Consider the following 54453-nt stretch of genomic DNA (forward strand, 5'->3'; position numbering starts at 1 on the left):
GCCCCCCGGGCCCCGGGGGCCGCTCCCCCCCCCCCCCGGGCCCCGCGGCACCGGGCCCCTTTGGTTTGCCGGGGGGGGGGGCCCCGCCCCCCCCCCCGCACCCCGGAGTTGCGGCTCGCTCTGATCATCGGTATATATCGTCGACATGACTTCAAGGGCGATGCAGGAGCCGACGTTCCTCATCCTGACCGCGCTCGCGGCCGGGCCGCAGCACGGCTACGGCATCATCACCGACGTCGTGCGGATCTCCGGCTAACGGGTGCGGCTGCGGGCCGGCACCCTCTACGCCGCCCTCGACCGGCTCCAGGCCGAAGGGCTGGTGGCGGCCGACCGGGAGGAGGTCGTCGACGGGCGGGCGCGGCGCCACTACCGGCTGACGCCCGAGGGCGAGCTCCGGCTGGCGGCCGAGGCCGAGCAACTGCGGCACAACGCGGAGACGGCCACGGCCCGGCTGCGCGGCCGGGCGGCGTGGCAGCCCGGCGGAGGGCTGGGATCGGCGTTCGCCGGGCCGCTCGGGGCGTTCGCGGGGCCGCCGGGAGCGCTCGGCGGGCCGTCGGCGGCCTTCGGCGGGGCGGGGAGGTCGCGATGACGTCCCTGGAACGGCGCTACCGGCGGCTGCTGGTCCGGTGGTACCCGGCCGAGCACCGGGCCCTGCACGAGGAAGAGATGATCGCGGTGCTGGTGGCGGGCGCGGAGCCCGGCCGGCGGCGGCCCGGGGTGCGCGACACGTTCGACCTGGTGCGGGGCGGCCTGGCCATCAGGGTGCGGCGCGGGGCCGGCGCCCAGTGGCGGGCCGCGGTCGACGCCGCCGCCCTCCTGGTGCCCGTCGCGCTCCTGTTGACGGCGCTCGCGCGGGCCGCCATGTTCGGAGCGGCGACATGGCAGCGCCCCTTCGTGGCGGACGAGTTCCCGCAGTTCCTGCGCATGCTCACCTACGCCCTGCCGTACGCGGTCGTGGTGGTGCTGGCCTGGCGCGGGAAGGCCGGTGCGGCGGCCCTCTGCGCGTGGGCGTACGCGCTGGTGACCCCGGGGGTGCGCGGGTGGGTCAACGCGTCGTTCACGTCCAGCGTGACCGGCGACGGGGTGCTCCTGATCGGAGGCGTGCCGTTCGACTTCGGCGGGATGGCGATCTCGGCGCTGCCCCTGGTGCTGTGCGGGGCGATGCTGCTCCTCGCGCCGTCTCCCGGGCCCGGCCCGCTGGGCGGGCGGCGGCTGCTGTGGTGGATGGCCGTGCTCCTCGGGGCTGCGGCGGCCGGCGCGGCCGTCTCGTCCCGATGGGCCTACCCGCCCATGTGGGCCCTGGCGGTGGTGGCCGCGGGGCTGGCGCTGCGGTCGCCGGTCGGGCGGCGTGCCCTGGTGGTGCTGCTGCCGATGGTCGGCGTCTACGTGGGCGGGCTTCCGGGGGCCGGCTACCTGCTGAACGCGGTGCTGCTGAGCGTGCTGGCAGTGGTGGTGCTGGGGGTGACGGCCTGGATGGCCCGGGTCGCCGGACAGGGCGCCGGTGCCGTAAAAAAGGGGACGAACCGGTCACTGAATGGCTGGTAACGTCTGCGCGATGATGATTTCTCATGATGTCGCGGGTGACGGACCGGCCCTGCTCCTCCTGCACGCGGGGGTGTGCGACCGGCGCATGTGGGACCCCCAGTGGGAGCCCCTGATCGCCGCCGGGTTCCGGGTGGTCCGATGCGACCTGCGCGGCTTCGGGCAGAGCCCGCTGCCCACCGAGCCGTACAGCAACTCGGGCGATGTTCTCGACCTGCTCGACAGCCTGGGCATCGACCGGTTCTTCCTGGTCGGTTCCTCCTACGGCGGGAAGGTGGCGCTGGAGGTCGCCGCCGGCAGCCCTGAGCGGGTGGAGGCGCTGGTCCTGCTCTCCGCCGCGCTGCCCTGGCGGGAGCCGAGCGCCGACCTGCGCGCACTCGGAGAACGCGAGGAGGAGCTGGTCGAGGCGGGCGATCTGGCGGCCGCCTCGCAGCTGATGGTCGACCGCTGGCTGGGCCCCGACGCCGGCGAGGAGGCCGGGCGGGCCGTGCACGAGATGCAGGTGCGCGCCTACGAGCTCCAGCTCGCCGAGGGGGTCGTCGGGCCGGTCAAGGTCGCGATCGAGCCGTCGGTCGTGACGATGCCGTGCCTGGCCGTGTCGGGCGCGCACGACGCCGTCGACTTCCGGCACACCGAGGCCGACCTGCCCGCCGCCCGCAACGTCGAGCTGCCCTGGGCGGGCCACCTGGCGAGCATGGAACGCCCGGCCGAGGTCACCGAACTGATCGTCGCGTTCCTGCGCGAGCAGGCCCGGGCTTGACCGGCCACCACGCCGACAGCGAGCTCGTCCAGGCCGCCGCGGAGGTCGCCCGTACTCGTTGCCGGGGCGACAACCACACCATGGCGGCCGCCGCCCGCGCCCGGGACGGCCGGATCATCACCGCCGTGAACGCCTACCACTTCACCGGAGGGCCCTGCGCCGAGCTGGTGCTCATCGGCACGGCCGCCGCCCAGGGCGCCTACGAGCTGGACACGATCGTCGCCGTGGGGGACCGTGACCGGGGAGTCGTTCCGCCGTGCGGCCGTTGCCGTCAGGTGCTGCTGGACTACTTCCCGGCCCTCAAGGTGATCGTGGGCGGCGGTGACCGCCTCCGGGCGGTCCCCGTCGCCGATCTGCTGCCCGAGACCTACGTCTGGGCCGACCACCAGCTCGACCCCACCACTCCGGCCTGACCGCCGACCCGCCGCCAGGCGTGCGGCCGGACCCGGGGTCCGTCCGCACGTCGCCCGCCGCCAGGCACAGCCGGCCGGCGGCGGGTTCAGCCGTGCGCGCGGGTCAGATCAGGCCCAGGGCGAGCATGGCGTCGGCGACCCGGCGGAAGCCGTCGATGTTGGCGCCGGCCACGTAGTTGCCCGGCATGCCGTACTCGTCGGCGGTCTGCAGGCAGCGGCCGTGGATGTCCTGCATGATCTCCCGGAGGCGGCGCTCGGAGAACTCGAACGTCCACGAGTCGCGGCTGGCGTTCTGCTGCATCTCCAGCGCGCTGGTCGCCACCCCGCCCGCGTTGGCGGCCTTGCCGGGCCCGAACGAGACGCCCGCCTCCAGGAACACCTTGATGCCCTCGGGCGTGGTCGGCATGTTGGCGCCCTCGCCGACCGCGAGGCAGCCGTTGTCCACCATGAACGCGGCGTCCCGGCCGGTGATCTCGTTCTGCGTGGCGGACGGCATCGCCACCTCGCAGGGCACCTCCCACACGCTGCGGTCCGGGACGAAGACGGCGTGCTCGCCCCGGCGCTCCGCGTACGCCTCCAGGCGGCCCCGCTCGACCTGCTTGACCTGCTTGAGCAGGTCCAGGTCGATGCCCTTCTCGTCGAGGACGTAGCCGGAGGAGTCGGAGCAGGCCACCACGACGCCGCCGAGCTGCTCGACCTTCTCGATCGTGTAGATGGCCACGTTGCCGGAGCCCGACACGACGACCCGCTTGCCGTCGAACGACGTGCCGCGGGCCTTGAGCATCTCCTCCACGAAGAACGTGCAGCCGTAGCCGGTGGCCTCGGTGCGTACCTGCGCGCCGCCGTAGACCAGGCCCTTGCCGGTGATCACGCCGGATTCGTAGCGGTTGGTGATGCGCTTGTACTGGCCGAACAGATAGCCGACCTCGCGCCCGCCGACGCCGATGTCACCGGCCGGGACGTCGGTGTACTCGCCGATGTGCCGGTAGAGCTCGGTCATGAAGCTCTGGCAGAAGCTCATCACCTCGCGGTCGGAGCGGCCCTTGGGGTCGAAGTCCGAGCCGCCCTTGCCGCCGCCGATGGGCAGGCCGGTCAGGCCGTTCTTGAAGATCTGCTCGAACCCGAGGAACTTGACGATGCCCAGGTAGACCGACGGGTGGAAGCGCAGCCCGCCCTTGTACGGCCCGAGCGCGCTGTTGAACTCCACCCGGAAGCCACGGTTGATCTGCACCTCGCCACGGTCGTCCACCCACGGCACCCGGAAGATGATCTGACGCTCGGGCTCGCAGATCCGCTCGATGATCTTCGATTCGGCGTACTCGGGATGCTTGCCGAGAACCGGGCCGATGCTTTCGAGCACCTCGCGCACCGCCTGGTGGAACTCGACCTCGCCGGGGTTCCGGCGCAGGACGTTGTCGTAGATCGACGACAGTTTCTCGTGCAAGAAGGACTCCCTACATCACTGGTGCAATCCTGCTCACTTTACGATTCGGCCACTCGTGAGCAGCAGGCGGCCCGCCCTCGCGCGCTCCCGCGGATGTCAGCGGCGGCGTCAGGGCGGCGACAGTCCGGTGTCAGGACGGTCGGCGAAGGTTTACCCCATGAGCGGATCGGCGCTAACGGGACGAGGGAGAACGATGACGGGCAACGGCAACGGCGGCTTCTCGAAGGCCGGGCTGGGCAGGCTGCACGACGTGCTGGCGCGGCATGTGGACTCGGGGCGGATCCCCGGCCTGGTCGCCCTGGTCGGCCGGGGTGAGGAGACGCACGTCGAGGCGATGGGGACGATGCGGCACGACGGCGGCGCGCCGATGAGCCGGGACACGATCTTCCGGATGGCGTCCACGTCCAAGCCGGTGACGATGGCGGCGGCGATGGTCCTGCTGGACGAGTGCCGGCTGCGGCTGGACGACGTGGTCGAGCCGTGGCTGCCCGAACTGGCCGACCGGCGGGTGCTCACCCGCGTGGACGGCCCGCTGGACGACACCGTGCCGGCACGCCGGCCGATCACCGTGCGCGACGTGCTGACCTCCACGTTCGGGCTCGGCATGGACATGACGTCGCTGGGCACCCCGATCATGAACGCGGTGTTCGGGCAGGGCCTCACGCCCGACCTGCCGACGCCGATGCCCGAGCCGGACGAGTGGATGCGCCGCCTGGGCGAGCTGCCGCTGATGCACCAGCCCGGGGAGCGCTGGCAGTACCACATCGCCAGCGACCTGCTCGGCGTGCTGGTGGCCAGGGTCACGGGCCGGCCGTTCGGGACGTTCCTGAACGAACGCGTCTTCGAGCCGCTGGGCATGAAGGACACCGGCTTCGACGTGCCCGCGGGCAAGCTCGACCGGCTGCCTCCCCTGTACGCCCCCGACCCGGCGACGGGCGAGTTCCACGTCTGGGACGAGGCTCAGGGCGGACGTCACAGCGAGCCCCCGGCGTTCCAGGGCGGCGGCGGCGGGCTGTCGTCCACGGTGGACGACTACCACGCCTACTTCCGCATGTTGCTGAACGGTGGCACGCACGACGGCGAGCGCGTCCTGTCGCGGCCCGCCGTCGAGCTGATGACCACCAACCGCCTCACGCCCGCCCAGCAGGCCGCCCGGCACGCGATGGCGGTCGACAACGTGCACATCTCCTTCGGCCAGGGCCAGCACGGCGGCTGGGGCCTCGGGATGGCGGTGCGCACCTACCGCGGCGACTACGCGCCCGTCGGCCAGTTCGGCTGGGACGGCGGCAGCGGCACCTCCACCTACGCCGACCCCGAGAACGGGCTCACCGGGATCCTGCTCACCCAGGTCGGCATGTCCACGCCGGACTCGGCCCGGCTCGTCCACGACTTCTGGACCACGCTCTACCAGGCGATCGACGCCTGACCGGGGCGCCGACGGTAAAGGAAGGTTTGCCTCCGGGGCCGAGTGCGGGAGGGGGGCGGGGTAGCGCGGGTTCTATGACCGGCAAGCGCAAGGACGATCCGTCCGTGGGTGACGAGGTCTCCTGGAAGAGCCACGGGTCCACGGCCCGTGGCAAGGTGGAGAAGAAGATCACCAAGAGGACGAAGGAGGCGGGCCGCACGGTCGCGGCCTCGCCCGACGACCCGCGGTACGTCGTGCGCAGCGACAGGAGCGGGCGCAAGGCCGTGCACAAGCCGTCGGCCCTGCGCGAGGGCAAGGACGCGAAATGAGCGGCGACCGGGACGTGGCGGCCGAGTTCGGCGAGGCGGTGAACATGACCGCCAAGGAGCTGGAACGCTGGCTGGACACCGACGAGTCGAAGGAGGCCGGCCAGAAGCGGGACGGCGGCGAGTCGACCGGGCACGCCTCCGGCCGCGAGATCGTCCGGCTCCTCCGCAAGGGGAAGTCGTCCTTGAACGGCCACGACTACGAGCACATGACCAAGGTCATCGGCTACATCCACCGGCACCTGGCGCAACGCCCGTCCGGCGACGTCCGGGAGACGCGGTGGCGCCACTCGCTGATGAACTGGGGACACGACCCGCTCAAGTGAGGCCAGCGCCTGGCTGCACGACGTGCTCCGAGTCCGCCGGCGGGCGGGTCAGTCGTCGTGGGCGATCAGCATGAGCTGACGCCACAGCAGCACGACGAACACCGCCGAACCGGCGAAGGCGAACCAGAAGGGCGCCGCGACGCCGAAGCGGGTGGCCAGCATGCCGCCGATCACCGAGCCGACCACCAGACCGGCGTAGACGCAGACGGTGTTGACGCTGCCCACCCGGCCCTGCAACTCCTGCGGGACCGCGCGCTGGCGGACGGTGCCCGAGGTCGTGCCCCAGATGAAGGCGTGCGCGCCGAACACCAGGAAGATGGCTCCGGCGACCCACGGCGAATGCGTCAGCGCCAGGCCCAGGTGGGTGAGCGTCTCGATGATGAGCCCGATCCGCATCAGCGCGCCGAGGCTCACCCTGCGGGTGACGGCCCCGTACAGGCCGGTGCCGATCAGGCCGCCGATCCCGCCGATGGTGGTCATCAGCCCGAACCCCATCGCGCCGAGGCCGAGCTGCTCCTGGGTGTAGAGGACGAGCACCGACCAGGCCGCGCCGAAGGTGAAGTTGAAGATCAGGATGGTGAGCGCCAGCGTGCGGACCGCCGGATGCCTGACGGTCCAGCTGAACCCGGCGACGAGCTCCCGCAGGGTGTTCGGCCGCGGCGCGCCGGCCGGCCGGTCGCGGGGCGGCAGCGTGATGCGGGAGACCAGGACCATCCCCGCCAGCACCAGGATCAGCTGGCCCGCGAACGGCCAGGTCAGCCCCAGTCCGAACAGCGCCGCGCCGACCGGCGGCCCGGCGAGCTGGTTGAGCGTGATGAACCCGGTGCCGAGGCGGGCGTTGGCGATGATCAGGTCGTCCCTGCTGACCATCATGGGCGTCAGCGTGGACGTCGCGTTGTCGGCGAACACCTCGGCGACGGACCGCAGCGTGAGCGCCACCAGCGCCGTCACCACGGTCACGGTGCCGGTCGCCATGAGCACGACGAGCGCCGCCAGCACCACGGCCCGTACGGCGTTCGCGACGAGCACGATCCTGCGGCGGTCGTGCCGGTCGGACAGGACGCCCGCGTACAGGCTGAACATCAGCGGCGGCGCCCAGCTCACCAGGGCGGACAGCGAGATCATCAGCGGGTCGCGGGTCAACGTCGCGATCAGCAGGGGGCCCGCGGCGGCCGCGATCCCGTCACCGAGATTCGTCAGCCAGCTCGACGCCAGCAACCATCGGAACCCTGTACCCAATCGGGCCGGCAGGACCCGCTCCACCACTGTGACCACGAGCGCAAAACCATACGTTTCGCCGGGCGTCCACGGCAACGCGTTTTTCCGTGACGGACCCGGGCGCCCGCCGGGGCCGTCAGGGGGTGCGGAAACCCCGGAAGGTCACGGGCCCGCGGGTCCGGAAACCGAGCCGCTCGTAGAGGGCGATCGCGCCGGTGTTGGCCTCGGCCACGTGCAGGAAGGGGCGGTCGCCGCGGGCCAGGATCCGCGAGACGAGGGCGCCGACCAGGCGGGCCGCGTGCCCGCGGCCGCGCGCCTCGAGCGCGGTGCAGACGGCGCTGATCTCGGTCCAGCCCGGCGGCCGCAGCCGCTCGCCCGCCATCGCCACCAGCTTCCCGCCGTCGAAGACGCCGAGGTAGACGCCCATCTCGCGGGTACGCGGCCAGAACGGCCCCGGCCGCGTCCGGGCGACCAGGTCGAGCATCTCGGGGACGCTGTCGTCGCCCAGCTCGACGACCTCGCCGGACCCGGCGGGAGGCGGGCCGCCGGGCCAGATCAGCCGGCGTCCTTCGACGGAGAAGACCGGCTCCCAGTCCGGCGGCGGGGTCGCCGGGAGGCTGAACAGGTCGGCCAGCTCACCCGGCCCGAGCAGCCGGGCGAGGTCGGCCCACGCCCGCTCGTCCGGGTCGGCCGGCACCGAGCAGAAGGTCGCCACGTCCTGCCGGTACGCGACCGCGTCGCCGAGCCGGCGGGCGAGGTGCGCGTGGCGCCCGCGCAGTGACGCGCCCACCGGGTCGTCGAGCGGGTGGGCGTCGCGGTCCGCCATCAGGATGTGCCTCTCGGGTCGTGCGGGACGGGACGGGAAGCCCTCCCGGCGCGGGCCATCCTAGTGACACCGTTGTCAGCGCCCTCGCGCCAGGTCAGGAGCGGGCCGTGCCCTCGATCGCCTGCCGCATCTCCGACGCGCCGTACCGCATCCGCAGGCCGACCTCGGCGGCCCGCGCGTGGGGCAGCACGTCGGTGACCCAGATCAGCCGGCCCGCCCCCTCGCCCTCCGGCCGGACCTCGAAGGAGGCGTGGTGGTGCTCCAGCGGCGGCCTCGCGCCATCCACGACCGCGTAGGCCAGGCGGCGGGCGTCGTCGTCGATGGCCAGGATCAGCTCGCGGATCACGTGCCCGTCGGGGAACGTGAGGAAGCGCTGGTCGCCCTCCATCCGGGTGTCCTCGACGCGGCCGGGGAGCAGCCGTTCGTGCACGGCTCCGACGTCGCGCAGGACGTCCCAGATGTGGTCGGGGGAGGCGTCGATGACGATCTCGTGCCGGATGGAGGCCATGCGGGGGAGCTCCTCGGGTTTGTTACGTCCTTCATTGTGAAGTACTTCGCTACCTTATCGCCCGGGGCCTTCAGCGCACGTTCCAGTCCTCCTTGCGGGGCGGGTAGGCGAAGGTCTGGTGGTGGGCCCAGTCGCCGCCGATGACGCGGTAGTCGTGCGCGGCCTCGCTCTCGGGATGATCGGGGCCCACGTCGACCTTGTCGGCGATCGACCAGACGCCGTTGATCCGGTGCTCCACGGTGTAGAGGAACTCGTTGAAGCCCGAGGCGGACACGCACTCGTTCACGACGGTGAGCGCGCGCCGCCCCGCCGTCAGGGCCGGCGGCAGGTCGACGATCTGGTTGCGCCACTTGTGGACGCCGTCCTCCAGCAGCGGCCGCCAGTGCGCCGCCGGGGCGCCGTCCACGGTGATGGTCGCGTGTTGCAGGCCGACGCCCGCGTCCAGGCGGCGGGTCAGCCGTACGCCGGTGTTGGCCGGGCTCACGCTGACCGTGAACCGGCTCGACCCGCCCCGGGGGAACGCGCGGCCGTCGTCGGTGACGATGTGATCGGGATCCACGGCCTGGTCGGGGACCCGCTCGGGCGGCGCCTCGGGCCGGGCCGTCATCCGCAGCGCGACGACCACGGCGAGCACCAGCGCGGCCGCCGCGGGAACGGCGACCGCCGCGACCAGGACGGCCCGCCGCCGGCGTCCGTCTCCGGTCAGGACCGCCCGCCGCCGGCGCCCGCCCTCGTCCACGGCCGGTTCCGGCGGGGCGGCCGCGGGCGTCGGCGCTGTGCCGGTTGGCGTCGGCGAGGCGCGATCGTCCCAGGCCCCGGCGGGCAGGCGGCTGATCCGCACCCGGTCCCAGGCCCGTTCCCACGCCGGGAGCTCATGGTCGGGCACCCGGCACCCCCGCAGGAACGCCACCATGACCGCCTTCTTGGGAAAACGCCGCCCGGCCAGCATGTCGGCGCAGGTGCTGCGCGGCAGCCTGGCCCCGCCCGACCTGTCGGCCCGCGCCTGCAACTCCCGCAGCGACACGTCGGCCCGCGCGAACTGCTCGGCCAGCAGCCTGGCCAGATCCTCATGACAGGTCACCGACTCGGGGCCGGTGGCCGCCGCGGCGCCCGGCGACTGTCCGCCGCCGTGGACCTCGCTCATCGCTGTCAACCCCGCCCTCTCTCGACCGGGCCGTAAGGCCACACGGACCAGCGACAGAAAGTGTACGGACGCTCGCACTCCGTGTCCGGCACGTGCTCGCCCTCGTGTGCGGCGGCAACGTCGACACGGCTGCCTGCCGCCGGGTCGGCGCGACGCCCAGGCCGTAGGACCGGTCCGCGGAGGCGCGGGCCGGGATCAGGCGCGCTTCTCCTGGGGTTCGCCGGCCAGCCAGTCCCAGCTGGTGATCGTGGTGCGCATCAGGCGGGCGGCGGTGGACAGGTGGCTGTCGGCGCCCCAGAGCAGGGTGAGTGTACGGCGGCAGTCGGGGTCGTCGACGTCCACCCAGGCCAGGGGCGCACGGGTGGTGGAACGGCGGGCGAGGGACGGGACGAGGCCGATGCCGAGCCCCGCGCCGATCAGGTCGGCGATGGCGCTGGGCTCGTCGCCCTCGCAGACGACCCTCGGCGTGCGGCCCCTGGCGGCGAAGAGGCGGTCGAGCAGCCGGCGCTGCCAGTGTCCCTTGCGGGCGGTGACGAAGGGCTGGCCGGCGAGCTCGTCGATGGTCACCGACGCACGGCCGGCGAGCGGGTGGTCGAGCGAGGTGGCCAGCCCCACCGGCTCGTCGAGCAGCTCGACCGCCTCCAGGCCGTCGGCGTGGATGGGCTGCGAGGCGACGCACAGGTCGAACTCCTGGGCGCGCAGGCGGCGGCCCATGTCGTCGGCGGGCGCCCAGTGCAGCTCGACCTCGACCGAGGGATGGGCGCGCTTGTAGGCCGCGAGCGGCCCGGTGAGGGTCAGGAAGGTCTCCGACGCCAGCCGTACGGTGCCGAACCCCTCGCCGGCGGCCTCGGCGACGGCTCGCCGTCCGGCGTCGAGCTCGCCGAGGGCCCGTTCGACGAAACCGAGGAACAGGCTGCCCGCGCCGTTCAGCCGGAGCCGGCCGCCGCGGTCGAACAGCGGCGTGCCCAGCTCGTTCTCCAGCCGCGCGATCGTACGGCTCAGCGACGGCTGCGCGACGCGCAGCTCCTCGGCGGCGGCGCTGAGGTGTTCGAGCCGGGCCACCACCAGGAACTGCCGGAGCGCGTTCAGATCCATCATGCCTCCCAACGCATAACACCATAGCAATACAGATCTTGGACAAGATAACCGGGAGGCCATAGCGTCGGAGCGTTTCACGAGGACGAGACGAGGAGGACCCCCGATGCTCACCGCGGTCGACGGGCCGGGAGCCGACGCCCGGCGGCGTACGGCACCCGTGGCCTGGACGTTGCGAGCGCTGGTCAGCGCGCACATGGCGGCGATCGCCGGGCAGCCGGTGTTCGCCGGCGTCTACCTGACCGGCGACTACGACAGCCTGCGCTGGCACTCGATCGGCGCGGACGTGGTCACCTCCGTCGGCTACCTCCAGCTGATCGTGGCGATCGTGGTGTGGGTGCGGCTGCGCAGGTCCGGGCCCTTCCTGGCCACGGCGGCGGTGGTGGCGGCCGAGACGGTGCAGTACTTCGCCGGGCTCGACGGCGCCCTGTGGCTGCACATCCCCCTGGGGGTGATGACGGTCGCCGCGCTCACGGTGCAGTTCATCGACGTCTGGCGCCGCCCCTTCCCGCGAAGGGAGACCCCCGATGCCTGAACAGGACGGGCGGATCATGGGTGTGACCAGGCGGCAGGCGCTCGGCATCGGCGGCGCGCTCGGGCTGATGGCGGCCACCGGGCTCGGCACCTCCGCCGCGATGGCCCGCCGGCCCGCGACCACCGGCGCCGAGCTGCGCAGCGACCTGCCGCTGCCGCCGCCGTTCCAGGTGCCGCTGCCGATCCCGGCCGTGCTGGCGCCGTCCGGCACCTCGGAGGGCGCCGACCGGTACGAGATCGTCCAGCGTGAGACGACGCTGGAGATCCTGCCCGGCGTGCGGACCCGGGCCTGGACGTACGGGGGCACCTTCCCGGGGCCGACGATCGAGGCGCACCGAGGCCGGCCGATCACCGTGACGCACCGCAACGACCTGCCCGTGCCGACCGTCGTCCACCTGCACGGCGGACGCACCCCGGCGGCCTCCGACGGCTACCCCACCGACCTCGTGCTGCCCGAGGGCTGGACGGAGCCCACCATGCACCCCGGCATGCACACGGCGCACGGCTCCGGGATGGGGAACATGCGCGACCCCCGGGCCGTGCTGAGCAGGCGGACGAGGGACTACACCTTCCCGCTGGACCAGCGGGCGACGCTGCTTTGGTACCACGACCACCGGATGGACTTCACCGCCCCCGCGATCTGGCGCGGCCTGGCCGGGCTGCAGATCGTCCGCGACGACGCCGAGAAGGCCCTCGGCCTGCCCTCGGGGCCGCGCGAGCTGCCGCTCATGATCGCCGATCGGGCGTTCACCGCCGAGGGCGAGCTGGCCTACCCCGCCCTCGACCCCACCCTGCGGGAGCGGCCGGGCGTGCTCGAACCGTACCTCGCCGGGGTGCTCGGCGACGTGATCCTGGTCAACGGCGCCCCCTGGCCCGTGCACGAGGTGGATGCGGCCCGCTACCGGCTGCGCCTGCTGAACGCCTCCAACGCCCGCCACTACGAGCTCGAAGCCGTGCTCGACGACGGGCGGCGGCTCGACCTCGTCCAGATCGGCGCCGACCAGGGGCTGCTCGCGTCGCCGGTCACCCACCGGTTCCTGCCGATCGCGCCGGCCGAGCGGTACGACGTGGTGGTGGACTTCGCCCGTGTCCCGGTCGGCGGGCGCGTCCGGATCGTCAACCGGCTCGGCTCCGGCCGTACCCGGGACGTGATGGCCTTCCGGGTCGCGCGGGCCGTGGCCGACGACAGCAGGGTCCCGCGCGTCCTGTCCACCGACCTGCCCGAGTGGCGGCGGGCGGACGCCGTACGGGTGCGCGAGTTCTCCTTCCGCGCGGGCCGCATGGACGACGGCCACGGCTGGCTGATCGGCGGGCTGCCGTTCGACCCCGCCCGGTCCGACGTCACCGTGGGCCTCGGCGACGTCGAGGTGTGGCGCATGGTCGCCGACGTCCACCACCCCGTCCACCTGCACCTGGTCGGCTTCCGGGTGCTCTCGCGCAGCGGCCGGCCACCGTTGCCGCACGACGCGGGGCTCAAGGACACCGTCTCCCTGCGTCCGGGCGAGGCGGTGGAGATCATCACCCGGTTCGACGGCTACCGCGGCCGCTACCTCTTCCACTGCCACAACGCCGAGCACGAGGACATGGCGATGATGGCCAACCTCCAGGTCGTCTGACCCTCCTCGGTCCCGTTCACAAGGAGATTTCCCATGCCCGCCGATCCCGGCATCGTCATCATCGGCGCCGGCCTCGCCGCCGCCCAGGCCGCCCGGGCCCTGCGGCTCGACCACGGCTACGACCGGCCGATCACGCTCGTCGGCGACGAGCACCCCCTGCCCTACCACCGTCCCGCGCTGTCCAAGGGCTACCTGCTGGGCACCACCGAGGCCGCCGAGCTGGACGTCCTGGAGCCGCGCTTCTACGCCGCCCAGGACGTCGCGCTCGCCCTCGGCGCCCCCGCCACCCTGCTCGACCTGGACGGCCGGCGGGTGAAGCTGGGCCGCAACGTGGAGCTGCCGTTCAGCCAGGTGCTGATCGCCACGGGCGCCCGCCCGCGCCGCCTCCGGGTGCCGGGCGCCGACCTCGACGGCGTGCACTACCTGCGTGACCGCCAGGACAGCGAACGCCTCCGCGACGCCCTGCGCGCGGCCTCCGACGTCGTCGTGGTGGGCGCCGGCTGGCTGGGCTGCGAGGTCGCCGCCGCCGCCCGGACGCTCGGCGTCCGCGCGACCGTGGTCGACCCGCTGCCCACGCCGCTCTACCACGTGCTCGGCGACCGGCTCGGCGGCGTCGTCGCCCGGCGGCATCTCGACCACGGCGTCGAGCTGCTGACCGGCGACGGCGTCGAGGCGGTGCTCGGCACGCGCTCGGTCGAGGCCGTGCGCACCGTCGCCGGGCGGCGCGTCCCGGCCGACCTCGTCGTCGTCGCCGTGGGCGCCGTCCCCAACACCGAGCTGGCCGAGGCGGCGGGGCTGCGGGTCGACGGCGGCATCCTCACCGACGGACGTCTGCGCACCTCGCACCCGGCCGCGCTGGCCGCCGGCGACGTGGCCCGCCACCGGCACCCCCGCTACCTGAAACCGGTGCGGATCGAGCACTGGGACAACGCCGTCGTCCACGGGACGGCCGCCGCGGCCACGCTGGTGGGCGAGCCGGCGACCGTCGACCACGTCCCGTACTTCTTCTCCACCCAGTACGGGTCCACCCTCGAATACGTCGGTCTCCCCACCACCTCGGACCGCGTCGTCACCAGAGGCGAGCCCGGCGAGCCCGGGTTCACCGCCTTCTGGCTCGACCGCGGCGTCCCCGTGGCGGCCATGACCATGGACGGCCAGGGCGCCGCCGGTCACCTCCGGGCCCTGGTCGCCGCCGGGCACACCGCCGATCCGCGACGACTCGCCGACCCGGGCGTCCCCGTGGCGGACCTCCTGCCGTACGCCCCCGCCGATGCCTCCTGAACGGCGGCGGCCCGGCCTCAGACGCGGACGACCGCCGTACGGGCATGCCCGCGGCTGCCGCCGACCTCGATCTTGACCGCCCGCTTGGACCGGCGCACGCCCCGGTCGCCCTCCTTGACCGACTTGACCGGCCACGGCAGCTTGATCCGCACCTCGTCGACGGTCCTGGACGGGTCGGAGACGGCCAGCCGTACCCGGTGGCGGTCGCGGCGCAGCAGCACGGCGCACGGCCCGTCGGCGGCGAGCGGCCCGTGCGGCGTCTCGACGCCCCCCGCGCGCCAGAACACGGCGGCGAGCAGGTCGCCCCTGGCCACGGCCTGCACCGTCCTGGAGTTGGCCAGGACCTCGACCCGACGGCGGTAGGCCGCGGTCTGCTCGGCGGTGGCGTCGGGCAGCACGGCGTAGGCGTAGCGGGCCCTGCGCGGATCGACGCCGTGATCGACGACGATGGTCGTGTAGTGCCTGGAGACGGGGGTGCGGTCGCCGCCGGTGGTGGCGCCGGTGTCGATGTCGCGCCAGCGGCCGGTGCGCTTCTCGCGGATCACCTTCGCCTCGGCGCCGTCGAGCAGCGCGTACCCGGCCACTCCGGACAGGTGGACCCAGCCGTCGCCGCGGGTCAGCGGGGGATGGGCGCCGTGGGTGTTGCGGTTCTCCACGACGGTCTCGACGCGGCGGCCGTCGGAGGCGGTGATGCCCGAGCCGAGGGCGATCACCCCGTCGTCGAGCAGGAACCACGCCTTCCTGGCCCGCAGCGAGGAGCCGTCGGCGATCAGCCTCATGGCCGCCACGCCGTACTCGCCGTCGAGCGCCACGCCGCCCGCCCACGGGGTGGGCGGCAGGCGGCGCGCGCCGTGCGGGAGGTCGGCGCGCCTGCGGGTGTCGACCGTGGTGCCCGGCAGCCGGTACGGGTCGATCGTCGGCCACAGGTCGTCGTTCCAGTGGGTGAGGTCGGCCGTGTAGAGGTACGTCATGCCGTCGCCGGTGTACCAGCCGTGCAGGTTCTCCTGGTTCATGCCCTCGGCCGCGCCGATGCGCTCCGAGCTCATCGCGATCGCGTACGCCCAGGTGGGGCGCCGGTGCACGACCCGGTCCATGTCGGCGAAGACGAAGGTGCCGGTCGTGCGGGGGCCGACCGGGACCGACGCGTCCGCCAGCAGGGCCTCGGCCCGCGCGACGCTCGCCAGCGGGGCGACCGTGGCGTACGGGACGGCCTGGTTGCGGGTGAGCCAGCCCTTCACCAGCGGACGCCAGCGCCGCGCGTGGCGTTCGGGCGCCGTCTCCAGCAGCGTCAGGATGGCCTCGACCGCCTTCTGTCCCGAGTGGTGGTCGCGATGGCCCTGCACCGAGATCTGCCGGCCGCGCACGCAGTCCATCATCAGCCCGTCGAAGATGAACGGCGTGAACGAGCGGTCCACGATGTCGTAGACCTTGCCGATGCCGTCGATCTCCCACGGCGACCTGGCGAGCATGGCGATCAGCTTGGCCACGCTCTCCAGGTAGTCCACGCCGTAGCTGCCGTTGTAGGGGTACACGTCGTGCTGGATGAACGACCCGTCCCGGTAGAAGCCGTCGCCCGGCCCCCCGGTGCGGCGCAGCAGGTCGGAGACGGCGTTCCCGGCCCGCTTGATCAGGCGGGCGTCGTGGGTGAGCAGCCCGCGCATCGCCACCGCCATGGCCTTGCTCGCCCGGTTGGCGCCGGTCTCGACCACGCCGGGGTGGCTGACGCGCCGCTCGGGGTCGGGGCACCAGTGGCGCAGCGGGCGCAGCCAGCGGTGCAGGCTCTTCCTGGGCAGGCCGTCGTAGAGCAGGGCGCAGGTGTCGGTCAGCGCCCGGGGGACGCCGATCTCCCACCAGTACCAGTTGCTGCCCCGGCGGTCGAGGCCCTCGCGGTAGGCGTGCTCGTACAGGAAGTCCAGCGCGTCGGCCGCGGTCTCGGCGACCCGCTGGTCCCGGTGCATGTCGGTGCCCGGCGTGGCCCAGCCGAGCGCCAGCGTGCGCATGCGGTTGTAGGCGCGGTTGAAGTTGCCCGTACGGGGGTCGTCGAGCGGCAGGTCGGGCCACAGGCTCGGACGGCCGGGGGTGGGGTTCATCTTGCGCAGCACCGCGTTGGCCGAGCCCTCGACCGCCCGCGTCTTCTCCAGGTAGGCGGGGTCGTACGTCGCACCGGCCAGCAGGCTCACCCATCGCTCCCGGGCCGCGTCGAACGCGGCGGCGCCGGCCGCCTCGGCCGGCCTTTCCCACAGGGCGATTCCGGCCACGGCCGCGGCCCCCAGCAGAGCGGACCGGCGGCTGAGGGGGTGGATCATGGAAGCCTTTCGATGATCGGCCAACTACCAGATGAAATGATCCTATGTCGGAGAGAAGTGCGATCATTTCGCCTTCGCCATGGGTTACCCGGCATAGAGCGTATTGAACTGTTCGCTCCGGCGATCGATCATCGAGGTCAGTAGCGCTTCCTCGTGTCAGAGAGGATCTCCATGATTCGCCGCGCATCGCTGGCCGTCCTGCTCGCCCTCGGCACCCTCACCATCCTCGGCTCGCCCGCCCACGCCCGCGCCTGCCAGATCGACTACCACTGCGAGACGTACTACTACAGCGACTCCTCCCGCACCACGCTGGTCGGCGTCAAGTACGAGAACTGCGTGGGCGACGAGACGTGGGTGGGCACCCGCGGCTCGTACCCGGAGTTCTACGAGACCCCCTGCTAGCGGGACCGGCGAAGGGGGACGACGCGCCGCCGGTCGCGCGTTCCCCGGCGGGCCCGGCTGCTCCGGCGGGGTGTTCCGCAGGCACACCCCGCCGCTGCGCCCGATTGCCCGGCACCGACCGCCCTCACACGGTGATCACGATCTTCCCGAACGCCCGGCCCGACGCGTAGTGGCGGTAGGCGTCGGGAGCCTGGTCGAAGGGGAAGACGCGGTCGATGACCGGGCGCAGCCGGTGGGCCTCGACGAGCCGGTTCATGGCCAGGAACTGCGCCCGGCTGCCGACGGCGATGCCCCGCAGCGTGGCCCCCGCGTTGAAGACCGCCCGCGGGTCGAGGGGCGGCGGGTCGCCGACGACGAACCCGACGCTGGCGACCTGCCCCGCGATCGAGGCCGCCGTGAGCGACAGCCCCAGGTCGCCGGCGACGTCGACGATGTACTCCGCGCCCTGCCCGGAGGTCAGCTCGCGGACGCGGGCGGGCCAGTCGGGGATGGCCCGGTAGTCGACGACGTCGTCGGCGCCCAGCTCGTACAGGCGTTCGGCCTTGGCCGGGCTGCTGGTCGTGGCGATCACGCGGGCGCCCAGCGCCTTGGCGAACTGCAGCGCGAACAGCGACACCCCGCCGGTGCCCTGGGTGACGACGGTCTGGCCGGGCAGCGGGCCGGTGCCGTCGCCGGTCAGGGCGTTCCAGGCGGTGACCGCGGCGCAGGGGAGAGTCGCGGCCTCCTCGTAGGACAGGTGGGCCGGGATCGGCACGAGCGCGTGCTCGTCGAGCAGCGCGTACTCGGTGAGCATGCCGTCCAGCGAGCCGCCGAGCTGCGGCAGGTGCCGGAGGGCGAACGGGCCGTCCTGCCAGCTCGGGAACAGGGTGGCGGTGACCCGGTCGCCGACGGCGACGGACTCGACGCCGGGGCCGGTCGCGACGACCTCGCCGGCGCCGTCGGAGACCGGCACCACGTCCGGCTTGACGGGGAGCACGTAGTCGCCGCGCAGGATCATCAGCTCGCGGAAGCTGAGGGAGGTGGCGCGCACCGCGACCACCACCTGCCCGGGGCCGGGGGAGGGGACGGGGTGTTCCTTGATCGACAGGCCGTCGACGCCGGCTCCGCTGTCGACGTGGTAGCTGCGCATGACGTCCATCAGGCGCTGGCCAGGGGGACTTCGCCGGCGGTCTTGCTGAAGCCGAGGGCCTCGACGATCCGCCCGTGGCGGATGCGCATGAGGTTCACGCCGCTGACCCAGTCGGAGGGGCCGGTGCCGTAGCGGTAGTGCCAGTGGATGGTGGCCCGGTCGTCGGCGATGATCACCTCCTGCGGCTCGAACCTGCTGGTGAGGTCGTCCACGAGCGCGCCCCACCACTCAAGGCACGCCTCGCGGCCGGTGACGCGTTCGCCGGTGGGGGCCGGCTGGACGGACTCCATCACGCAGTCCTCGGCGACCAGGTCGTCGAGCAGGCCGCGGTCACGCTCGACGAAGGCGCGGTTGAAGCGCTCGATGACGTCGGCGGTGGAAGGGAAGGACATGGTTCCTCCAAGTGGAAGCCGGTAGATCGATCGGTCTATCTATGTATATCGACCGGTTGATCTACTCGTCAACCCGTGGCAACCTGGGTTCCATGACAGTTCGTACGGGACCCGGCCCCCGGGAGCGCCTGCTGGAGGCCGCCGACCGCCTGATCTACAGCCACGGCGTGAACATCGGGGTCGACGCCCTGCTCAAGGCGGCCAACGTCGCCCGCCGGTCGTTGTACGAGCACTTCGGCGGCAAGGACGGCCTGATCGTCGAGGTGCTCCGGTCAGCCGCCGCCGCCGACGCCGCCGACTACCGCCACACCATGGACGCCGCCGGCCGCGACCCGCGCGAGCGCCTGCTGGCCGTCTTCGACCGGCTCGGCGAGATCGTCGGCATGCCCGGGTTCCACGGCTGCCGCTACCTGGCCGCCGACCTCGGCCTGGCCGACCCCGCGCACCCCGCGCACGAGGTCACCCGCGACTACCGGCGGCAGGTGCACGAGCTGCTGGCGCGCGAGCTGACCGCGCTCGGCCACCCGCGCCCCGACCACGGCGCCGACCAGCTCCTCATCCTCATCGACGGCCTCCTCGCCGTCGGCGCGACCCGCCCCGGCACCTCCCCGGCCGCCGCCGCCCGCGAACTCGCCGAACACGTCATCACCCCCTGACGAACTCCGAGCGGGCACGGAGACCGGCTACCGGGCCGCCACGGTCAGGGTGGTGCACGGGGTGGCGGCCTCGGAGCCGGGCGGCCGCCGCCGGGCCGGTGGGCACCACGGCCTCCCGGTAGATCAGGTCCTGCCGTTCCTCCAGCCCCGGGCGGCCGTCCTGGCCGGTCAGCCGGGTGCGTAAGACGACCACGACCAGCCGGCCCGACCGTCCGGACTTCTCGGTGACCGACTCCACCGTGCTCTCCCGGCGTACGGTCTCGCCGACCCGCAGCGGCCCGTGGAACACGACCTCGCCCCCGGCGAACGTGCGTCGCGGCAGGTCGACGGGCGGCAGGAACGAGCCGCGCACCGGATGCCCGTCGCCCCCGATCACGGACGAGACGGGCCACCGCGCCAACGCCGCCCAATGCCACAACGGCGGCAACTCCGCCCCCGGCCCGGGGACGGGCACACCGTCGTCGAACAGGGCCGCGAGCGCGGCGACCGGCGACGGATCGACCAGCTCGTCACTGACGACAGTGGACGGCTCCCACCCTCGGATGCCCTCACCCGCGACCATCATCCGCCCACGGTACGCCGCACCTGCCGGGATCGCCCTACTTCACGCCCCGCCGATAGGTGTAGACAACGAGCCCGTCGTGAACCTTGCCCACCTTGTCGTACAGCGCGCGGGTGTCCGGTCGTCGTCGAGCAGGCGTCGCCAGGTTCGTTCGTAGGCGTCGTCGCCGCGTTCGACCTCGAAGTACGCGTCTTTGCCGCGGGCCAGCGCCTCCCAGGAGGCGCGGTCGGACCCGGTCAGGAAGTCGATCTCCACCATGACGCCCAGCCTGCCCCAAGGCCGGTGCGCGTGGAGCTCGGGTTCTGTCGGGAAGGCGGGCTTACCGGATAGTCTTCGGCGTTGGCGGCGCCGTCCGTTCGGCGCTCTTCGCTGGGGGTCGGTGTGTGCTGCGTGCATACCGACCCTGAGCGGCCACCCCGGGGGGAAGGGGCGATCGTCAGCGGGCGGCGATGATGCCGTTGGGCAGCAGGACGCCGAGGGTGGTCGTGTCGTTGACGAGGTTGAGCATGTCCAGCAGTGGCTGCACCAGCGCGCCGACGGGCCCGCCGGCCGCCAGCGAGTCGGCGGAGGCCGGAGTGGTGAGGGCGGTGGTCAGCAGCGCGCCACCGGCGAGGGTGCAGGCGATACGGCCCATGAGCTTCATGGACACCTCCGTGAGAGTTACTGAAAGTGACTGACTGGCACCCTACGTGATCGAGGGGTCGAAGTTCGGTAAGGCGCACGGTCAGGCGGGCTGGACGGGAAGCATGACCTCCACCGTGGTGCCCCCGCCCGGCGCGCCGGTGACCAGGCAGATCCCGCCCAGCTCGGCCGTGCGCTCGCGCATCGAGGTCAGGCCGACGCCCGAGCGGTGCTCCGGCGGCAGGCCGGCGCCGTCGTCGGCGACCAGCAGGCGCAGCGCCCCGGGCTCGCGGCGCAGCTCGACCCGGACGCTGGTGGCCCGCGCGTGCCGCCGCACGTTCGTCAGCGCCTCCTGCGTGATCCGGTAGACGGCCACCTCGACGGCGGCGGGCAGGCCGGTCAGGTCACCCTCGGTGATCACCTGCGCGGCGGGACCGTCCGGCCCGGCCAGTGCCCGTACGGCGGCGGCCAGGCCCAGGTCGTCCAGGGCGGGCGGGCGCAGGCCGTAGACGAGCTGCCGCAGGTCGCCCGTGACGGCGTCCATGCCGGTACGCAGCTCGCGCAGCAGCCCGTCGGCCGCCTCCGGGGAGGTCTTCAGGCTCAGACGGGCCATGTTGACGGTCATGGCCAGCCCGCTGAGGGTCTGGCCGAGGCCGTCGTGCAGGTCGCGGCGCAGCCGCCGGCGCTCCTCCTCGCGGGCGGCCAGCATGCGTTCGCGGGAACGTTGCAGGTCGGCGGCCAGCCGGACGGCGTGGGCCACGTCGGCCGCGTACGGGACCAGCGTGTCCAGCACCCGCTCGTCGTGCGCGGCGGGGAAGCGGCGCGCGGCGGGCGGGCCGACGAGGAGCCGCCCCACCCACTCGCCGTGCCAGATCAGGGGCACCTCGCGCGGGGAGTCGCCGAGCTGCCCGCTGTCTATGCTCGCCCTGCCGGCCGGGTGGCCGGGCTCGCCGCCGGTCACCTCGATCGCGGCGCCCTGCACCGCCAGGCCCTCGCGCAGCACGCCGAGCACCGCCGCCAGCGCCTGCGCCGGATCGCCCCGGCGCACCTCCTGGGCCAGCCGCTCGGCCAGCACGCGCGGATCGCCCACCGGCCCGTAGAGCAGGCGGTCGACCACGCGTTGCAGCGCCCGCCGCAACGGCTGGAAGAACGCGCCCGTGAGCAGCGCGGAGGCGAGCCCGGCGACCTGGTGGTACCCCGACACCATCAGGCTCGACAGCGTGGCCACCCCGAAGTAGACCCCGCCGATCACGGCCAGCAGCCCGGCGGCGACGAACGCCCGGCTGATGACGGTGTCGATGCCGTAGAGCCGGTAGCGGGTCACCGAGATCACCATCGACACGGGGATGACCGTCGCCCACGCGATCGACAGCCACTCCAGCCCGGGCACGACGATGGCGACGAGCATGAAGACGATGTACCCGGCGAAGGAGAACAGCGGCCAGCCGATCTGCCGCCGTACCGTCGGGTCGGCCCGGCGGAAGCGCAGCAACATCGACCAGGCCGCCAGCGGCAGCGTCGAGAGGATTCCGGTCCAGGCCACCACCGTGACCACCGGCCAGATCGGCGCCAGCTCCGGGACCTGCAACGGGTTCGGGATGACCGCGGGCAGCGGGTAGCCCTCGGCCGGCGGGTCGGGGCGTACGAACATGTGGGCCAGCTCCACCGCGGTCGACACCGCGCCGAGCAGCACCACCAGGCGCCAGCGCCGCGACGGCAGCCTGCTGTCGGGGGAGTACAGCGGCAGCAACATCTCCAGCAGCAGCCCGGACACCGCCCAGCCGACATGGGCCGGTAATCGTACCCATCCCGCCAGCGCGAGCTCCCCGCCCGCCGCGGCGGCCAGCATCGCCGACTGGCAGAACGTGTTGACCGCGCCGCCCAGACCGCCCGCGCACATCAGCCACGCCAGCCTGAGCCGCGGCCGGTGCATGATGAGGAACGCGCTGAACGCCGGGAACGTGACCCCCGCCGCCGCCAGCGGCGTGAAGATCTGCGGCAGCCGCCACTCGGACGGAAGCGCCGCGTACATGAGGATCGCGGCGAGCACGAGCACCGGCGAGACCACGGCCATGACGACGGCGACCACCCGGGCTGCCCACGCCATCAGTCCCCGCCTTCCGGCTGCCGTCCCGCCCGACCCTAGCGTGCCTGCGGAACGGTCCGCCACGCGCGCCGGTGCAGGACCGCGCGGGTCAGCGCAGCGACCGCAGCAGGGCGTCCCGGTCGAGGACGTCGATCGGCCACGTACGGGAGCGCAGGGTGCCCCGATCGCGGTAGGCGCGCATGATCGCGACGTGCTCGCGCAGCCGGACGAACCCGCGCAGATCCTCCTCGGTCCGCCACACCGACAACGAGCCGACCCGGCGGCCGGCGAGGTCCACCCAGAGCCACATGCCCACCGCGCCCGGCAGCTCGGGCCAATGGCGGCTCAGGGACCGGCCGCGCCGGGCGATGCCGGGCAGGTCGAGGAGCCGTCGCATGCGGAAGTCCGTCAGGGCGGCCACCATCGGCCCCCGGCTGTGGCTCTCGGGGCCGGGGATCCAGCGTGACGTCAGCATGCGGCGTCCGGTCCGGCGGCGATCTCGGATGTCATGCCGCCAAACTATATTAACGACCGATCGGTTGTATATCTGGGGAGTGGTCAGGCGTCACCGGGCGCGAGGGCGTCGGCGAGCGCGCGCCAGTGGGGCATCGCCGTGCGGCCGGGCTCGATGCCGATCACCTGCACGGCGACATGGTCGGCCCCCGCCTCCACGTGGCCGCGGAGCTTGCCGACGACGGTGTCCAGGTCGCCCCAGAAGACGAAGTCGTCGACCAGGCGGTCGCTGCCGCCGCCGGCGAGCTCGTCCTCGGCGTACCCGAGCCGCTGGAACTTCGCCACGTTGTACGGCGTGCTGAGGTAGGGATGCAGGTGCTCGCGGGCCGCGGCGCGGGCCTTGGCGGGGTCGGTCTCGAACAGCACCGGGTGCTCGACGGCCAGGAACGCGTCAGGGCCGAGCAGGTCCCGCGACTCGGCGGTGTGCGCGACGTTGACGTGGTAGGTCTGGGCGCCCGCCGCGCGGTCGCGGGCCAGTTCGAGCATCTTGGGCCCGTACGCGGCCAGGATGCGGCGTACGCCCGCCTTCGGGACCGGGTTGACGGTCTCCAGCTCGTCCATCTCGTCCAGGTAGGTGCGCATGGCCTTCAGCGGGGTCGTCCCCGGACGCGGCTCGCCGCCGAAGCCCAGGCCCAGAAGATGCCGGTCGGGGTAGGCGTCGGCGAGCAGCAGGGCGGCGCCGTACGTCCACCTGGCCTCACGGGCCCAGATCTGGGCGATGCCGTTCACGATGTGCAGGCGCCGCGTGCTCGCCAGGAGGAACCCGGCGTGCGTGAGCGCCTCGCGCCCGAGGAGTTCCGGCATCCAGAACGCCCGCCACCCCTGCTCCTCCAGCTCCTGGATCGACTCGCGCATCCGCGCGGCCGGCTGGTGCTCGAAGTCGAACGTGTAGATCCCGAACGTGCCGAGATCCAGGCCGTCGATGGCGCTCATGGGACATACCCCTCAATCATCTGCCGATCACTTCAAGGATAGACATATCGCAAAATGTCGATATGACACAAGCCGGAGGCGCTTCGAGGGGTGGCGCGGGTCTCTACAGCGTGTGCCCGAGCGTGGCGACGAGCTGGGCGATGCGCTGCTCGTCGCGCTTGTAGTGCGTCCACTTGCCCACGCGGGTGGCGCGTACGAGCCCGGCGCGCTGCAACTCGCTCATGTACGCCGACACCGTCGACTGGGCCAGCCCCACCTTGGCCTGGATGTGGGTCACGCACACCCCGACCTCCACCGGGTCGGCGATCGCCCCCTCCAGGGAGAAGTGGCGCTCCGGCTCCCGCAACCACGACAGCAGGTGCAGCCGGGTCGGGTTCGCCAGGGCCCGCAACGCGTCCGACAGCTCGGAATCGGTCATGAGTGCAGCTTCCGCCATGGAGGCGATCCTAGGCACTCATCGACGTATCGGGGTAATCCGATGCGTACCCGGCCGAGGGCAACGGACGGCAACGCCACAGAAGATCTTCCGCACCCGGAGTAATCCATCCAGTCAAGACGATTGCCTTGAATAAGGCGATCGCCTTATATTCCGAAGTGTCGGGCTATCAAGCTGGAGGACGCATGACCGCTGACGCGATCCCCGATTTCCCCTTCGACCGCCCCATGGCGCTGGAACCGCCCCCGCAGCTCACCGACCTGCGGGACAAATGCCCCGTGGCCCACGTACGCCTGCCCAGCGGCGACGTCGCGGCGCTCGTGACCAGGTACGACGACGCCAGAGCCGTGCTGGCCGACCCCCGCTTCAGCCGCAACCTCGCCCGCGAGGGCGCCGCCCGGCTGTCCACCACCGAGGACGGCGGCCTGTTCAACCGGCGCAAGGACGGCGCCGGCGACATCGGCGAGGGCGAGGGCCACATGCGGTGGCGGCGGCTGCTGAGCCGCTGGTTCACGGCACGGAAGATGGAGGTGTGGCGCCCCCGGGTCCAGGCCATGGCCGACGACCTGCTCGACTCCATGCTGGCCAAGGGCTCCCCGGGCAACCTGTCGTCCGGCCTGGCCCTGCCCCTGCCGGTACGGGTCATCTGCGCGCTGGTCGGCGCGCCGAGCTCGGACCAGGACAAGTTCGCCCACTGGTCGAGCACGATGCTGACCCTGACGCGCAACACCCAGGAGGAGGTCGACGCGGCCTACCGGGACTTCAACGCGTACGTGTCGGACCTGGTCGACCGCAACCGCGCGAACCCCGGCGACGACCTGCTCAGCGAGCTGACCCAGATCACCGACGCCGAGGACGGCAGGCTCAGTCAGGACGAGCTCGTCGCCACCGTGCGCGGGCTGCTGCTGGCCGGCCACGAGACCACGTCCAACATGATCGCCATCATGACGGCGATGCTGCTCTCCGACCGGCGGCGCTACGAGGCCGTGATCGACGACCCCGACCTGATCCCGGGCACCGTGGAGGAGGTCCTGCGGCTGGACAGCACGTTGTCGGCCATCGGCGGCGTGCCCCGGTTCATCACCGAGGACGTCGAGCTGAGCGAGGTCGCCGTGCCCGCCGGCAGCACGGTGATCCCGCACATCCCGGCGGCCAACCGCGACCCGGCCAAGTTCGCCGACCCCGACCGGTTCGACCCGCGCCGGGAGAACAGCAGCCAGCACCTCACCTTCGGCGCCGGACGCCACTACTGCCTCGGCCAGCCGCTGGCCAGGCTGGAGCTTCAGGTCGTCCTGGACCTGCTGACGCGACGGCTGCCCGACCTGCGGCTCCGCGACAACCCGGACGAGCTGCGGCTGCGTACGGGCGGCCTGTCCGGCGGCCTCCAGGACGTGTGGGTCACCTGGTGACCCGCTGACCTCCACCGGCGACATGGGATAACGTTCGGGGACGGTGGTGGAAACGAGATCGAGGACCGGTCATGGACGTCAGTACGGCGGTCGCCGCGCCGTCTCCCCGCTCGATCCGCGCCAAGGACAAGATCATGCAGACCGCGGAGCGGCTCTACGCCGAGCACGGCTTCGCGCACGTGTCGATCAGGATGATCCGCGAGGCGGCGGGCCAGCGGAACAAGTCCGCCGTCCAATACCACTTCAGCACCCGTGACGAGCTGATCCACGCGATCCTGTCCCGTCACGCGGCCGCCATCGACCGGCACCGCCTGCCGATGGTGGCCGCGCTCGAGGCGTCGGGCGAGGTGTCGTTGCGCGACTGGATCACGTGCGTGATCGCGCCCAGCATCGAGCACCACATCGAGCTCGGCACGCCGTCCTGGTACGGGCGCTTCCTCGCCCAGGCCGTCGTGGAGCCGTCCCTGCGCGACTACGCGGCGCAGACGACGTTGAGCACGCCGTCGTTCCGCCGGCTGGAGCTGCTGCGTCCGCCGTCGATGCGCGACCGGGAGCGCGAGCTGTCCGAGCGGCAGGCGGCGATGATCCGGCTGCTCGTCGTGCACATGAGCGCCGAGCTGGAGACCGACCTGGCCGCCGGCCGTGCCGCCGCCGGTTCAGTCGAAGAATCCTGGCGGGCTCTGGGAGAACATCTCGTCACGGCCGTCTGCGGACTCAGCGGCGCCCTGCTGCCCTAGAGCGTCCCGGTCGGGCACGCGCCCGAGCTGCCCGCCGGTGCCGCGAGGGGCGCCGAACTGGCGGACCGCCTGGTAGTACAGCTTGGCCAGCGCGTTGCAGCTCGGCTGACGGAAGATCGTGTACCCGGCGCACACCTGCCTGAGGTCGAACAGGAACGCCTTGTCGACGTGCTCCTTGTTCGCCCGGAAGTCGCCGACCGCCTGGTAGTTCCGGTAGCCGAAGTCGTGCCGCCGGCACGCGATGCTGAAGTCGAAGCCGAGCGGCTGGTCGGGGCTGTTGGTGCAGCCGTCGGTGGACCAGTCGAAGTCGAAGTCGGCCCACGACCTCCGGTCCGACCAGGCGTCCCGCCACGCCGCGGCGCTGGACTCGGTGGGCTGCGTGAACTCCGCCAGCGTGGCGAGCTTCTCCTCCAGCGTCACCGCCTGGGCGGGCGGCGCGGTCGCGAGGACGGCGACCAGAGAGAGCGCGAGCGGGACCGGCGTCTTGAGAGCCCGTCTGACCATGGGAACCTGCCTGTCTCGACCGGGGCGGGAACATGTCATGGTCAGATTCGCCCGCCGGTCCGGTGAGAGCCGGGAGATACAGGAAAACCACTGGCAAAGGTCGTGTCCGGTTTCCCACGGGAAACCGCAGGTGGGCGGGGGCGCGGGTCATCCCGGTTCGTCGGCGCGGTTCATCTCCTCGGCCCGTGCCAGGGCCTCGGCCAGGGGCGGCACGTCCCAGACCGTGCGTTCGGCGTCCGTGGTGACGGGGTCGACGCGGTAGAGGGACCAGCGGCCGCCGATGTCGACGTACTGGGTGCCGTAGCGCTGGGGCAGGCCCATGTGCAGCAGCCACCGGTCGAGGGCCGACGCCGCCAGCCTGCGCGCGGGGCGGAAACCGGCGTCGGCCGCCCGCCGCGCCAGCTCGAAGGCCAGGTGGTAGTGCTCGGCCAGCCCGCCGTGCCGCATCACCGCGGCCAGGTGGAAGTAGTCGCCCGGCGAGCGGACCTCCCCGGCGGCGAACTTCTCCATGCAGCGCGCCCGCCGGGCCAGGGCGCGCTGGTCGCCGCCGTCCTCGGGCCCGCCGTCGCGACGGTCGTGCTGGTCGCGCTCGAACAAGTCACGCAGCTCCGGATCGCCGGGCGACTCGCGGTCGGGGTCGGCGAGCTTGGCGAGGATTTCCGGCAGGCTGAACATTTCGCTGCGCGGCGCGGCCGACCATCTGCGCGCCGCTCGCGCGCGGCTCTTTCCAGTACGGGTATCCGCCACGTTGCCAGCGTGCCGGGACAAGCCAGGGCGCGCAAGACGGCGCCACGCCGCAATATAGGGAAAATGTAGGGCCGTCTCCCGTTGACGCTTTTTTGGGCCCGGGTGATGATGGCCGCGAAAGGGACGTCCGTGCCTCCGCCGGAAATGAGGAAATGCGTGACCCTGCTTGTGCGAGCGAATGCCCGATGCCCCGGTGCGCCAGGACAGTGCCGTGACACGGCCGTGAACTGCGGTTTTCCGGCGGGCGGTGGCAGGGGCTGAGCAGATGACGTCCGCGCCCGGCGATGCGGAACTCCTTCGCGCCCGCTGTGCCGAGTTGGCCGCCGATTTCGGGGCACATGAATTCATGCCCGTCCGGCCCGGCGTCCCGGCCATTGACTCCCGGTGGTGCGGAATTCTAGAACGGTCAGCGCGGAGAAGCGTTTCTGGCACCGCCGGTGAAAACGCGCGACGAGCACGGCAAGCGACATTCCGTACAAGGCGCGAGCGGAAAAGGATCGGGCGCGCGTACGAGGAAGGGCGGGACATTCCGCGCCCGCCGCTCGCCGCCGGCGAGGAGAGAGCCCCGCAGGGCGTGGCGAGGACGGCGGGACGGTATGCGTGACCTCGTCGCGGCCGCCGCCGACGCCCTGCGGGCGCTCGACGAGGCACTGCTCGACCTGCTGAAGGCGCTGCCGTCCGAGGACCCCGGCGCGCGGGCCGCGCTCAGGGCGGAACTCGCGCGGGCGGGCGTCACGGACGAGGACGCCGGCCGCTGCCTGCGTGTCCTGCGGCTGGTGTTGTCGGGCGAGCACACGCGGGCGAGCGACTGGATCGGGGTGACGGCGGTGTTCCAGTGCGGCTTCTGCGGCTCGGTGCCCGATCCGGCCGATCTCGTCGTCGGCAAGGCCGTCTCGGTCTGCCTGGGATGCGCGCTGCTGGCGACGGCGGGGACCACGGGCGGCGACCGGGAGCCGGCGGAACGGCCGTGCGCGTTCTGCGGCGCGCGGGCCGTGCCCGCCCATCTGGGCGCCGACGGTGACATGACCGTCTGCCGCGCCTGCGGCGAACTGGTGCTCTACATCATCGCCAGCAAGAAACGCGCCGGTTGACACCCCCGGCGGACGGCAGGGCGGCGGGGGTCAGCCGCCCTGGGTGTGGACGGTCCTCCATCGCGAGCACCGGCCGACGGGCCGCTTGGCGGTGCCGCGGCACACCTGCACCCTGATCTGCAGCGCCCCGCCGACGTTCTTGCGGAAGGTGCCCGTGCTCCTCATGCAGTTGTAGACGCCGTACGTGCGCCAGCGGCCGTTGCTCCCGCTCTGGTACCTGATCAGGGCCCATGAGCAGCCCTTGCCGCGGTCGTCGTCGAGAGATCCGGTCACGGCGAGCCCCGACTGCCCGGCCACGACCTTGCCCCGGGCGGTCGCCAGGCCGTCGGTCGAGTGCAGGGCGCCCCACCTCCAGCTCGTGGGATCGGCGGCGGCCGCCGTGCCCGTCGCGGTGAGCGTGAGGACGGCGGCGCCCAGGGCGGCCAGGACGCGGGTCGGAAGATGGTTCGTCACCGGTCCAGGACTACCGGCCGGCACTTGTGGCCGACTTGGAAGCGGGATGGGGGATCAGGGCGAGGGGCAAAGGGCCGGGGCGGTGCCGTAGGCGTACCGGAGGAAGTCGACCAGGTAGGACGGCCAGGCGTTCCAGTCGTGGCCGCCCTTGGTGTAGCAGTAGCGGTGGCCGACGCCGAGAGTGGTCAGCGTCGTGTCGAACTCGCTCGCGTACGCCCCGAGGATCGGCTCGCTGACGCCTGTGGCGTCGTCGCTCGCCCCGGTGTCGTAGCCGCAGGCGGCGGGGGCGGGCTCGGTGCCGTTCGGGACGTGCGGGAGGCTCGCGCAGCCGCCGGCGTAGAGGGCCAGCCGTCCGGAGTAGGGGGCGTACTTGCCCTGGGTGACCAGGTCGGCGGGGTTGGCGGCGGGCCAGTCGTCGACCGTGCGGCCGTGGAAGACCGTGGTGGTGTGCGGGCCGAACAGGGTGTCCAGGCGGTAGCGGCGCTGCACCTCCTGGTCGAGGACGGGCAGCGGGCTGCCGTTCTCGTACTTGTTGACGCGGAACTCGCCCAGGTCGGTCAGGTTGATCGCCGCGCCCGACTGCCACATGGAGTCGGAGATCGTGCGCTGGGCGGGCTTGGCGCGCAGGTCGATGCCGGGCGAGAAGGCGCCGATCACGGAGAAGACGCCGGGGTGCGCGGCCGCGTACCGCAGGGTGCCGTAGCCGCCCATGGACAGGCCCGCCAGGCCGCGCCCGGACCGGTCGGCGACGGTGTTGAAGTTGGCGTCGATCCACGGGATGAGCTGGTTGATGTGGTACGTCTCCCACTTCGGGGCGAAATATCCATCCGTACGGCCGGCCCAGTTCGCGTACCAGCCGGTCATCCCGCCGGTCGGCATCACCACGATCCCGTCAAAGGAGCCCGCCGTCCGGACCAGGGAGACGAGGTCGGCCTTGGTGGTCCACGAGTCGTAGTTGTCGCCGCCGCCGTTGATCAGGTAGAGCGCGCGGTAGCGGGTGGCGCGCTGGGGGTCGTACCCCTTGGGCAGGTAGACGCGGACGGTGATCGGGCGCGACAGCGGGCTGATGACCGGGGTGCCGCCGGACGCCTGGAAGATCGCCGTCGAGGTCATCGTGACGTCCCGCAGTTCGGAGCCGTCGCTCTGTGGGTGACGCTGCACGTCGGCGCAGGTGATGCCGTAGCCGTCGGCGTGGGGGAGCACGGTCGCGCACCCGGCGGCCTCCGCGGGCGCCCCCAGCGCCACCATCGTGCCTGCGAACAGTAGTAATCCGGCCAGGGTGGACATGAACCGCATGGCTCTCCTTCGGTTCGGACTCCCGACCGCCCCAACCTACGGGGGGACCGGCGGCCCGCGCGTCAACCGCCGGTCCGAAGGGGGTCAACTTCTGCCGTACTCCTCAGCGCAGGTGGGCGGCCGTCCAGCAGTCGGGCGCGCCGGGCCTGCCGCAGGTCGTCAGCCCGCGGAGCACCCCGGCCAGGTAGGCGGTCCTGGCGTTGCCGGGGTCGTTCGACTCCTGGCGGGGGTCGGTGACGGTGTCGTAGTACTCGGGCCTCGGGTCGCCCTCGTACTCGACGTACAGCTCCCCGGCGGTTCGCACCGCGTTGTACGTGGGCGGCTGCGCGTTGCCCTTCTTCAGCCGGTCGGCGTCGGGGTCGGGCCTGCCCGGCGTCCGCGGGTCCGGTTTGACGTGCTCGACCAGCGCCGCCTGCCGCCAGTCCGTGACCTGCCGGCCCTGGACGAGCGGCAGCAGGCTGCGGCCGTCCCGGCTGTCGCGGACCGCGGGGGCGACGCCGGCCATGTCGAGGAAGGTCGGGAACAGGTCCACGTTCTGGGCGATGGCGTCGGTCACCAGCCGGTCGCCCTGTCCGGTGACCGGCCGCCTGATCAGCAGCGGGACCCGTACGTCGTGGTCGTAGGCGGTGGACTTGCCGCGTACCAGGCGGTGCTGGCCGAGGTGGAAGCCGTTGTCGCTGGCGAACACGACGTAGGTGTCGCGGCGCTCCCGCTCGGTCAGCGTGGACAGCACCCGTCCGACCATGTCGTCGACCGACTGGACCATGCGGATCCGGTCGCGGAAGTCCTCGCGCAGCTCCTCGGTGCGCTTGGCCCCGATCGGGGCCCTGCGGACCCAGGAGGGCTTGTCGGCGGTGTCCTCGTCGAAGGAGGGCAGGGCGGTGACGTCGATGCCGTCGCAGTCGGGGCCGCCGCAGTCGCCGTGCGGGAACTCGCCGGCCGGGAAACGGTCCTTCGGACGGTCGCGCGGCGCGGGCGGGAAGCGCGGCTCGGTGTCGCCGGGCTTGACGTCCACCCGGTTGTGCGGGGAGAAGGGCGCGACCTGGAGGAAGAACGGCCGGCCGGGGGCGTGCTCGCGGGAGCGCTCGATGAAGCCGGTCGCGCGCCGGGCCAGCTCGTCGACCAGGTACGTGCCCTTGGAGGGGGCGATCGCACGCCTGCCGCCCGACTCCTCCCTGATGTAGCGGGTGAGCTGGTACCTGAACTCGTTGTAGCCGCCGCCCGCCGAGACGTGCCACTCGTCCCAGCCGGGCGGCACCTGGTAGCCGGGGCGGGCGGGGTACTCGTTGATGTACTTGCCCAGGTAGCCCGTGCGGTAGCCGGCCTGGTGGAGGGGGACGGCGTAGGTGCGGCTCTCGTGCGGGGCGAACGCCTGGTAGCCGCCGCGGTCGTAGCCCTGGTTGGTCCGTACGCCGGTGTTGTGGGGGAACTGGCCGGTGAACATCGTGGCCCGGGAGGGGCAGCAGAGCGAGTCGGACACGTAGTAGTTCGTGAACGTGGTGCCGCCGTCGGCGAGGCTGCGGACCGTGTCCATGTAGGGCAGCAGGTCGGCTGAGAGGTCGTCGACCAGGAAGAAGATGATGTTCGGGCGGGTGGGGGCCGGGGCCGCCGTGGGGGCGGCGGTCGCGGGGGAGGCGGCGAGCAGGGCGAGGACGATGGTCACCGCCGCAGCCACGATTCTCCTGATATTTCCGGACAACGACATGACTGCCTCGTAAGCGGTGGGGAGGGGAGGGATGGCGCTGCCCAGTAATACCAGACAAACCACCCATAGAGCACAAAACCCCCCACTTCTCCCAGTCGTCCGGCCCGCCGAGGGCGCGCCGGACGGCGGGTGGCAGAGGGCGAGGGTTGCGAAGGGCGCCCTGAAGGCGGGCTACGGGCAGCGCGGGTTGCGCCTGGCCGGGGGCTACGGGCGGGGCTGAGGTTGTGCCTGGCCCAGGGGCGGCGGGTTGCGGCCGGAGGCGGGCCTAGAGGGTGAGGACGCGGGTCAGGGTTTCCTGGACCGTGGCGCGGACCGTGGGCGGGTCGTCCAGGTCGAAGCCGACCACCAGGCCGTCCCTGACCAGGAGCAGGATGTCGGCGGTGCGCTCGGCGTCGGGGTGGCCGTCGGCCGCCAGGAGGTCGCGGTACAGGTCGCGCGACCAGCGCCGGTGCTCGGCGATGGCCCGCCGTACGGGATGCGCGGGGTCCGGGTACTCCGCCGCCGTGTTGACGAAGGGGCAGCCGCGATAACCGGCGCCGGACCCGAACTCGCACATGAACGCGAAGATGGCCTCCAGCGTCTCCCGAGGTGAGGCCGCGCGCAGGGTGGCGACCATCGCGCGCTGCGTCGAGCCCTGTTCGGCGATGTAGGCCCGGACCAGCTCGTCCTTGCTCGGGAAGTGGTGGTAGAAGGTCGCCTTCGCGACGCCCGCCTCAGCGATGATCCGGTCGATGCCCACCGAGTGCACGCCCTCGGCGTAGAACAGCCGCGCCGCGGTCTCCAGGACGCGGGCGCGGGCCGGGCTCGGGTGAGGGTCCTTCGCCGTCTCTGCGGTCACCCCTTGACGCTACCAGACAGACCTGTCTAGTCTCAGGCTCAGCAGGGCAGACAGACAGGTCTGTCTACTACAGGAAAGGCGAACGAGACATGAGCATGTACACCGCCATCGCCACCTCCGCGGGCCGCGACGGGCGCGCGGTCTCCTCCGACGGCAGGCTGGACGTCAAGCTGGCCCTGCAGAAGGAGCTGGGCGGCGACGGCGAGGGCACCAACCCCGAGCAGCTCTTCGCCGCCGGCTACGCCGCCTGTTTCGCCTCGGCGATGCGGCTGGTGGCCGGGCAGAGGCGGCTCGACGTCGCGGACGCGTCGGTCACGGCGGAGATCGGCCTGTCGCCCAACGGCGCGGGCGGCTTCCAGCTCGACGCCACGCTCCGCGTCGAGCTGCCCGACGACATCTCGCCCGAGGCCGCCCGCGAGCTGGTCGAGGCCACCCATCAGGTCTGCCCGTACTCCAACGCCACCCGCGGCAACATGCCGGTCAACCTGATCGTCGAGTGAGCGGGGAGAAGATCGTGCGGAGGTAGAGACGAGAGGCTTGGAGTGTGACATGTTACATGCCATGCGAATCACTCTCTCCGCGGCGGCCGTCCTGCTGGCGATCGCCGCGCTCGGCACCTCCCCCGTCTCCGCGGCGGCGGCGGAGCCCGCGCCGCCACCCGCGAAGAAGATGAGCAGGGAGATCTCCCCGCTCAGCCCGCAACAACGCGAACAGGCGGCACTGCGCAGGCAGGCCGTCGAAGGCGTCTTATCCCCGGGCGCGGCGGCGGCCGACGCCCGGACCGGTCGCTCGGCCAAGGTCGGCCATCGCTACGTCGAGCTCGCCCAGGAACGCAAGGATCAGGTCTTCGTCGTCCTGGCCGAGTTCGGCGACAAGGTGGACAACGAGACGAAGATCGACGGCCAGGTCAAGTACGGCGGCCAGCCGGGCCCCCGCCACAACGCGATCCCCGACCCGCGCCGCACCGACGACAACCACACCCTCTGGCGTCCCGACTTCGACCGCGCCTCCTACACGAAGTCCTACTTCGCGACCGGCGGCAACTCGCTGCGCGACTACTACCGCCTCCAGTCCTCCGGCCGCTACGACCTCGACGGCTACGTCAGCGACTGGGTGCGCGTGCCGTACAACGAGGCCCGCTACGGCAGTGACCGGTGCGCCCCCGAGGAGGGCGGCATCTGCTGGAACAACTGGGACCTGGTACGCGACTCCGCCAACGCCTGGTACGACGCGGAGAAGGCCAAGGGCAGGACCTTGGACCAGATCCGCGCCGAACTCGCCAAGTACGACGTCTGGGACCGCTACGACTACGACAACGACGGCGACTTCGACGAGCCCGACGGCTACCTGGACCATTACCAGGTCGTGCACTCCGGCGTGGACGAGACCTGGGGCGGCGGCGCGCAGGGCGCGGACGCCGTCTGGGCCCACCGCTACTTCGCCTACTGGCCCGAGCGCGGCCAGGCGGGCCCCCAGGGCAACCGCAACGGCGGCACCCAGATCGGCGACACCGGCATCTGGGTCGGCGACTACCTGACGGTCGGGGAGAACAGCGGCGTCGGCCTGACCGCCCACGAGTTCGGCCACGACCTCGGCCTGCCGGACCTGTACGCGGGCGGCGGGGACAACTCCGTCAACTTCTGGTCGCTGATGTCGTCCGGGTCCTACCTCAGCTCGCGGACCGGGCCGCTCGGCGAGTACGCCGGCGACCTGGACGCCTGGAGCAAGCTCCAGCTCGGCTGGCTGGCCTACGACCGGGCCCGCGCGGCCACTCCCTCCACGCACACGCTGGGCGTCGGCTCCTACAACACCCGAGATCCGCAGGCGCTCGTGGTGGACCTGCCACCGCGCGAGATCAGCACCCCGCTCGGCCGGCCGTACCAGGGGGAGTGGCAGTGGTGGAGCGGCAAGGGCGACAACCTTGAGCAGACGCTCACCCGGCGCATCGACCTCTCCCGGGCCACGGAGGCGACGCTGAAGGCGCACGCGGCGTACACGATCGAGCAGGGCTACGACTACCTCTACGCCGAGGTGTCCCGCGACGGCGCGGCCTGGTCGCCGGTCGGCCGGCCGCTCACCGGGAGCTCGGACTGGCGTGAGATCACCTACGACCTCACCCCGTACGCGGGCGGCCAGATCTGGTTCCGCTTCCGCTACTCGACCGACTCCAACACCTCCGAGTCCGGCTTCCGGGTGGACGACATCCAGGTGCCCGGCGTGTTCGCCGACGACGTCGAGCAGGGTGAGGGCGAGTGGACGGCGGTGGGCTTCGCCCGCAGCGGCGAGGTCGGCGTGCAGCGCTTCTCCCGGGCCTACCTCGCCGAGAACCGGCGTTACACCGGGTACAACGCCTATCTGCGGACCGGGCCGTACAACTTCGGGTGGACCGGCAGCCAGCGGGTCGAGCACTACCCGTACCAGCAGGGGGTGCTCATCTGGCTCTGGGACGCCTGGTACGGCGACAACACCACTCGCGACCACCCCGGCGAGGGCATGATCCTGCCCGTGGACGCCCGGCCCGAGCCGCTGCGCTGGGCCAGTGGGGCGGCGGCCGGGGCGCGGCTCCAGGTGTTCGACGCGCCGTTCGGGAACGCGCGCACGGACCGGCTCCGGCTGCACTCGGCGGGCGTTCCCGCGGTGTTCCCGGCGCGTCCGGGCGTGCCGGTGTTCGACGACCGCAACGGCGTCTACTGGCACCCTGACCTGCCCCAGCTCGGGGTGAAGGTGCCCGACACCGGCACCCGGATCGCCGTCCTGCGTGACGGCGACCGCGCGGTGGTGCGCGTCTCCGGGTCATAGAGCCGGGTGCGGCCCGCATGCGGGGAGGCGGGCCGCACATCTATGGGCGTTTACGACACTTTTAGGCGGTTTCGGGCAGTGTTGTCGTGTTGTATCCCATAGAGAGGAAAGATCATGACCTCTGGGCCTGACGGATTCGGCACGGCGGACACTCTGACGAGCGAGCCGCCCAGGCGCCGATTCCCCCGCTCGGTTCTTGTCGCGGCGACCACCGTGGCCGTGCTGGCCACCGGCGCGGGCGTCGCCGCCGCCTCGGCGCTCTCGCCGGCGCCCTCACCCACTGCGACCCCTTCGGCCGGTCCGACGGACTCGCCGGCGGCCGGTCCGACGGACTCGCCGTCCGGCAAGGAGCGGGGCTGGGGGCGCGGGTTCGGCGGCCCGCCCGTCCACGGCGAGTTCGTCGTCCCCGACGGGAAGGGCGCGTACGTGACGGTGGCCACCCAGTACGGCGAGGTCACCGCCGTGGACCAGGACTCCGTCACGGTCAAGAGCGCGGACGGCTACACCAAGGAGTACGCCGTCGACGCCGGCACCCGGGTCAACCGCGACGAGGGCATCGACGCGATCAAGGCCGGTCAGAAGGTCATGGTCAGCGCCAAGGTCAGCGGCGGCACGTCCACCGCCGTCACCGTCCACGACGTGACCGCCCGCGGACCGCACTCACGCGGCGGCGACCACCGCGACGACAGGGACGGCGGCAAGGACGGCCACCGGCACGGCGACCAGCGGCCCACCCCGTCACCCAGCTCCACCTCCTGACCGATCACCGGTCCCCGGTTCGCGAGAGGGCGATTATGCCCCCCGTATATACCCTCGGTATATAGTTCGGGCATGAGCGTCCCTCTTGCGCTGCTCGGCCTCCTTGAGCGGGAGCCGAGCCACGGCTACGACCTGAAGCGCGACTACGACACCTTCTTCGGCCGCGGCAAGTCGCTGCCCTTCGGCCAGGTGTACTCCACTCTCGGCCGGCTGGCCAGGGACGGCAAGGTCACCGCCGGGGAGAACGAGCCGGGCGACGGCCCCGAGCGCAAGCGCTACGCGATCACCCCGCTCGGCGCGCGGGAGGTCGAGGCGTGGCTGAGCGAGCCGGTCGCGGCCGAGCCGTACCTGCAGACGGTGCTGTTCACCAAGGTCGTGCTGGCGCTGATGCTGGGCCGCGACGCGGCGGCCTACCTCGACCTCCAGCGCGCCACGCACCTGCGGCGCATGCGGGAGTTCGCGCAGATCAAGAGAGGCGACTCGCTGGCCGACGCGCTGCTCGCCGACCACGGCATGTTCCACCTGGAGGCCGACCTGCGCTGGATCGACGTCACGCAGGCGCGGCTGGACGCGCTGGCCGAGCTGGTGCGGACGTCGTCATGATCCTCCAAGCCCGCGAGATCAGCCGCTCCTACGGCCGCACCCCGGCGCTGCGCGAGGCCAGCGTGGAGGTGGCCGCCGGGGAGATCGTGGCGGTCATGGGCCCGAGCGGCTCGGGCAAGTCGACGCTGCTGCACTGTCTGGCCGGGATCTTCACCCCCGACAGCGGCGAGGTGTGGTTCGACGGGCAGCGCCTGGACACCATGAGCGACGACCGGCGCACCCGGCTGCGGCGCACCGCGTTCGGCTTCGTGTTCCAGTTCGGGCAGCTCGTGCCGGAGCTGACCGCGGCCGACAACGTCGCCCTGCCGTTGCTGCTCGCGCGTACCGGGCGCAAGGAGGCGTACCGGCGGGCGGCGGACTGGCTGCGCCGGCTGGAGCTGGACGACCTGGGCGGCCGGCGCATCGGCGAGCTGTCCGGCGGGCAGGCGCAGCGGGTGGCGATCGCCAGGGCGCTGGTGACCGGGCCGCGGGTGCTGTTCGCCGACGAGCCGACCGGCTCGCTCGACTCGCTGACCGGCGAGCACGTCATGGAGCTGCTGGTCGGCCTGGCGCGCGAGGAGGGCACGACCGTGATCGTGGTGACCCACGACGCCCGGGTCGCCTCCTCCGCCGACCGCGAGGTCATCGTCCGCGACGGCAGGCTCACCGACCCCTACGCCGGCCAGGTCGTACGGTGATCGCCCTCGGCCTGCGGCTGTCGCTGGCCGGAGGCAGGGAGGCGGCCGCCCGGCTCGCGCTGATCATCGCCGGGGTGGCGGTCGGCGTGGCGGTGCTGCTGACCACGCTCTCCCTGTTCAACGCCTTCCAGACGGCCAACGAACGCACCTGCTGGGAGTGCACCCGCGGCACCGCGCCCAGCGGCTGGGCCCTCGACGCCACCGCCACCGGCGCCCTGTGGAACTACCACGAGGACTACTACGCCGGCCGCGTGATCAGACGCCTCGACGCCGCCGCGCTCGGCGCCCGGGCCCCCGTCCTCCCCGGGCTGTCCCGCATGCCCGCGCCCGGCCAGTACTACGTCTCCCCGGAGCTGGCCCGGCTGCTGGACTCGGCGCCGCGCGCGCAGCTCGCCGACCGCTTCCCCGGCGTCAGGGCCGGGACGGTCGCCCGCGCCGCGCTGTCCGGCCCCGACGACCTGACCATCGTGGTCGGCCGCACGCCCGAGCAGGTCGCCGCCCTGCGCGGCAGCCGCCAGGTGGACACGACGGCCGACGAGCCCGCCATCGACGACAACGCCGACATCTACCGGTTCGGGTTCGCCGTCGCGGCCGTCGGGCTGATGGTGCCGCTGCTCGTGCTCGTCAACACCGCCACCCGGCTGGCCGCCGCCCGCCGCGAGGCGCGCTTCGCCGCGATCCGGCTGGTGGGCGGCACGTCCCGGCAGGTCACCCTGTTCGCCGCGGTGGACGCGGCGCTCGGCGCGCTGACCGGCACGCTCGCCGGGATCGCGCTCTTCCTCCTGGTACGCCCGGCCGTCGCCGCCGTCCGCGTCACCGGCTCCCGGTTCTTCCCCGACACGGTGACCCCGGCCGCCTGGCAGTACGCGGCCGTGCTGGCCGGCGTCCCGCTGCTGGCCGGGGTGAGCGCGCTGTGGTCGCTGCGCCGCGTACGGATCTCGCCGCTGGGCGCGCTCAGGAAGGGCGCCCCACGGCCGCCGCGGGCCTGGCGGGTGATCCCGCTGCTGGCCGGGCCGGCCCTGTTCGCGGCTCCGGCGTTCCGCACCGAGAACCGCGATCCGGACGCCGTCTCGGCCTCGGCGGGCCTGGCGCTGACCATGGCCGGGCTGATCCTGGCCGGCCCCTGGCTGACGATGCTGGCCGCCCGCCTGGCCGCCCGGCTGACCGGGGGAGCGGCGACGCTGCTGGCCGCCCGGCGGCTGGCCGCCGATCCGAAGGCCGCGTTCCGGTCGGTGAGCGGCCTCGTCCTGGCGGTGTTCATCGGGACGGCGATCGCCGGGATCGTCCCCGCCGTGCTGGACGGCCAGCGGGCGGTGGCCGGCGGCACGCTGTCCGGCGTGCTGCGCGCCCCGCTCGGCGACGTCGCCGGCGGCGGCCTGTCGCCGCGGGCCGGGGCCGACCTGGTGGCCCGGCTCCGGGCCCACCCGGGCGTCGGCGTGCTGCCGATCTACGCCGCCAAGGAGGAGGAGAACCGGGTGATCGACCCCGAACGCCCGCCGCCGCCCCGGGCGGTCGTCGAGTGCGCCGACCTGGCCCGCTTCCCCGCGCTCGGGCAGTGCCCGCCGGGCGCGCGGGCCGTCGCCGGGCGGTTCGACCGCGTGGTGGAGGCCGACAACCCGCTCACCATCGACAAGCTGATCCCCCTGGCCGGCACCGGCAGCGAACCCGTCTCCGCCGACGGGCTCAACCTGGCCTCCGTGCTGGTCGCCATGCCCGACCCGGCGGCCCTGGAACAGATCCGCACCCTGCTGGCCGGGCAGAGCACCGGCCCGCCGATGACGTTCGACGAGGTCGCCCAGGTCCGGGCGACGCTCTACACGCAGGCCGAGAACATCGCGCTGGCCATGGTCGCGCTGACCCTGCTCGCCGGCGGCTGCAGCCTGCTGGTGGCGGTCGGCGGCGGGCTGATGGAACGACGGCAGCCGTTCACGCTGCTGCGGCTGGCGGGCACGCCCGGCCGCACCCTGGGCGCGGTCGTGCTGCTGGAGTCGGTGCTGCCGCTCGTCCTGGCGGCCGTCGTCGCGGCCGGGGCCGGGTTCGCCGTGGCGGCGCCGTTCATCGACGGGCTCGGCATGAAGGGGGCCTCCCTGGCGATGCCGGGGCCGGCCTACTTCGCCGGCGTCGGCGGCGGGCTGGCCGCGTCCCTGCTGGTGATCCTGACCGTTCTGCCGCTGCTGCGGCACATGACCGCGCCCGACAACGCGCGCTTCGAATAGGAGCCACATGAAGCTGCGGACATCGACCGTGGCGGTCGTTCCGGTGATCGTGCTGGCCGTGGTCGCCGCCCTGCTCACCGGCCCGCCGTCCGCGGCCGCCGCCGGTCGCCACGCGGCCGAGATCCGGCGCACCGAGTACGGCATCCCGCACGTGTCCGCCAAGGACCACGGCGGCCTCGGCTTCGGCTACGGGTACGCCTTCGCCCAGGACAACCTGTGCGTGCTGGCCTCCTGGGTGGTGACGCTGCGCGGCGACCGGTCCCGCTACTTCGGCCCGGAGGCCGAGTCCGACGACCCGGTGCGCCCGGTCGCCAACCTCACCAGCGACCTGTACCACCGGAGCGTCGCCGACTCCGGCGTCGTCCGGCGGCTGCTGGCCCGGCCCGCCCCCGTCGGCCCGAGCGCCGAACTGCGCGAGCTGGTGGACGGGTACGTGGCCGGGTACAACCGCTACCTCGACGACACCGGCGTGGCCAACCTGCCCGACCCCACCTGCCGCGGCAAGTCCTGGGGCGGCCCGATCACCGCCGACGACGTCTGGGCCAACCTCCTCGACCTCAGCCGCATGTCGGGCGGCTCCGCGCTCAAGGAGGCCATCGTCGGAGGAGGGGACGGCGGGGGAGAGGGCCCGCGGCGCGCTCCCGGCAGCAACGGCTGGGCGCTGGGCCGCGAGGCCACCCGCGACGGCCACGGCATGCTGCTGGCCGACCCGCACTTCCCGTGGAACGGCGTCCGCCGCTTCTACCAGGTGCAGCTCACCATCCCCGGTGTGCTCGACGTCGCCGGCGGCAGCCTGTACGGCACCCCCGTCGTGCAGATCGGCCACAACACGACCGTCGCCTGGACCCACACCGTCTCCCACGCCCAGCGCTTCACCCTCTACCGGCTCCGGCTGGCGCAGGGCGACCCCACCACCTACCTGGTCGACGGCCGGCCCGAGCCGATGGGCCGCCAGGACGTCGAGGTGCCGCTCCAGGACGGCACCTTCGTCTCACGCACCCTGCTCACCTCCCGCTACGGCCCGGTGCTGGCCGCCGGGCACGGCAAGGAGTACGCGTACGCACTGGCCGACGTCAACGCCGCCAACCTGCGGGCGGCCGACGAGTGGCTGGCGATGGCCAAGGCCGGCGACGTACGCGAGCTGCGCGCCGCCCAGGACGCCCACCAGGGCATGCCGTTCGTCTACACGCTGGCCACCGACGTCGGCGGGACCGCGTCCTTCGCCGACGCCTCCGTCGTCCCGCACGTCACCGACGCCCAGGCCCGCCGCTGCGCCAAGCCCTCACCCGACCCGTCGATCGACGCGCTCGTCCTGGACGGCTCGACCTCGGCGTGCCTGTGGGGCAGGGACGCCGACGCGATCGTGCCGGGCATCTTCGGCCCCGGCAGCCGGCCCGGCCTGACCCGCGCCGACTACGTCGCCAACTCCAACAACAGCCCGTGGATGGCGAACCCGGCCGCGCCGCTGACCGGCTACGACCAGGTCTGGGGCACCGTGCGGACCGACCTGGAGCTGCGGCCCCGGGTGAGCCTGGACATGATCGACCGGCGGCTCAAGGGCTCCGACGGGCTCGGCGGCCCCGGCTTCACCCTGGAGACGCTCCAGGCCACCGCCCGGAGCAAGCGCAATCACGGCTTCGAGCTCATGCGCCCGGACCTGGTGGCGTTGTGCCGTGAGCACCGCGAGCTGCGGGCCACCTCGGGGGAGCGGGTCGACGTGCGGGCCGCCTGCCGGACGCTGACCCGCTGGGACGGCCGCGCCACGCTCGACAGCGAGGGAGCCGTGCTGTGGCGGCGGTTCTTCGACGGGCTGCAGGTCCCGGTCAAACCCGGGGAGCCGCCGCAGGGCTGGTGGCGGGTGCCGTTCGATCCCGCCCGTCCGCTCGCCACGCCGCGCGGCCTCAAGCGGGACGACCCCGCCGTGCTACGGGCCCTGGCCGACGCCGCGCTGTTCTTCCGGGCCAACGGGCTGCCCCTGACGCTCACCACCGGCCAGGCCCAGCACTACGCGTCGGTCCCGATCCCCGGCTGCACCGAGGGTGAGGGCTGCTTCGACCGTGTGCGCAACTCCGGCCCGCTCGGCAAGGACGGGCGTTACCCCGACGTGAACACCGGCTCCAGCTTCATGATGGCCGTCGAGCTCACCCCCGACGGCCCCCGCACCCGGACCGTCCTCACCTACTCCCTGTCCGCCGACCCGAGCTCGCCCCACCACGCCGACCAGACCGCCCTGTTCTCCCGCGGCGGATGGGTCACGGAACGCTTCACCGACGCCGAGATCGCCTCCGACCCGGCCCTGAAGGTCACCAGCGTGAGCGGCTGACCTGTCCGCCCGTCCGCCTTGTGGCGGACGGGCCCCCTTCCCACCACCACGTGCGCTGAGCCGCCGGTCAAGCGGCACGACCTCAAGCAGGCCCGCGCCTACGTCGACGCGGTCGTCGCCTGCCTGGAGACCACCTGGGAGCAGCACCTGACCGGGGCCGGGCTGCCGTACGAGCCGGTGAAGGTGCGGCACATGAACCGCATCCCCAAGAAGTACTGCGGCCTGGCCGTGGACGACGACGAGTCGCAGACGTGGTACTGCGCGAAGACACGCACGCTTGGGACTATTTCCTCACCCTCCCCGTAGGGAACAAGCTGGGCAAGTACAGCTCGTACGGCACGACCTCCGCGATGCGTTCCTGGATCAAGCGCGGCTTCGCCACCGGGGACCCGGGCTCCTGCAACACCTGGGCGGCTCCCTCCTCCAAGGTGCTCTGAGCCGCCTCTCGCGGTGCCTGTGAACAGGTGTCATGCCGGTGACCGGGGGCATGACCTGGGCAAGGGCATCTCGGGGGGTGCGGTGGGCGGACAGTGGCCGGAGGGCGGTGCGCACGGCGGGGACCTGGGGCCGTTCGGCGCCGAGAAGCTCCGCCGGCTGCAGGCGAGCCTGGTGCAGATCGAGGATCTGCACGGCCGGATGGCGCGCCTGCTGGACGCCGTCCTCGCGATCAGCTCCGAGCTGGAGCTGAACGCCGCGCTGCGCACGATCGTGGAGGTCTCGGCAGACCTGGTGGACGCCCGATACGGCGCCCTCGGCGTGCTCAACGAGCAGGGCGAGTTCGCCGACCTGTTCACCTACGGGGTCTCCGAAGAGGAGTACGAGGCCATCGGCCGCCTGCCCACCACCCACGGCCTGCTGCAGGAGCTCATGGCCCAGCCCAGGCCGCTGCGCGTGGACGACGTGCTCGCCCATCCCAGCTTCCGCGAGTACCCACCCGGCCATCCGGTGATGCGCACCCTGCTGGGCACGCCGATCCTGGTCCGCGGCGTCGCGTACGGCAACCTGTACTTCGCGGACAAGCGGTCGGGCCTGCCGTTCACCGGCGACGACGAGCGGATCGTCGCGGCGCTGGCCAGCGCGGCCGGCGTCGCGATCGAGAACGCCCGCCTCTACGAGCGCATCCGCCGCAACACCGAGGAGTTCCAGCGCAGCCTGCTCCCGCCGCTGCCCGAGCTGAACGGCCTGTGGGCCTGCGCCCGCTACCTGCCCTCCAGCTCGGTCCCGCGCATCGGCGGCGACTGGTACGACGCGATCGTCCTGCCCGACGGCGTGCCCTGCCTGGTGGTCGGCGACGTGATGGGCCACGACCTGCGCGCGGCCACCGTCATGAGCCACATCAGCAACATGTTGCGGGTGCTCGCCTACGAGCACTGCGAGCCGCCCTCCCAGATCCTGCGCCGCCTCGACGAGATCCTGCACGCCCTGCACGGCGGCCCGATGGCGACCGTGCTGCTGGCCCGCCTGGAGGAGTACGGCGGCACCGAGTGGCGGCTGCGCTGGGCCACCGCCGGCCACCTGCCGCCGCTGCTGCTCCCCACCGGCGGCCCCGCCCGCTACCTGCGGGCCGAGGGCGGCCACCCCCTCGGCGTCACCCCCGACCTGCCCCGGCCGGACCACCAGCAGATCATCCCGGCCGGGTCCACCCTGCTGCTCTACACCGACGGGCTCGTCGAGGACCGCGCGCACGGTGTCGACAGGGGCATGGAGAGCCTGGCCCGCACCGCCGCCCAACTGCGCGACCTGCCCATCGAGGAGATGTGCGAGCTGCTGCTGGCCAACCGTGGCGACAGGTTCACCGACGACGTCGCCCTGCTCGCCCTGCGCCTCGGCGAACCGGCCGACCTGCACGCCGACTGAGCGCCCCGGCACCCGCACTATCGTGGCGTGGATGAACACCCCCGTAGCGGAGATCGACATCGACGACGCCCTCGTCGACCGGCTGATCCGCGCCCAGCACCCCGACCTGGCGGGCCCGCTCACGCTCGTCGCCAACGGCTGGGACAACGTCGTCCACCGGCTGGGCGACGGCCTGTCGGTACGCCTGCCGCGCCGGCGTGTCGCGGTCGACCTCGTCGTCAACGAGCAGCGCTGGCTGCCGGTGCTGGCCGGGTACGTCCAGGTCGCGCTGCCCGTGCCGGTGAGGGTGGGCGTGCCGGGCGAGGGCTACCCCTGGCCGTGGACGATCGTCCCCTGGTACGAAGGGCGCACGGCCGCCGACCTGCCGCCGTCCGAGCGGGCCGTCGTGGCCGTGACGCTGGCCGGTTTCATGAACGACCTGCACCGGCCGGCGCCGTCCGGCGCGCCGCGCAACCCCGTGCGGGGCGTCCCGCTGGCCCACCGCGACCGGGCGGTGCGGGAGCGGATGCCGTTCGCCGCCCGGCGGGACGAGCTGCTGCCGCTCTGGGAGCGGCTGGTGGCGCTGCCGCCCTGGCCGGGCCCTCCGCTCTGGCTCCATGGCGACCCGCACCCGGCGAACCTCCTGCTGGACGGGGGGAAGCTGGCCGCCGTCCTCGACTTCGGCGACGTGACCAGCGGTGATCCGGCCACCGACCTGGCCGCCGCCTGGCTGGTGTTCGACGCGGACGGACGCACGGTGTTCCGCGCCCACGTGGACGCCGACCGGGCGACCTGGGAACGCGCGCGGGGCTGGGCCGTCGTCATCGGCACGGCCCTGGCCGCCCACTCGGCCGACAACCCCGCGATGGCCGCCATCGGCGCGCACGTGCTCGACCAGGTGCTGCTCGATGACCAGATGTGACAGATAACTGTCGTTGCGGTCATTCCATCGGTTCGGTGAGAATCTGGGCATGCCCGCTGCACACCGCGTCGTCATCGCGCTCTTCCCGGACGTCGACCTGCTCGACGTCACCGGCCCGGCCGAGGTGTTCGCCCTGGCCAACCGGGTCGCCGGCGGCGCCCTGTACGACGTGCGGCTCGCCGGTCCCCGGGGCGGCCAGGTCACCACGTCCGCCGGGGTGCGGCTGGTCGCGGACCTGGCGTTCGACGAGGTCGGCGACCAGGTGGACACCCTGCTGGTGCCCGGCGCGGTGACCGTCACGCCCGACGGGCCACGCGCCCTGACGGACGCCGAGGTCGTCGCCTGGGTACGGCGGACCGCTCCCGGCGCCCGCCGGGTGGCCTCGGTGTGCGTCGGCGCGCACATCCTGGCCGAGGCCGGCCTGCTGGACGGCCTGACCGCCACCACCCACTGGTCCACCGCCGCGCAACTGGCGGCCGACCATCCCCGGGTCACCGTCGATCCCGACCCGATCTTCCTGCGGTCCAGCGGCCGGATCTGGACGGGCGCCGGCATCAGCGCCTGCCTCGACCTGACCCTGGCCCTGGTGGCCGAGGACCACGGCGAGGAGACGGCCCTCGCGGTGGCCCGCGAGCTGGTCGTGTACCTCAAGCGCCAGGGCGGCCAGAGCCAGTTCAGCGTCCCGTTGACGCGGCCCGCCACGGGCCGTCGCGACATCGACGACCTGCGCCTGTGGATCTCCGAGCACCTCGCCGAGGAACTGACCACGGTCGAACTGGCGGCGCGGATGGGGCTGAGCCAGCGTCAGTTCAGCCGGGTATTCCGGCAGCAGACCGGCTTCACCCCGGCCGCGTACGTCGAGTCGGCGCGCGTGGAGGTGGCGCGCCGGCTGCTGGAGACCACCGACCTGCCGCTTCCCCGGGTGGCCGCCGACAGCGGGCTCGGCTCGGTGGAGACCCTGCACCGCGCGTTCCGCCGCCGCCTGGGCACCGGCCCCGGCACCTACCGCCGCCGTTTCCACACGGTGGCCTGACCACGGTGGCCTGACCCCGTTCTCCCCGCGACACGCCGCCCGCGCCGGGCGGCGGCGCGAGCCTGCCCGAAAGGAAACCCCTGCCATGAGCAGCACCGTCTCGCCCACCCTGCGCCAGGTCGTCGGCCTGCCGGAGGAACCGGCCCGTCTGGCCGACTCGACCCTCGTGCTGATCGACTACCAGAACACCTACAGCACCGGCGTCATGGCCCTGCCCGGCGCGGACCGGGCCCTCGCGGCCGGGGCCCGCCTGCTGGAGCGCGCCCGCGCCGCCGGGGCGCGCGTCGTGCACGTCGTCAACGACGGCGGCCCCGGCAGCCCGTACGACGTCCGCGCCGAGATCGGGGCCATCAGCCCGCCGGTCGCGCCGCGCGACGGGGAGCCGGTGGTGGTCAAGACGTTTCCCGACGCCTTCCACCAGACCGGTCTCCAGGACGTCCTGACGGGCCTGGACTCCGGGCCCGACCTGGTCCTGGCGGGCTTCATGACCCACATGTGCGTCACCTTCACCGCCCAGGGGGCCTTCCGGCTGGGTTACCGTCCCACGGTCGTCGCCGACGCCTGCGCCACCCGTACGCTCGCCGGTCCCGGCGGCGCGCCGTTGCCCGCCGACGCGCTGCACGAGGCCGCTCTGACGACGATCGGCGACCTGTTCGGCCTGGTGGTCCCCACGGCCGACGCCCTGCCCGCCTGAGCCGGGCGGGCAGGGCCGGTCAGCTTGTGACCGGGGTCAACCGGTGACGGGACGGCGGCGGCCGGCGACCAGGCGATCGGCGGGCGTCCGGTGACGCGCGCCCGGAACGGACGCGTCCCGGCCGTCGGTCCGGTCGGTCCGGTCGGTCGGGCCGGTTCGGTCGGTGGCCACGAGGCGGTCGGAGGCCGGGTCGGTCGTGCGGTTGTCGTGCCGGTCGGCCGTGAGGTCGGGCTGGGCCGTGGCGGGGCGGTCGTCCGTCCGCTCGGCCAGGAGGCGGCGCAGCTCGCGGCGGCGGGCCAGCTTGCGGCTCGTCCCGGCCACGATCAGGAAGGCGCCCAGGATGAACGCGGTGGCGGTGGCGGCCCCGGCGCTGAACAGCTCCAGGTCACCGACCCGGAAGGTGACGCCCATCAGCGTCAGCGCGGCGGCGGCGGTGGTGGTCGTCTGGGTGAACAGGACCACCACGGCGGCCGACCCGGCGACCATGAGCAGCAGGCCGAGCAGGACCATGGTTCTCACTCTCCTCGAACGTCGGCGATCACGATTCCTTGCCGCTGCCCAGCATTTCTTTACTTATGTATGGGCATGCTCCGGGCGTCGGAAGAATGGTCGCGCATTCGGCTCGGGAATGGCCGTCCGGGGCTTCGCCAATTGCACTCCGAAAAAAGCCGCATTGAGCAGCGACGCTGCGCCGTACGGTCAGGCTGCGGGGTTTGTCGGCTGCCGGGCAGGGGAGAGCGGTCCAAGAAGGGAAGTGATAGCAGTGAAAGTGGACACTTTCCGACTCCTCGCGAACTCCGCAGGAGAAACGGTCGTGCTGCACCCGGCCGGGGACCTTGACCTGCACACGGCCGGCGCCATCGAGGATTGGGCGACCGGCTATCTCGACGGCTCGCCGGCCGCCGTCACTTTGATCGACCTGTCCGATGTCGGCTTCATGGACTCGGCCGGTCTCGGCGCGCTGATCGGCGCGTGGAAACGTATCACCGCCACGGGACGGACGGTGATGGTCGCCGCGCCGACCCCGCAACCGGCCAGACTGATGCGCATCACCGGTCTGGAAGGACGCCTCGGCGTACGCGCCACCGTCGCCGAGGCCCTGGAAGAGATCATTCCCAGGCGCTCGCACGCGCCCGCCTGAACCGCGCGCGGCGTCAGCCGTTCTTCGCCTTGGCGTACTCGGCTGCGCCGCCCGCGAAGTCGTACAGGACGACCTGTTCGTCCCCGACCACCCAGGCGTCGTGTCCGGGCGGGCACACGAAGACGTCGCCCGGTCCCGCCTCGGCCTCGGTGCCGTCGTCCATGCGCAGGCGCATCCGGCCCGAGACCACGAAGCAGTTGTGGTACACCTGGCAGGACGGTGTGCCGGCGATCGGCTGCACGGACTCCGTCCAGTGCCATCCCGGCTCGAACGTGGCGACCCCGAACGTCAGGCCGCTCAGCTCGCAGATCTCCAGGTGGCCCTTCGGGAAGTCGCGCCGTTCGTCGGGCTTGTCGATGCTCTTGACCTCGATCATGGCTCATCCCCCCTCTTCAGCTACCTTCTTACGCTGAATTGTTCATAACGGGGGGTTTGCCGGGGCAAATATCCCTTTGTGGGGATGGGTACGGCCCCATGTGCGTGTGGGGCCGTACCCATGTCGTACGGACTATCCGGCCCAGGGCAGCGAGTCGGACGGCCACGCCCGCTTCGTCTGCTTCCGGAGCGTCTCCTCAGGCGTGCCCACGCCGCAGCGAGTGCCCTGCGGCGGGACGGTCAGGGCGATGAGGTACTGGTCGATGATGTCGGTCTGGCACTTGTCCTTGCCGTAGATGCGGTGACCCCAGCCCTCGTACGTGAGCAGCACGGCCTTGCGGCCGAGCTGGCGGGCGGCGTTGGCCGACCAGATCCACGGCGTGGCCGGGTCGTGGATCGAGCTGCCGAGCAGCAGCGGCGCCTGGCCGGTGTAACGCAGCTTGTGCGGCGGGTTGACGGGGCTGGAGTTGAGGCAGATGGGCAGGTCGTCGGTCGGGTACGGGTGGTACTTCGTGTCCGGGGCCAGAGCGCCCGCGGTGCGCATGAGCGCGGCGTACTCGGCGTAGCTGCTCACCTTGAGGCTGTAGTCCTGGCACAGGATCCTGGTCGGCAGCTCGGCGACGTCGCCTTCCACCGGGCCCCTGCCGGGCAGCGGGGGCACCCATTCGGGGGCGGGGCCGCCGTTCAGCCAGTTGATCACTTCGCTCAGCGTGCGCCAGTCGGGCCCTTCGTTGCCCAGCGCGGCGTTGTAGATGACCTGCAGCTCGGTCACCCGCTGACCGGTGCTGGGGTAGACCAGCTCGCCGCGGCGGGCCTTGTCCAGCAGGCTCTTCCAGATCGCGCGGATGTCGCGGCCGTTCAGGACGCAACTGGTGTCCTGCTCGCACCAGCCGACGAACTGGTCGAACCCGTCCTCGACGGCCATGGCCTCGGTGGCGAAGAAGCCCTTCAGGCCGAGGCTGTGGTCCATGTTGCTGTCGAGGGCGAGCGCCCGGATGCGGCCGGGGAACAGCTCGGCGTACATCTGGCCGATCAGGGTGCCGTACGAGATGCCGTAGTAGGTCAGCTTCTCCTCGCCGAGGGCGGCGCGGAGGGCGTCCATGTCACGGGCCACGGAGACGGAGTCCACGTGGTCGTACAGCGGGCCGGTACGGGCCCGGCAGTCCGGGTGCAGCTTCTTGGTGAAGGCGTTCCAGGCGTCGAAGTCGGCCTGGCTGCGCATGACCGTCGGCGGCATCTTGTTGTAGACCGACGCCGAGCAGATCACCGGGTGGCTGCGGCCCACGCCGCGCGGGTCGAAGCCGACGATGTCGAACCGCTGCTGCAGTTCCTCGGTGTAGGACCCGGGAGCGCCGTAGACGGCCTCCACGCCGGACCCGCCCGGACCACCGGGGTTGATCACCAGCGAGCCCACCCTGGCGGCCGGGTCGGTGGCCTTGCGGCGGGCGACGGCGAGGTCGATCGAGGGCCCGCCCGGCCGGGACCAGTCGATGGGGACGGCCAGCTTGCCGCACTCGGCACTGGGCTCCTCCTCGCAGGGAGCCCAGGTGATGGTCCTGGTCGCAGGTTTCGTGTTGGTCGTCGCGGTCGCCGCGGCGTTCGCCGCCGGGACCGGCATCAACGCCGCCAGCGCCACGAAGGCGGTGGCGAGCAGAGGGAGTCTTGTCCGCAAAATGCAACTCCAATCAACGGTCGGTGCGCCCCCCGTGGGCACTCGGCCGACGTTGATCATCGCCGGTCGCGGGCACGAATGTGAGCAAAATCGGAAATTCCCTCAGAGCGTTGACTCCGGCCACCCGTGGGTTATCTGATCCGGTACGCGTGGATCACGGTCTGCTCCACGGTGTTGCCCCCGGCGTCGGCGGCTCGGGCGCGCAGGGAGACGAAGCCCGCCGCGGCCGGATGGCGCAGCCGTACGGCGCCGCCCGCGACCTTGACCGCCCGCCAGGTGCGGCCGTCGTCGTAGGAGACGTCCACGGACAGCTCGCGTACCGCCCCCGCCTGCCCGCGCACGGACACCGGCACCGCGAACGCCCGGCCGGCGGGCGCGCCGCTCGCCGCGTCCAGGGAGGGCGAGAAGGCGACGACCGGCAGCGGCAGTGCACCGTCCCGGCCGCCGGCCGAGCGGAACGTCCAGGCGACCGCCGTACGGGTGGAGAGGAGCTCCGGCCCGCGCTCGGCCTCCACCTCCAGCCGGTACGCCGCCTCCCCGGCCGGTACGCCGAACCGCGCCCCCAGACCGGGCTCCTCCGCCACCAGCTCGCCGTCCCGGTAGAGGGCGGTCCGCGCGCCGGACACGCTCGACGTCCCCGGATGACCGGCCCCGTCGGCGTACAGCGAGGGGAACGCGGAGATCACGTCGCCCGCGCGGGAGAAGGGCGGCGTGTCCGCCGCGGTGACCGGCGCGGGGCCGAAGACGCCGCGGTTCCAGGTCTCGTCGTAGGCGCGTCCCGCCTCGTACCTGAAGGCGGTCGAGGTCAGGTCGCCTCCCCAGGTCGGGCCCATCTCCATGTAGCTGTTCAGCCAGCGGAGGCCGCCGCCGGTGTTGACGTACTCGGTGTGCGTGAAGGGGGGCCGGAAGTCGGTCACGAAAATGATGCTGAAGAACCGTCCCTCCGCGGGCCAGGCGGCGCCTGCGGCGCTCGCGGCCGTGCCGGGCGCCGGCGCGCCGTAGTCCCTGCGGATCGTGGCCAGGTCCGCGCGCCCGACCCGGCGGCTGAAGCCGGTCGGCACCTGACCCTGGACGAACCACGCCAGCCGGTACGCCTGCGCGCTGCCCGCCAGGTCGCCGTCCGGGCCCGGCACCGCCCACTGGTCGGCGACCTTGGTCAGCAGGTCGTACCGGCCGGACCCGACCTGCGCGGTGCGGATGCCCGGCGCGGCGTCGAACATGGTGGCCTCCGCGCTCAGGTAGTACGGGGAGCCGTCGCGGGTGCGGCCGCTGTAGGTCACCTCGGTCATCAGGTGCCTGGCCGCCGGGTCGGGCGGCGTGATGGACACCGGCCGCGCCTGAGCCGGGTCCAGCCGCAGGGATTGATCCCGGTCCAGGCGCAGGCCGGGATGGACGAGCATGGTCAGACCTCCGCCGTCGGTGGTCCGGCTGTCGACGAGGTAGGTGCCCTTGGCCAGCCGCAGCGTGACCCTGTCGCCCGGCTGGGCGGTGACCGGGTTCCAGTCCTTCCGGTCGACGTCGGTCCGGTAGAGGGTGGTCAGGACGTCCGCGGCGCCCGGCCGGTCGAGGGTCAGGTCGTAGCTCTCGACCTCCTTGACCACGGCGAGCGGCGTGCTCACGGTCGTGCCGTTCTCGGCGGTGGCCTCCAGGTAGCCGCCGAGCGGCCCGTCGGCCACGTCGCCGCGGGTGTCGGCGGTGACGGTCGCCTCGGCCCGGCCGCCGGCGGGGACGGTCAGCGTGCCGGGCGACACCTCGAACACGTCCGCGCCGGCCCGCGCCGACAGGCGCAGCGTCACCGGCTCCGGACCGTCGTTGCGGTAGGCGACCTTCCTGGTGACCGGCTCGTCGTCGTCGTGCGGCCAGGCGAGCACGCCGAAGCCGACCGACGCGGGGGAGGTGGTCACCGTCTGGCCGATCGCGCGGCCCACGTCGAGGCGGCCCGCCCCCTGGGCGTAGATCCCGGTGCCGGGCTGCGGCCGGGCGGTGGCCATGAGGGCGGCCTTGAGCTGCTCGGGCGTCCAGTCCGGGCGCAGCCCGGCCAGGATCGCGGCCGATCCGGCCGCGTGCGGGGCCGCCATGGAGGTGCCCGACATCTCGACGTACGGGCCCTCGCCCGGCGAGTCCTTGCCGTGCGCGGCGCGGATGGCGACGCCGGGCGCGGTGAGGTCGGGCTTCAACGCCGAGTCGCCCACGCGGGGGCCGGTGCTGGAGAAGACGGCCAGGCGGTCGGAGCGGTCCACCGCGCCGACCGACAGGGCCGCGTCCGCGGTGGAGGGCGAGGAGACGGTGCCCGGCTTGCCGTAGTTCCCGGCGGCCACGACGAACAGCACGCCGTACCGCTCGGTCAGCGTCTGGACGGCCTCCTCCAGCGGGTCCAGGCCGGGGGCGTCCGGCGAGCCGAGGCTGAGGTTGGCCACCTTGGCCCCCTGCTCGGCGGCCCACTGCATGCCGGCCAGGATCGCCGACTCCGCGCACCAGCGGTCGGCGCACACCTTGGCGTCCAGGAGGGTGGCGCCCGGCGCGACGCCGCGGTAGCGTTCGCCGGTCCCGGCGATGGTCGAGGCCACGTGGGTGCCGTGCCCGGTGAGGTCGGCCGCGGTGTCCGTGCCGGTGAAGTCCCGGCGGGCCGCGACCTTGCCGGCCAGGTCGGGGTGGGTGTCGTCGATGCCGGAGTCCAGGACGGCGACCTTCACCCCGGCGCCCGTGTAGCCCTTCTCCCAGGCGGCGGGGGCGCCGATCTGCTTGACGCTGGCGTCCAGCGACAGGGTCGCCCTGCCGTCGAGCCAGATCTTCCCCATGCCGGTGGAGAGCGAGGCCCTGAGGTCCGGCCAGGAGCCGGCGGCGGCGTCGAAGCGTACGGCGGCGCCGTTCACGGCGGGCAGGTCGCGGGTCACCGCCATGCCGTGGGCGGCCAGGCCCGGCCGGCGGGCGGCGTCCGGGCCCGCGACGATGAGGGGCAGGGCGCCGGGGGCGTACTCCAGCAGGGTCGTCACGTCGAACAGGCGGGGGTCGAGCCGGCCGGCGGCCAGCAGGGGGACGGCGTCGCCGGGGACGACGCGGAGCCGGTCGCCGATCTTCTCCGTGCTGAAGACGACGCCCTTACGGCCCTTGCCCGCCGCGACGCGCACACCGTCGGCGACGAGACTCACCCGGTCTCCCGTGATCAGCGTCACGGTACGGGCGGGGCCGCCCGGCGGGGCCGGCAGGCCGGAAGGGAGGGCTCCGAGGAGCGCGATGGTCAGCGAGACCGCTGTCGTTCTGAGGATCACATGTCTTCTTGGCGGAATGCCCGCCCCTTCTTCACGGGCTGAGAGGGCGTGAAGAAGGACGGACGCTCCCGCCAAGTAGGGGTGTGACACAAACCATGACCGTCGAGGACGAGCAGGTGATCGGCGAGTCCCTGCGCCTCCCCGAGAGGTTCGGGGTGCTCTACGACCGCTACTTTCCCGAGATCCACCGGTACGTCGCCGGACGCCTCGGCACCCAGGCCGCCGACGACCTCACCGCGGAGATCTTCCTGGCCGCCTTCCACGGCCGGGCCGGCTTCGACTCCGGCCGCGGCGTGGTCCGCGGCTGGCTGTACGGCATCGCCACCAACGTCGTCGCCCAGCACCGCAGGAGCGAGCTGCGCCGGTTGCAGGCCATGCAACGGGCGCCGGAAGGGATCCTCACCGGCGAACAGGCCGAGGACGGGCACGAGGACCTGGTCGCCGGGCGGCTGGCGGCGGCGGGCGTCAAGGACGACCTGGTGGCGGCGCTGCAGGCGATGCCGGAGGCCGACCGCGACGTCCTGCTGCTCCTGGCGCTGGCCGACCTGAGCTACCAGGAGATCGGTCAGGCCCTCGACATCCCCTCAGGAACGGTCGGTTCCCGGCTGAACCGCATCAGAAGGAAGCTTCGCGCCGCCCTGGGCGGCGCCAACCCCTTGCTTGGAGAGTCCCATGGATGACCTGACCCTGATCCGCGACCTTTACACGGCCCCGCCCCCCACCCCTGAGGTGCTGGCCGACGGCCGCGCCCGCCTCGCCGACGCCTATGCCCAGGCGACCCCGGCGTCCGCCGGCACCCGCCGGGGGATGCGCCGTCCGGCACCGCGGGCGCTGCCGGACAGCGGGAGGAGCCGGGGGCGCCGGCGGCGCTGGCCGCTCG

56 protein-coding genes are annotated in these 54453 nt (G+C 72.8%); 30 read left to right on the forward strand and 26 right to left on the reverse strand.

Translation table 11 applies throughout. The annotated features are described in order from the left end of the window. Positions 1 to 259: 259 nt before the first annotated feature. Genes ABZ815_RS43345 through ABZ815_RS43360 form a run of 4 tightly spaced genes read left to right on the forward strand, consistent with a single transcriptional unit; the run spans position 260 to position 2715 of the window. Complete coding sequence (locus tag ABZ815_RS43345; protein ID WP_357707381.1) at positions 260 to 589, forward strand: helix-turn-helix transcriptional regulator; 330 nt, start codon at positions 260 to 262, stop codon at positions 587 to 589. Further along, positions 586 to 1545: a hypothetical protein gene (locus tag ABZ815_RS43350; protein ID WP_357707383.1), complete on the forward strand. Its 960-nt coding sequence runs from the start codon at positions 586 to 588 to the stop codon at positions 1543 to 1545. Before ABZ815_RS43345 ends, ABZ815_RS43350 begins: the two co-directional genes overlap by 4 nt. A gap of 10 nt (positions 1546 to 1555) precedes the next feature. Next, positions 1556 to 2302 carry an alpha/beta hydrolase gene (locus ABZ815_RS43355; RefSeq protein WP_357707384.1) on the forward strand — a complete coding sequence of 249 codons (747 nt, stop codon included), beginning with the start codon at positions 1556 to 1558 and terminating at the stop codon, positions 2300 to 2302. Beyond that, complete coding sequence (locus tag ABZ815_RS43360; RefSeq protein ID WP_357707385.1) at positions 2299 to 2715, forward strand: cytidine deaminase; 417 nt, start codon at positions 2299 to 2301, stop codon at positions 2713 to 2715. The genes ABZ815_RS43355 and ABZ815_RS43360 overlap by 4 nt, the downstream gene beginning before the upstream one ends. A 103-nt stretch (positions 2716 to 2818) precedes the next feature. Here ABZ815_RS43360 and gdhA read toward each other — a convergent pair whose 3' ends face one another. Then, positions 2819 to 4159, reverse strand: coding sequence for an NADP-specific glutamate dehydrogenase (gdhA, locus tag ABZ815_RS43365; RefSeq protein WP_357707387.1), 1341 nt, complete (start codon positions 4157 to 4159; stop codon positions 2819 to 2821). Between the two features lie 193 nt (positions 4160 to 4352). On the opposite strand from gdhA, the gene ABZ815_RS43370 reads away from it, so the two are divergent. From ABZ815_RS43370 to ABZ815_RS43380, 3 genes are all read left to right on the forward strand, one after another. Next, positions 4353 to 5585: a serine hydrolase domain-containing protein gene (locus ABZ815_RS43370; protein ID WP_357707389.1), complete on the forward strand. Its 1233-nt coding sequence runs from the start codon at positions 4353 to 4355 to the stop codon at positions 5583 to 5585. A 74-nt stretch (positions 5586 to 5659) separates the two neighbouring features. Further along, the gene (locus ABZ815_RS43375) at positions 5660 to 5893 is read left to right on the forward strand and encodes a DUF2945 domain-containing protein (RefSeq protein ID WP_357707390.1); all 234 of its coding nucleotides are present in this window, start codon (positions 5660 to 5662) and stop codon (positions 5891 to 5893) included. Beyond that, positions 5890 to 6216, forward strand: a complete 327-nt coding sequence (locus tag ABZ815_RS43380) for a DUF3140 domain-containing protein (protein ID WP_357707393.1) — start codon at positions 5890 to 5892, stop codon at positions 6214 to 6216. The genes ABZ815_RS43375 and ABZ815_RS43380 overlap by 4 nt, the downstream gene beginning before the upstream one ends. Before the next feature lie 48 nt (positions 6217 to 6264). On the opposite strand, the gene ABZ815_RS43385 is transcribed toward ABZ815_RS43380, so the two are convergent. The 5 genes from ABZ815_RS43385 to ABZ815_RS43405 form a co-directional block, all read right to left on the reverse strand. After that, positions 6265 to 7434 carry an MFS transporter gene (locus ABZ815_RS43385; RefSeq protein WP_357707395.1) on the reverse strand — a complete coding sequence of 390 codons (1170 nt, stop codon included), beginning with the start codon at positions 7432 to 7434 and terminating at the stop codon, positions 6265 to 6267. Between the two features lie 136 nt (positions 7435 to 7570). Further along, the gene (locus ABZ815_RS43390; protein ID WP_357707396.1) at positions 7571 to 8260 is read right to left on the reverse strand and encodes a GNAT family N-acetyltransferase; all 690 of its coding nucleotides are present in this window, start codon (positions 8258 to 8260) and stop codon (positions 7571 to 7573) included. A 94-nt stretch (positions 8261 to 8354) separates the two neighbouring features. Then, positions 8355 to 8768 (reverse strand): SRPBCC family protein, encoded by a 414-nt coding sequence (locus tag ABZ815_RS43395; protein ID WP_357707397.1) that lies wholly within the window; start codon positions 8766 to 8768, stop codon positions 8355 to 8357. A 70-nt stretch (positions 8769 to 8838) separates the two neighbouring features. Then, positions 8839 to 9912 carry a hypothetical protein gene (locus ABZ815_RS43400; protein WP_357707399.1) on the reverse strand — a complete coding sequence of 358 codons (1074 nt, stop codon included), beginning with the start codon at positions 9910 to 9912 and terminating at the stop codon, positions 8839 to 8841. 195 nt (positions 9913 to 10107) lie between these two features. Further along, entirely contained in the window at positions 10108 to 11010 is a 903-nt protein-coding gene (locus tag ABZ815_RS43405) for a LysR family transcriptional regulator (RefSeq protein ID WP_357707400.1), read from the reverse strand. 103 nt (positions 11011 to 11113) lie between these two features. Between ABZ815_RS43405 and ABZ815_RS43410 the strand changes: the two genes are divergently transcribed. The 3 genes from ABZ815_RS43410 to ABZ815_RS43420 are packed head-to-tail and all read left to right on the forward strand — an operon-like array spanning position 11114 to position 14438. Then, positions 11114 to 11542 (forward strand): hypothetical protein, encoded by a 429-nt coding sequence (locus ABZ815_RS43410; RefSeq protein ID WP_357707401.1) that lies wholly within the window; start codon positions 11114 to 11116, stop codon positions 11540 to 11542. Continuing rightward, positions 11535 to 13157 carry a multicopper oxidase family protein gene (locus ABZ815_RS43415; RefSeq protein ID WP_357707402.1) on the forward strand — a complete coding sequence of 541 codons (1623 nt, stop codon included), beginning with the start codon at positions 11535 to 11537 and terminating at the stop codon, positions 13155 to 13157. The genes ABZ815_RS43410 and ABZ815_RS43415 overlap by 8 nt, the downstream gene beginning before the upstream one ends. Before the next feature lie 33 nt (positions 13158 to 13190). Continuing rightward, a complete protein-coding gene (locus ABZ815_RS43420; protein ID WP_357707404.1) occupies positions 13191 to 14438 on the forward strand; it encodes an FAD-dependent oxidoreductase in 1248 nt (415 codons plus the stop codon). Positions 14439 to 14455: 17 nt separating this feature from the next. On the opposite strand, the gene ABZ815_RS43425 is transcribed toward ABZ815_RS43420, so the two are convergent. After that, positions 14456 to 16744: a polysaccharide lyase 8 family protein gene (locus tag ABZ815_RS43425; protein ID WP_357707406.1), complete on the reverse strand. Its 2289-nt coding sequence runs from the start codon at positions 16742 to 16744 to the stop codon at positions 14456 to 14458. A gap of 171 nt (positions 16745 to 16915) precedes the next feature. Between ABZ815_RS43425 and ABZ815_RS43430 the strand changes: the two genes are divergently transcribed. Next, a complete protein-coding gene (locus ABZ815_RS43430) occupies positions 16916 to 17146 on the forward strand; it encodes a DUF6289 family protein (RefSeq protein ID WP_357707407.1) in 231 nt (76 codons plus the stop codon). 124 nt (positions 17147 to 17270) lie between these two features. Here the strand turns inward: ABZ815_RS43430 and ABZ815_RS43435 are convergent, their stop codons facing one another. Together ABZ815_RS43435 and ABZ815_RS43440 are read right to left on the reverse strand one after the other, a co-directional pair. After that, positions 17271 to 18275, reverse strand: a complete 1005-nt coding sequence (locus tag ABZ815_RS43435) for an NAD(P)-dependent alcohol dehydrogenase (RefSeq protein ID WP_357707410.1) — start codon at positions 18273 to 18275, stop codon at positions 17271 to 17273. An 8-nt stretch (positions 18276 to 18283) separates the two neighbouring features. Further along, positions 18284 to 18667, reverse strand: a complete 384-nt coding sequence (locus tag ABZ815_RS43440; protein WP_357707411.1) for a nuclear transport factor 2 family protein — start codon at positions 18665 to 18667, stop codon at positions 18284 to 18286. 92 nt (positions 18668 to 18759) lie between these two features. Here ABZ815_RS43440 and ABZ815_RS43445 point away from each other — a divergent pair, with 92 nt between their 5' ends. Then, positions 18760 to 19323, forward strand: coding sequence for a TetR/AcrR family transcriptional regulator (locus ABZ815_RS43445; RefSeq protein ID WP_357707414.1), 564 nt, complete (start codon positions 18760 to 18762; stop codon positions 19321 to 19323). Here the strand turns inward: ABZ815_RS43445 and ABZ815_RS43450 are convergent. From ABZ815_RS43450 to ABZ815_RS43480, 7 genes are all read right to left on the reverse strand, one after another. Further along, positions 19313 to 19888: a MaoC family dehydratase N-terminal domain-containing protein gene (locus ABZ815_RS43450; RefSeq protein WP_357707415.1), complete on the reverse strand. Its 576-nt coding sequence runs from the start codon at positions 19886 to 19888 to the stop codon at positions 19313 to 19315. The two genes, ABZ815_RS43445 and ABZ815_RS43450, sit on opposite strands and share 11 nt — an antisense overlap. 39 nt (positions 19889 to 19927) lie before the next feature. Next, positions 19928 to 20143 (reverse strand): hypothetical protein, encoded by a 216-nt coding sequence (locus ABZ815_RS43455; RefSeq protein ID WP_357707416.1) that lies wholly within the window; start codon positions 20141 to 20143, stop codon positions 19928 to 19930. Positions 20144 to 20321: 178 nt separating this feature from the next. Beyond that, on the reverse strand, positions 20322 to 20528 hold the full coding sequence (locus tag ABZ815_RS43460; protein ID WP_357707417.1) for a hypothetical protein: 207 nt from the start codon (positions 20526 to 20528) through the stop codon (positions 20322 to 20324). A gap of 81 nt (positions 20529 to 20609) precedes the next feature. After that, positions 20610 to 22613, reverse strand: coding sequence for a sensor histidine kinase (locus tag ABZ815_RS43465; protein ID WP_357707418.1), 2004 nt, complete (start codon positions 22611 to 22613; stop codon positions 20610 to 20612). Positions 22614 to 22701: 88 nt separating this feature from the next. Then, the gene (locus tag ABZ815_RS43470; RefSeq protein WP_357707420.1) at positions 22702 to 23067 is read right to left on the reverse strand and encodes a hypothetical protein; all 366 of its coding nucleotides are present in this window, start codon (positions 23065 to 23067) and stop codon (positions 22702 to 22704) included. An 83-nt stretch (positions 23068 to 23150) separates the two neighbouring features. After that, complete coding sequence (locus ABZ815_RS43475; protein ID WP_357707422.1) at positions 23151 to 24038, reverse strand: TIGR03620 family F420-dependent LLM class oxidoreductase; 888 nt, start codon at positions 24036 to 24038, stop codon at positions 23151 to 23153. Between the two features lie 103 nt (positions 24039 to 24141). Continuing rightward, complete coding sequence (locus ABZ815_RS43480) at positions 24142 to 24456, reverse strand: metalloregulator ArsR/SmtB family transcription factor (protein ID WP_357707424.1); 315 nt, start codon at positions 24454 to 24456, stop codon at positions 24142 to 24144. 203 nt (positions 24457 to 24659) lie between these two features. On the opposite strand from ABZ815_RS43480, the gene ABZ815_RS43485 reads away from it, so the two are divergent. Beyond that, on the forward strand, positions 24660 to 25883 hold the full coding sequence (locus ABZ815_RS43485) for a cytochrome P450 (RefSeq protein WP_357707426.1): 1224 nt from the start codon (positions 24660 to 24662) through the stop codon (positions 25881 to 25883). Between the two features lie 71 nt (positions 25884 to 25954). Next, positions 25955 to 26620, forward strand: a complete 666-nt coding sequence (locus ABZ815_RS43490; protein WP_357707427.1) for a helix-turn-helix domain-containing protein — start codon at positions 25955 to 25957, stop codon at positions 26618 to 26620. Here the strand turns inward: ABZ815_RS43490 and ABZ815_RS43495 are convergent. Both ABZ815_RS43495 and ABZ815_RS43500 read right to left on the reverse strand, forming a co-directional pair. Continuing rightward, the gene (locus ABZ815_RS43495) at positions 26540 to 27124 is read right to left on the reverse strand and encodes a phospholipase (protein ID WP_357707429.1); all 585 of its coding nucleotides are present in this window, start codon (positions 27122 to 27124) and stop codon (positions 26540 to 26542) included. The genes ABZ815_RS43490 and ABZ815_RS43495 overlap by 81 nt on opposite strands. 147 nt (positions 27125 to 27271) lie before the next feature. Beyond that, positions 27272 to 27799, reverse strand: a complete 528-nt coding sequence (locus ABZ815_RS43500; RefSeq protein WP_357707431.1) for a hypothetical protein — start codon at positions 27797 to 27799, stop codon at positions 27272 to 27274. 668 nt (positions 27800 to 28467) lie between these two features. Between ABZ815_RS43500 and ABZ815_RS43505 the strand changes: the two genes are divergently transcribed. After that, positions 28468 to 28962, forward strand: coding sequence for a hypothetical protein (locus ABZ815_RS43505; protein WP_357707432.1), 495 nt, complete (start codon positions 28468 to 28470; stop codon positions 28960 to 28962). 30 nt (positions 28963 to 28992) lie between these two features. Here ABZ815_RS43505 and ABZ815_RS43510 read toward each other — a convergent pair whose 3' ends face one another. The 4 genes from ABZ815_RS43510 to ABZ815_RS43525 form a co-directional block, all read right to left on the reverse strand. Then, positions 28993 to 29415: a hypothetical protein gene (locus ABZ815_RS43510; RefSeq protein WP_357707435.1), complete on the reverse strand. Its 423-nt coding sequence runs from the start codon at positions 29413 to 29415 to the stop codon at positions 28993 to 28995. A gap of 54 nt (positions 29416 to 29469) precedes the next feature. Next, positions 29470 to 30711, reverse strand: coding sequence for an alpha/beta hydrolase-fold protein (locus tag ABZ815_RS43515; protein WP_357707437.1), 1242 nt, complete (start codon positions 30709 to 30711; stop codon positions 29470 to 29472). Between the two features lie 103 nt (positions 30712 to 30814). Beyond that, positions 30815 to 32386 carry a sulfatase gene (locus ABZ815_RS43520; RefSeq protein ID WP_357707438.1) on the reverse strand — a complete coding sequence of 524 codons (1572 nt, stop codon included), beginning with the start codon at positions 32384 to 32386 and terminating at the stop codon, positions 30815 to 30817. A gap of 295 nt (positions 32387 to 32681) precedes the next feature. Further along, entirely contained in the window at positions 32682 to 33254 is a 573-nt protein-coding gene (locus tag ABZ815_RS43525; protein WP_357707440.1) for a TetR/AcrR family transcriptional regulator, read from the reverse strand. A gap of 89 nt (positions 33255 to 33343) precedes the next feature. On the opposite strand from ABZ815_RS43525, the gene ABZ815_RS43530 reads away from it, so the two are divergent. The 12 genes from ABZ815_RS43530 (at position 33344) to ABZ815_RS43585 (ending at position 47116) form a co-directional block, all read left to right on the forward strand. Then, positions 33344 to 33754: an organic hydroperoxide resistance protein gene (locus tag ABZ815_RS43530; RefSeq protein WP_357707441.1), complete on the forward strand. Its 411-nt coding sequence runs from the start codon at positions 33344 to 33346 to the stop codon at positions 33752 to 33754. A gap of 61 nt (positions 33755 to 33815) precedes the next feature. Continuing rightward, on the forward strand, positions 33816 to 36053 hold the full coding sequence (locus ABZ815_RS43535) for an immune inhibitor A domain-containing protein (RefSeq protein WP_357707443.1): 2238 nt from the start codon (positions 33816 to 33818) through the stop codon (positions 36051 to 36053). A gap of 114 nt (positions 36054 to 36167) precedes the next feature. Continuing rightward, complete coding sequence (locus tag ABZ815_RS43540; protein ID WP_357707444.1) at positions 36168 to 36812, forward strand: hypothetical protein; 645 nt, start codon at positions 36168 to 36170, stop codon at positions 36810 to 36812. Positions 36813 to 36884: 72 nt separating this feature from the next. After that, complete coding sequence (locus ABZ815_RS43545; protein ID WP_357707447.1) at positions 36885 to 37415, forward strand: PadR family transcriptional regulator; 531 nt, start codon at positions 36885 to 36887, stop codon at positions 37413 to 37415. Continuing rightward, positions 37412 to 38092 carry an ABC transporter ATP-binding protein gene (locus ABZ815_RS43550; RefSeq protein ID WP_357707449.1) on the forward strand — a complete coding sequence of 227 codons (681 nt, stop codon included), beginning with the start codon at positions 37412 to 37414 and terminating at the stop codon, positions 38090 to 38092. Before ABZ815_RS43545 ends, ABZ815_RS43550 begins: the two co-directional genes overlap by 4 nt. Further along, a complete protein-coding gene (locus ABZ815_RS43555) occupies positions 38089 to 40308 on the forward strand; it encodes an FtsX-like permease family protein (RefSeq protein WP_357707450.1) in 2220 nt (739 codons plus the stop codon). The genes ABZ815_RS43550 and ABZ815_RS43555 overlap by 4 nt, the downstream gene beginning before the upstream one ends. 7 nt (positions 40309 to 40315) lie before the next feature. Further along, complete coding sequence (locus tag ABZ815_RS43560) at positions 40316 to 42631, forward strand: penicillin acylase family protein (protein ID WP_357707451.1); 2316 nt, start codon at positions 40316 to 40318, stop codon at positions 42629 to 42631. A gap of 18 nt (positions 42632 to 42649) precedes the next feature. Beyond that, positions 42650 to 42937: a hypothetical protein gene (locus tag ABZ815_RS43565; protein WP_357707453.1), complete on the forward strand. Its 288-nt coding sequence runs from the start codon at positions 42650 to 42652 to the stop codon at positions 42935 to 42937. Between the two features lie 213 nt (positions 42938 to 43150). Next, positions 43151 to 44488, forward strand: a complete 1338-nt coding sequence (locus ABZ815_RS43570) for a GAF domain-containing SpoIIE family protein phosphatase (protein WP_357707456.1) — start codon at positions 43151 to 43153, stop codon at positions 44486 to 44488. 31 nt (positions 44489 to 44519) lie between these two features. After that, a complete protein-coding gene (locus ABZ815_RS43575) occupies positions 44520 to 45389 on the forward strand; it encodes an aminoglycoside phosphotransferase family protein (RefSeq protein WP_357707457.1) in 870 nt (289 codons plus the stop codon). A 49-nt stretch (positions 45390 to 45438) separates the two neighbouring features. Further along, entirely contained in the window at positions 45439 to 46422 is a 984-nt protein-coding gene (locus ABZ815_RS43580; RefSeq protein WP_357707460.1) for a helix-turn-helix domain-containing protein, read from the forward strand. A gap of 85 nt (positions 46423 to 46507) precedes the next feature. After that, complete coding sequence (locus ABZ815_RS43585) at positions 46508 to 47116, forward strand: cysteine hydrolase family protein (RefSeq protein ID WP_357707462.1); 609 nt, start codon at positions 46508 to 46510, stop codon at positions 47114 to 47116. Positions 47117 to 47152: 36 nt separating this feature from the next. Here ABZ815_RS43585 and ABZ815_RS43590 read toward each other — a convergent pair whose 3' ends face one another. Continuing rightward, the gene (locus tag ABZ815_RS43590; protein ID WP_357707464.1) at positions 47153 to 47635 is read right to left on the reverse strand and encodes a hypothetical protein; all 483 of its coding nucleotides are present in this window, start codon (positions 47633 to 47635) and stop codon (positions 47153 to 47155) included. Between the two features lie 109 nt (positions 47636 to 47744). Between ABZ815_RS43590 and ABZ815_RS43595 the strand changes: the two genes are divergently transcribed. Then, on the forward strand, positions 47745 to 48257 hold the full coding sequence (locus tag ABZ815_RS43595; RefSeq protein WP_357707479.1) for an STAS domain-containing protein: 513 nt from the start codon (positions 47745 to 47747) through the stop codon (positions 48255 to 48257). 13 nt (positions 48258 to 48270) lie between these two features. Here the strand turns inward: ABZ815_RS43595 and ABZ815_RS43600 are convergent, their stop codons facing one another. The 3 genes from ABZ815_RS43600 to ABZ815_RS43610 form a co-directional block, all read right to left on the reverse strand. After that, complete coding sequence (locus ABZ815_RS43600) at positions 48271 to 48633, reverse strand: cupin domain-containing protein (RefSeq protein WP_357707465.1); 363 nt, start codon at positions 48631 to 48633, stop codon at positions 48271 to 48273. 132 nt (positions 48634 to 48765) lie between these two features. Continuing rightward, on the reverse strand, positions 48766 to 50304 hold the full coding sequence (locus ABZ815_RS43605; RefSeq protein WP_357707468.1) for an alpha/beta fold hydrolase: 1539 nt from the start codon (positions 50302 to 50304) through the stop codon (positions 48766 to 48768). Positions 50305 to 50435: 131 nt separating this feature from the next. After that, on the reverse strand, positions 50436 to 53573 hold the full coding sequence (locus ABZ815_RS43610) for a S8 family serine peptidase (RefSeq protein WP_357707470.1): 3138 nt from the start codon (positions 53571 to 53573) through the stop codon (positions 50436 to 50438). Between the two features lie 95 nt (positions 53574 to 53668). Here ABZ815_RS43610 and ABZ815_RS43615 point away from each other — a divergent pair, with 95 nt between their 5' ends. Then, a complete protein-coding gene (locus ABZ815_RS43615; protein WP_357707472.1) occupies positions 53669 to 54253 on the forward strand; it encodes an RNA polymerase sigma factor in 585 nt (194 codons plus the stop codon). Beyond that, a partial coding sequence (locus ABZ815_RS43620) for a hypothetical protein (RefSeq protein ID WP_357707475.1) occupies positions 54246 to 54453 on the forward strand: 208 nt, incomplete at its 3' end. The genes ABZ815_RS43615 and ABZ815_RS43620, both read left to right, overlap by 8 nt.

Source organism: Nonomuraea sp. NPDC047529, from assembly GCF_040642995.1.
Classification (GTDB): Bacteria; Actinomycetota; Actinomycetes; order Streptosporangiales; family Streptosporangiaceae; genus Nonomuraea.

Bases quoted from the DNA above. Each gene is read 5' to 3' on its own strand.
- ABZ815_RS43445 (WP_357707414.1), top strand. From the start codon at position 18,760: ATGACAGTTCGTACGGGACCCGGCCCCCGGGAGCGCCTGCTGGAGGCC.
- ABZ815_RS43350 (WP_357707383.1), top strand. From the start codon at position 586: ATGACGTCCCTGGAACGGCGCTACCGGCGGCTGCTGGTCCGGTGGTAC.
- ABZ815_RS43580 (WP_357707460.1), top strand. From the start codon at position 45,439: ATGCCCGCTGCACACCGCGTCGTCATCGCGCTCTTCCCGGACGTCGAC.
- ABZ815_RS43535 (WP_357707443.1), top strand. From the start codon at position 33,816: ATGCGAATCACTCTCTCCGCGGCGGCCGTCCTGCTGGCGATCGCCGCG.
- ABZ815_RS43490 (WP_357707427.1), top strand. From the start codon at position 25,955: ATGGACGTCAGTACGGCGGTCGCCGCGCCGTCTCCCCGCTCGATCCGC.
- ABZ815_RS43470 (WP_357707420.1), bottom strand. From the start codon at position 23,067: ATGCTGACGTCACGCTGGATCCCCGGCCCCGAGAGCCACAGCCGGGGG.
- ABZ815_RS43585 (WP_357707462.1), top strand. From the start codon at position 46,508: ATGAGCAGCACCGTCTCGCCCACCCTGCGCCAGGTCGTCGGCCTGCCG.
- ABZ815_RS43405 (WP_357707400.1), bottom strand. From the start codon at position 11,010: ATGATGGATCTGAACGCGCTCCGGCAGTTCCTGGTGGTGGCCCGGCTC.
- ABZ815_RS43410 (WP_357707401.1), top strand. From the start codon at position 11,114: ATGCTCACCGCGGTCGACGGGCCGGGAGCCGACGCCCGGCGGCGTACG.
- ABZ815_RS43450 (WP_357707415.1), bottom strand. From the start codon at position 19,888: ATGATGGTCGCGGGTGAGGGCATCCGAGGGTGGGAGCCGTCCACTGTC.
- ABZ815_RS43370 (WP_357707389.1), top strand. From the start codon at position 4,353: ATGACGGGCAACGGCAACGGCGGCTTCTCGAAGGCCGGGCTGGGCAGG.
- ABZ815_RS43575 (WP_357707457.1), top strand. From the start codon at position 44,520: ATGAACACCCCCGTAGCGGAGATCGACATCGACGACGCCCTCGTCGAC.
- ABZ815_RS43500 (WP_357707431.1), bottom strand. From the start codon at position 27,799: ATGTTCAGCCTGCCGGAAATCCTCGCCAAGCTCGCCGACCCCGACCGC.
- ABZ815_RS43480 (WP_357707424.1), bottom strand. From the start codon at position 24,456: ATGACCGATTCCGAGCTGTCGGACGCGTTGCGGGCCCTGGCGAACCCG.
- ABZ815_RS43430 (WP_357707407.1), top strand. From the start codon at position 16,916: ATGATTCGCCGCGCATCGCTGGCCGTCCTGCTCGCCCTCGGCACCCTC.
- ABZ815_RS43475 (WP_357707422.1), bottom strand. From the start codon at position 24,038: ATGAGCGCCATCGACGGCCTGGATCTCGGCACGTTCGGGATCTACACG.
- ABZ815_RS43420 (WP_357707404.1), top strand. From the start codon at position 13,191: ATGCCCGCCGATCCCGGCATCGTCATCATCGGCGCCGGCCTCGCCGCC.
- ABZ815_RS43505 (WP_357707432.1), top strand. From the start codon at position 28,468: ATGCGTGACCTCGTCGCGGCCGCCGCCGACGCCCTGCGGGCGCTCGAC.
- ABZ815_RS43390 (WP_357707396.1), bottom strand. From the start codon at position 8,260: ATGGCGGACCGCGACGCCCACCCGCTCGACGACCCGGTGGGCGCGTCA.
- ABZ815_RS43355 (WP_357707384.1), top strand. From the start codon at position 1,556: ATGATGATTTCTCATGATGTCGCGGGTGACGGACCGGCCCTGCTCCTC.
- ABZ815_RS43440 (WP_357707411.1), bottom strand. From the start codon at position 18,667: ATGTCCTTCCCTTCCACCGCCGACGTCATCGAGCGCTTCAACCGCGCC.
- ABZ815_RS43560 (WP_357707451.1), top strand. From the start codon at position 40,316: ATGAAGCTGCGGACATCGACCGTGGCGGTCGTTCCGGTGATCGTGCTG.
- ABZ815_RS43595 (WP_357707479.1), top strand. From the start codon at position 47,745: ATGGCCGTCCGGGGCTTCGCCAATTGCACTCCGAAAAAAGCCGCATTG.
- ABZ815_RS43600 (WP_357707465.1), bottom strand. From the start codon at position 48,633: ATGATCGAGGTCAAGAGCATCGACAAGCCCGACGAACGGCGCGACTTC.
- ABZ815_RS43425 (WP_357707406.1), bottom strand. From the start codon at position 16,744: ATGATCCACCCCCTCAGCCGCCGGTCCGCTCTGCTGGGGGCCGCGGCC.
- ABZ815_RS43460 (WP_357707417.1), bottom strand. From the start codon at position 20,528: ATGAAGCTCATGGGCCGTATCGCCTGCACCCTCGCCGGTGGCGCGCTG.
- ABZ815_RS43455 (WP_357707416.1), bottom strand. From the start codon at position 20,143: ATGGTGGAGATCGACTTCCTGACCGGGTCCGACCGCGCCTCCTGGGAG.
- ABZ815_RS43400 (WP_357707399.1), bottom strand. From the start codon at position 9,912: ATGAGCGAGGTCCACGGCGGCGGACAGTCGCCGGGCGCCGCGGCGGCC.
- ABZ815_RS43415 (WP_357707402.1), top strand. From the start codon at position 11,535: ATGCCTGAACAGGACGGGCGGATCATGGGTGTGACCAGGCGGCAGGCG.
- ABZ815_RS43550 (WP_357707449.1), top strand. From the start codon at position 37,412: ATGATCCTCCAAGCCCGCGAGATCAGCCGCTCCTACGGCCGCACCCCG.
- ABZ815_RS43465 (WP_357707418.1), bottom strand. From the start codon at position 22,613: ATGGCGTGGGCAGCCCGGGTGGTCGCCGTCGTCATGGCCGTGGTCTCG.
- ABZ815_RS43495 (WP_357707429.1), bottom strand. From the start codon at position 27,124: ATGGTCAGACGGGCTCTCAAGACGCCGGTCCCGCTCGCGCTCTCTCTG.
- ABZ815_RS43435 (WP_357707410.1), bottom strand. From the start codon at position 18,275: ATGCGCAGCTACCACGTCGACAGCGGAGCCGGCGTCGACGGCCTGTCG.
- ABZ815_RS43515 (WP_357707437.1), bottom strand. From the start codon at position 30,711: ATGCGGTTCATGTCCACCCTGGCCGGATTACTACTGTTCGCAGGCACG.
- ABZ815_RS43375 (WP_357707390.1), top strand. From the start codon at position 5,660: ATGACCGGCAAGCGCAAGGACGATCCGTCCGTGGGTGACGAGGTCTCC.
- ABZ815_RS43380 (WP_357707393.1), top strand. From the start codon at position 5,890: ATGAGCGGCGACCGGGACGTGGCGGCCGAGTTCGGCGAGGCGGTGAAC.
- ABZ815_RS43545 (WP_357707447.1), top strand. From the start codon at position 36,885: ATGAGCGTCCCTCTTGCGCTGCTCGGCCTCCTTGAGCGGGAGCCGAGC.
- ABZ815_RS43540 (WP_357707444.1), top strand. From the start codon at position 36,168: ATGACCTCTGGGCCTGACGGATTCGGCACGGCGGACACTCTGACGAGC.
- ABZ815_RS43485 (WP_357707426.1), top strand. From the start codon at position 24,660: ATGACCGCTGACGCGATCCCCGATTTCCCCTTCGACCGCCCCATGGCG.
- ABZ815_RS43530 (WP_357707441.1), top strand. From the start codon at position 33,344: ATGAGCATGTACACCGCCATCGCCACCTCCGCGGGCCGCGACGGGCGC.
- ABZ815_RS43615 (WP_357707472.1), top strand. From the start codon at position 53,669: ATGACCGTCGAGGACGAGCAGGTGATCGGCGAGTCCCTGCGCCTCCCC.
- ABZ815_RS43395 (WP_357707397.1), bottom strand. From the start codon at position 8,768: ATGGCCTCCATCCGGCACGAGATCGTCATCGACGCCTCCCCCGACCAC.